Annotated in this window: 47 protein-coding genes (1 of these 47 running past the window's edge); 25 read left to right on the top strand and 22 right to left on the bottom strand. The window is 67.6% G+C overall.

Annotated elements, in window-relative coordinates; all coding sequences use genetic code 11:
• From VK98_RS19170 to VK98_RS19130, 9 genes are all read right to left on the bottom strand, one after another.
• Positions 1-447 carry the 5' end (the start) of a S8 family peptidase gene (locus VK98_RS19170; RefSeq protein WP_048415572.1) on the bottom strand. 1,032 nt of this gene lie to the left of the window's left edge, so only the first 447 of its 1,479 coding nucleotides appear in the window; the start codon lies at positions 445-447; its stop codon lies beyond the left edge, outside the window.
• A 27-nt stretch (positions 448-474) separates the two neighbouring features.
• Positions 475-2,136: a hypothetical protein gene (locus tag VK98_RS19165; protein ID WP_156187965.1), complete on the bottom strand. Its 1,662-nt coding sequence runs from the start codon at positions 2,134-2,136 to the stop codon at positions 475-477.
• Positions 2,137-2,469: 333 nt separating this feature from the next.
• Positions 2,470-3,216, bottom strand: coding sequence for a tol-pal system protein YbgF (gene ybgF / locus VK98_RS19160; protein WP_048415570.1), 747 nt, complete (start codon positions 3,214-3,216; stop codon positions 2,470-2,472).
• Positions 3,217-3,386: 170 nt separating this feature from the next.
• Entirely contained in the window at positions 3,387-3,914 is a 528-nt protein-coding gene (pal, locus tag VK98_RS19155; protein WP_048415569.1) for a peptidoglycan-associated lipoprotein Pal, read from the bottom strand.
• Between the two features lie 14 nt (positions 3,915-3,928).
• Positions 3,929-5,218 (bottom strand): Tol-Pal system beta propeller repeat protein TolB, encoded by a 1,290-nt coding sequence (gene tolB, locus VK98_RS19150; protein ID WP_082159135.1) that lies wholly within the window; start codon positions 5,216-5,218, stop codon positions 3,929-3,931.
• A gap of 104 nt (positions 5,219-5,322) precedes the next feature.
• Positions 5,323-6,189: an energy transducer TonB gene (locus VK98_RS19145; RefSeq protein WP_048415568.1), complete on the bottom strand. Its 867-nt coding sequence runs from the start codon at positions 6,187-6,189 to the stop codon at positions 5,323-5,325.
• The gene (locus VK98_RS19140; protein ID WP_043592471.1) at positions 6,186-6,596 is read right to left on the bottom strand and encodes a biopolymer transporter ExbD; all 411 of its coding nucleotides are present in this window, start codon (positions 6,594-6,596) and stop codon (positions 6,186-6,188) included. Before VK98_RS19140 ends, VK98_RS19145 begins: the two co-directional genes overlap by 4 nt.
• Positions 6,597-6,862: 266 nt before the next feature.
• Positions 6,863-7,531 (bottom strand): class I SAM-dependent methyltransferase, encoded by a 669-nt coding sequence (locus tag VK98_RS19135; protein ID WP_048415567.1) that lies wholly within the window; start codon positions 7,529-7,531, stop codon positions 6,863-6,865.
• 61 nt (positions 7,532-7,592) lie between these two features.
• Positions 7,593-7,772 (bottom strand): DUF3460 family protein, encoded by a 180-nt coding sequence (locus VK98_RS19130; protein ID WP_019101069.1) that lies wholly within the window; start codon positions 7,770-7,772, stop codon positions 7,593-7,595.
• Positions 7,773-8,009: 237 nt separating this feature from the next.
• On the opposite strand from VK98_RS19130, the gene VK98_RS19125 reads away from it, so the two are divergent.
• Genes VK98_RS19125 through VK98_RS19070 form a run of 12 tightly spaced genes read left to right on the top strand, consistent with a single transcriptional unit; the run spans position 8,010 to position 23,208 of the window.
• Positions 8,010-9,443 carry an undecaprenyl-phosphate glucose phosphotransferase gene (locus VK98_RS19125; RefSeq protein WP_048415587.1) on the top strand — a complete coding sequence of 478 codons (1,434 nt, stop codon included), beginning with the start codon at positions 8,010-8,012 and terminating at the stop codon, positions 9,441-9,443.
• Positions 9,444-9,450: 7 nt separating this feature from the next.
• Positions 9,451-10,914, top strand: a complete 1,464-nt coding sequence (locus VK98_RS19120; protein ID WP_048415566.1) for a mannose-1-phosphate guanylyltransferase/mannose-6-phosphate isomerase — start codon at positions 9,451-9,453, stop codon at positions 10,912-10,914.
• Positions 10,911-11,825, top strand: a complete 915-nt coding sequence (locus VK98_RS19115; RefSeq protein ID WP_048415565.1) for a glycosyltransferase family 2 protein — start codon at positions 10,911-10,913, stop codon at positions 11,823-11,825. Before VK98_RS19120 ends, VK98_RS19115 begins: the two co-directional genes overlap by 4 nt.
• Before the next feature lie 5 nt (positions 11,826-11,830).
• Positions 11,831-12,637, top strand: coding sequence for a polysaccharide biosynthesis/export family protein (locus tag VK98_RS19110; protein WP_048415564.1), 807 nt, complete (start codon positions 11,831-11,833; stop codon positions 12,635-12,637).
• 27 nt (positions 12,638-12,664) lie between these two features.
• Positions 12,665-14,659: a lipopolysaccharide biosynthesis protein gene (locus VK98_RS19105; RefSeq protein WP_048415563.1), complete on the top strand. Its 1,995-nt coding sequence runs from the start codon at positions 12,665-12,667 to the stop codon at positions 14,657-14,659.
• On the top strand, positions 14,656-15,840 hold the full coding sequence (locus VK98_RS19100; RefSeq protein ID WP_048415562.1) for a glycosyltransferase: 1,185 nt from the start codon (positions 14,656-14,658) through the stop codon (positions 15,838-15,840). Before VK98_RS19105 ends, VK98_RS19100 begins: the two co-directional genes overlap by 4 nt.
• Positions 15,833-17,167, top strand: a complete 1,335-nt coding sequence (locus VK98_RS19095) for a cellulase family glycosylhydrolase (RefSeq protein WP_053077489.1) — start codon at positions 15,833-15,835, stop codon at positions 17,165-17,167. The genes VK98_RS19100 and VK98_RS19095 overlap by 8 nt, the downstream gene beginning before the upstream one ends.
• A complete protein-coding gene (locus tag VK98_RS19090) occupies positions 17,164-18,417 on the top strand; it encodes a glycosyltransferase (RefSeq protein ID WP_197083108.1) in 1,254 nt (417 codons plus the stop codon). The genes VK98_RS19095 and VK98_RS19090 overlap by 4 nt, the downstream gene beginning before the upstream one ends.
• Entirely contained in the window at positions 18,401-19,504 is a 1,104-nt protein-coding gene (locus tag VK98_RS19085; protein WP_048415561.1) for a glycosyltransferase family 1 protein, read from the top strand. The genes VK98_RS19090 and VK98_RS19085 overlap by 17 nt, the downstream gene beginning before the upstream one ends.
• The gene (locus tag VK98_RS19080; protein WP_197083107.1) at positions 19,501-20,928 is read left to right on the top strand and encodes an O-antigen ligase; all 1,428 of its coding nucleotides are present in this window, start codon (positions 19,501-19,503) and stop codon (positions 20,926-20,928) included. The genes VK98_RS19085 and VK98_RS19080 overlap by 4 nt, the downstream gene beginning before the upstream one ends.
• Complete coding sequence (locus tag VK98_RS19075) at positions 20,925-21,788, top strand: acyltransferase (RefSeq protein ID WP_197083106.1); 864 nt, start codon at positions 20,925-20,927, stop codon at positions 21,786-21,788. The genes VK98_RS19080 and VK98_RS19075 overlap by 4 nt, the downstream gene beginning before the upstream one ends.
• Positions 21,789-21,801: 13 nt before the next feature.
• Positions 21,802-23,208 carry a lipid II flippase MurJ gene (locus VK98_RS19070; protein WP_048415560.1) on the top strand — a complete coding sequence of 469 codons (1,407 nt, stop codon included), beginning with the start codon at positions 21,802-21,804 and terminating at the stop codon, positions 23,206-23,208.
• Positions 23,209-23,653: 445 nt separating this feature from the next.
• On the opposite strand, the gene VK98_RS19065 is transcribed toward VK98_RS19070, so the two are convergent.
• From VK98_RS19065 to VK98_RS19050, 4 genes are all read right to left on the bottom strand, one after another.
• The gene (locus VK98_RS19065; RefSeq protein ID WP_048415559.1) at positions 23,654-24,046 is read right to left on the bottom strand and encodes a VOC family protein; all 393 of its coding nucleotides are present in this window, start codon (positions 24,044-24,046) and stop codon (positions 23,654-23,656) included.
• A gap of 113 nt (positions 24,047-24,159) precedes the next feature.
• Complete coding sequence (locus VK98_RS19060; RefSeq protein ID WP_048415558.1) at positions 24,160-24,861, bottom strand: transglutaminase family protein; 702 nt, start codon at positions 24,859-24,861, stop codon at positions 24,160-24,162.
• Between the two features lie 35 nt (positions 24,862-24,896).
• Complete coding sequence (locus VK98_RS19055) at positions 24,897-25,688, bottom strand: AraC family transcriptional regulator (RefSeq protein WP_048415557.1); 792 nt, start codon at positions 25,686-25,688, stop codon at positions 24,897-24,899.
• A gap of 33 nt (positions 25,689-25,721) precedes the next feature.
• On the bottom strand, positions 25,722-26,276 hold the full coding sequence (locus VK98_RS19050) for a cysteine hydrolase family protein (protein WP_048415556.1): 555 nt from the start codon (positions 26,274-26,276) through the stop codon (positions 25,722-25,724).
• A gap of 1,070 nt (positions 26,277-27,346) precedes the next feature.
• Here VK98_RS19050 and VK98_RS19045 point away from each other — a divergent pair.
• On the top strand, positions 27,347-27,796 hold the full coding sequence (locus VK98_RS19045; RefSeq protein ID WP_048415555.1) for a hypothetical protein: 450 nt from the start codon (positions 27,347-27,349) through the stop codon (positions 27,794-27,796).
• Between the two features lie 602 nt (positions 27,797-28,398).
• Here the strand turns inward: VK98_RS19045 and VK98_RS19040 are convergent.
• Positions 28,399-29,118 carry a helix-turn-helix transcriptional regulator gene (locus VK98_RS19040; protein ID WP_048415554.1) on the bottom strand — a complete coding sequence of 240 codons (720 nt, stop codon included), beginning with the start codon at positions 29,116-29,118 and terminating at the stop codon, positions 28,399-28,401.
• A gap of 79 nt (positions 29,119-29,197) precedes the next feature.
• Between VK98_RS19040 and VK98_RS22965 the strand changes: the two genes are divergently transcribed.
• From VK98_RS22965 to VK98_RS19025, 3 genes are read left to right on the top strand one after another with little or no spacing between them, the layout of a single operon-like run.
• Complete coding sequence (locus tag VK98_RS22965) at positions 29,198-29,818, top strand: DUF6058 family natural product biosynthesis protein (RefSeq protein WP_053077488.1); 621 nt, start codon at positions 29,198-29,200, stop codon at positions 29,816-29,818.
• The gene (locus VK98_RS19030) at positions 29,815-30,921 is read left to right on the top strand and encodes a hypothetical protein (RefSeq protein ID WP_048415553.1); all 1,107 of its coding nucleotides are present in this window, start codon (positions 29,815-29,817) and stop codon (positions 30,919-30,921) included. The genes VK98_RS22965 and VK98_RS19030 overlap by 4 nt, the downstream gene beginning before the upstream one ends.
• Positions 30,918-31,271 (top strand): antibiotic biosynthesis monooxygenase, encoded by a 354-nt coding sequence (locus VK98_RS19025; RefSeq protein WP_048415552.1) that lies wholly within the window; start codon positions 30,918-30,920, stop codon positions 31,269-31,271. The genes VK98_RS19030 and VK98_RS19025 overlap by 4 nt, the downstream gene beginning before the upstream one ends.
• Here the strand turns inward: VK98_RS19025 and VK98_RS19020 are convergent.
• On the bottom strand, positions 31,243-32,025 hold the full coding sequence (locus tag VK98_RS19020; RefSeq protein ID WP_048415551.1) for a class I SAM-dependent methyltransferase: 783 nt from the start codon (positions 32,023-32,025) through the stop codon (positions 31,243-31,245). The two genes, VK98_RS19025 and VK98_RS19020, sit on opposite strands and share 29 nt — an antisense overlap.
• A 483-nt stretch (positions 32,026-32,508) precedes the next feature.
• Between VK98_RS19020 and VK98_RS19015 the strand changes: the two genes are divergently transcribed.
• The 6 genes from VK98_RS19015 (at position 32,509) to VK98_RS18990 (ending at position 45,123) form a co-directional block, all read left to right on the top strand.
• Positions 32,509-38,703, top strand: a complete 6,195-nt coding sequence (locus VK98_RS19015; protein WP_231589326.1) for a DUF4347 domain-containing protein — start codon at positions 32,509-32,511, stop codon at positions 38,701-38,703.
• Positions 38,704-38,746: 43 nt separating this feature from the next.
• A complete protein-coding gene (locus VK98_RS19010) occupies positions 38,747-40,270 on the top strand; it encodes a TolC family protein (protein ID WP_048415549.1) in 1,524 nt (507 codons plus the stop codon).
• A complete protein-coding gene (locus VK98_RS19005; RefSeq protein ID WP_048415548.1) occupies positions 40,267-41,025 on the top strand; it encodes an efflux RND transporter periplasmic adaptor subunit in 759 nt (252 codons plus the stop codon). Before VK98_RS19010 ends, VK98_RS19005 begins: the two co-directional genes overlap by 4 nt.
• 7 nt (positions 41,026-41,032) lie before the next feature.
• Positions 41,033-42,364 (top strand): efflux RND transporter periplasmic adaptor subunit, encoded by a 1,332-nt coding sequence (locus tag VK98_RS19000; RefSeq protein ID WP_048415547.1) that lies wholly within the window; start codon positions 41,033-41,035, stop codon positions 42,362-42,364.
• A 2-nt stretch (positions 42,365-42,366) separates the two neighbouring features.
• Positions 42,367-44,475: an HlyD family efflux transporter periplasmic adaptor subunit gene (locus tag VK98_RS18995; protein ID WP_156187963.1), complete on the top strand. Its 2,109-nt coding sequence runs from the start codon at positions 42,367-42,369 to the stop codon at positions 44,473-44,475.
• Positions 44,476-44,586: 111 nt separating this feature from the next.
• Entirely contained in the window at positions 44,587-45,123 is a 537-nt protein-coding gene (locus VK98_RS18990) for a GNAT family N-acetyltransferase (RefSeq protein ID WP_048415546.1), read from the top strand.
• Between the two features lie 168 nt (positions 45,124-45,291).
• Here the strand turns inward: VK98_RS18990 and VK98_RS18985 are convergent, their stop codons facing one another.
• Positions 45,292-45,624, bottom strand: a complete 333-nt coding sequence (locus tag VK98_RS18985; RefSeq protein WP_048415545.1) for a hypothetical protein — start codon at positions 45,622-45,624, stop codon at positions 45,292-45,294.
• An 80-nt stretch (positions 45,625-45,704) separates the two neighbouring features.
• Positions 45,705-46,292 (bottom strand): phage tail protein, encoded by a 588-nt coding sequence (locus VK98_RS18980; protein ID WP_048415544.1) that lies wholly within the window; start codon positions 46,290-46,292, stop codon positions 45,705-45,707.
• A 320-nt stretch (positions 46,293-46,612) separates the two neighbouring features.
• On the opposite strand from VK98_RS18980, the gene VK98_RS18975 reads away from it, so the two are divergent.
• Positions 46,613-48,883, top strand: coding sequence for a DNA internalization-related competence protein ComEC/Rec2 (locus tag VK98_RS18975; RefSeq protein ID WP_048415543.1), 2,271 nt, complete (start codon positions 46,613-46,615; stop codon positions 48,881-48,883).
• 19 nt (positions 48,884-48,902) lie between these two features.
• Here the strand turns inward: VK98_RS18975 and VK98_RS18970 are convergent, their stop codons facing one another.
• The 5 genes from VK98_RS18970 to VK98_RS23895 form a co-directional block, all read right to left on the bottom strand.
• Positions 48,903-49,796 (bottom strand): response regulator, encoded by an 894-nt coding sequence (locus VK98_RS18970; protein WP_048415542.1) that lies wholly within the window; start codon positions 49,794-49,796, stop codon positions 48,903-48,905.
• A complete protein-coding gene (locus tag VK98_RS18965) occupies positions 49,771-52,359 on the bottom strand; it encodes an ATP-binding protein (protein ID WP_048415541.1) in 2,589 nt (862 codons plus the stop codon). The genes VK98_RS18970 and VK98_RS18965 overlap by 26 nt, the downstream gene beginning before the upstream one ends.
• A 45-nt stretch (positions 52,360-52,404) precedes the next feature.
• Positions 52,405-53,187: a ParA family protein gene (locus VK98_RS18960; RefSeq protein ID WP_048415580.1), complete on the bottom strand. Its 783-nt coding sequence runs from the start codon at positions 53,185-53,187 to the stop codon at positions 52,405-52,407.
• A gap of 268 nt (positions 53,188-53,455) precedes the next feature.
• Complete coding sequence (locus VK98_RS18955) at positions 53,456-53,938, bottom strand: surface-adhesin E family protein (RefSeq protein ID WP_048415540.1); 483 nt, start codon at positions 53,936-53,938, stop codon at positions 53,456-53,458.
• Positions 53,931-54,161: a hypothetical protein gene (locus VK98_RS23895; protein ID WP_156187961.1), complete on the bottom strand. Its 231-nt coding sequence runs from the start codon at positions 54,159-54,161 to the stop codon at positions 53,931-53,933. Before VK98_RS23895 ends, VK98_RS18955 begins: the two co-directional genes overlap by 8 nt.
• 158 nt (positions 54,162-54,319) lie before the next feature.
• Here VK98_RS23895 and recQ point away from each other — a divergent pair, with 158 nt between their 5' ends.
• Together recQ and argJ are read left to right on the top strand one after the other, a co-directional pair.
• Complete coding sequence (gene recQ, locus VK98_RS18950) at positions 54,320-56,125, top strand: DNA helicase RecQ (protein WP_048415539.1); 1,806 nt, start codon at positions 54,320-54,322, stop codon at positions 56,123-56,125.
• Positions 56,126-56,209: 84 nt separating this feature from the next.
• Positions 56,210-57,427: a bifunctional glutamate N-acetyltransferase/amino-acid acetyltransferase ArgJ gene (gene argJ, locus VK98_RS18945; protein ID WP_048415538.1), complete on the top strand. Its 1,218-nt coding sequence runs from the start codon at positions 56,210-56,212 to the stop codon at positions 57,425-57,427.
• Positions 57,428-57,671: the final 244 nt, after the last annotated feature.

Here is a 57,671-nt window from a genome sequence, read left to right as displayed (position 1 = left end):
GGCGCTGGCTTGCATGTCCCATTGCTTGCCGGCGTACAGCGGGCTGCTGGGCAGGTAGTTGGGGCTCATCACGAAGTCCGGCTCGGCGTATTCCACCGCCGGGTCTTGCTGGATCTTGCGCGCCAGGGTCTGGGCCTCGGCCACGCTCAGCGCCTTGCCGCTTTGATAGACGTAGGCGCCGGTGCCCATCTGGTGATGGAATTGCAGCGGGCTGCCGCTCAGTTGCTGCACGCGTTGGGTGCGGGCGGCGAAGTCGGCCGGGCGGCTGGACGGCGCGCGGCCGCCGTTGGCGATGCGCGCCTGGGTCAGTTGCAGCTGGGAGACGCTGTGGTATTTGACGATGATGCCGGTGATGCCGGCGGCGGAGGGCGCCGCGGCGGCGATGTCGGCGCCGGCGCCGGCCAGCAGCGCGGCGGTCAGCAGGGACAGCGAGTTTTTGCGATTCATATTCTGTTGCTCCAATGCGTCGGGGGCTTAGTTCTTGACGTAGGGGATGGCGGCGAGGCCGGCCGGCGCATTGCCGCCGGCGGACGGGCTGCCCCAGGCGACGAACTTGCCGTCCTTGGCCACGGCGAGGAAGCCGCCGAGCGGGGTGCTGTAGACGGCGCGGATGTTGACCAGGCGCGAGCGGACGGCGGCGCTGTCGCCGCCATGGGTGGGCGCGCCCCAGGTGACCACGCTGCCGTCGGCCTTCAATGCGGCGAAGGCGTAGTCGTTGGCGAACAAGGCCACCACATCGCGCAGGCGGTGGCGCACGGCGCTGCTGTCGCCGCCGCGCAGTTCATCGCCCCAGGTCACCACGCTGCCGTCCTGGCGCAGCGCGGCGAAGGCCAGTTCGGTGGCGGCGATGGAGCGCACGCGGTTGAGCTGGTGTTGCACGCCGCTGGCGTCGTTGCGGGCGCCGTCGCCCCAGGTGACCACGCTGCCGTCCTTGCGCAAGGCGGCGAAGGCTGTCTTGCTGGCGTAGAGCTTGGCCACGCCGGCCAGGCTGCCGGCCACCGGGCCGGTGTCGGCGCCGCGGTCGAAGTAGGCGCTGCCTACGGTGGCCACCGAGCCGTCCTGCTTCAGCGCGGCGAAGACGTTGAGGTTGGTCTGCACCGCGCTGACGCCGGCCGGCATGGGCTCGCTGCCGTCGTAGTAGTCGCTGGTCTGGCCGTCCCAGTTCAGGCCCCACACCACCACGCTGCCGTCTTTTTTCAGCGCGGCGAAGTTGTAGTCGGTGGCGGCGATGCTGGCCACGTTGTTGAGCTTGGCGGCCAGCGGCGAGGCGTCGCCGCCGGAGTTGGGGTCGCCGAAGGCGAGCACGCTGCCGTCTTTCTTCAGCACCGCCACCGCGCCCAGGTTGTGGCTGACGCTGGCGACGTCCTTCAGCGCGGCCAGGCGGCCGGCGTCGAAGTAGGAGGAGATGGATTTGGAGCCGCCGCTGCCGTCGAAGGTGGTTTCGATATTGCCCCAGCTGGTGGCGCTGCCGTCGCCGTTGAGGGCGACGAAGCCGCGCTTGGTGGGCCACAGTTTGGAAACTTTGTTCAGCGGCGCCACCGGCGAAGTGGCGTCGGCGCTGCCTATGCCCACCGAGCCGGCGAAGCTGGCGCCGGAGCCGGCGCGGCCCCAGCCGACGACGGTGCCGTCGGCCTGCAAGGCGGCCATCGCGCGTTCATTGCCGGCCACCGCCACCACGTTTTGCGGTTGGGCGGGCAGGGAGGAGGTGTCGCCGCCCAGGCGGCGGCTGCCCCAGACCGCCAGCGTGCGGTCCGCCTTGAGCACGGCGAACACCGACGGCGCGCTGAACACGTTTTGCGGCACCAGGGTCTGGCTGGCGCTGGTCAAGGCGCAGCTGACGGTGGCGGTCAGCGGCTGGTCCGGCGCGCTGTCGTCGGCGCTGAAGCCGCGGGCGCCGTTGCTCCACTGTACGCGCGGCTCGCCCAGGCACAAGCCGCTGGGCACAGCGGTCAGCACGCCGCCGCGGTTGCCGAAGATTTCCACCGCCAGGCGGCCGCTGCCGCCATGATGGCCGGAACCGCCGCCGGGGGTGCTGCCGTCGTCCTCGCAGCCGGAGAGGCCGCCGATCAGCGCTACGCCCACGGCGATAGCGCCAAGCCGGAACCATTGGGTTCCGCTTGCTTGTGTGTTTCTCATCACGGGTGACTCCTTTGTATATCTTGTCGTTTGTGTTTTTATCCTGGGTTTAAACCCAGAATGAATATATTGTCATGCGATAAGCATGATGGGTAGAGAAAACGCATGGACAAGACAAGAGGACGCGGGAGGCAAGGCGGCTGAGGGCGACGGCGCGCTGCGCCATTTTGGTGCGGCGGGCTGATAACCGCCGGTTATAATTATTTGTGTTTTAATTTTTTATTGAAAAATCAGAGATTTGCCGGCGGCGAAAACGACGAGGAAGACAAAGCCAGCCGCGGCGGGCTGGCGTCAAAATGGGGCATGGCGGCCGGAGGAGAGCCGGCCGGGGTGTTACATTTTCGCCAGTTGCTGGCGCGCTTTTTGGGCGGAATCCGTCTTGGGATACAGTTTGATCAGGCGTTTGTAAGTGGCTTTGGCCTGATCCATCTGGCCCAGATCGCGCTGGCAGTTGCCGATATTGCGCAGGGCTTCCGGCGCGAAGTGGTTGTCCGGAAATTGCTCGACGAAGCGGCGGTGGATGTCGATGGCGGCGTCGTACTGGCGCAGCGCGGTGTGGGACACGCCCAGCCAGTAGGTGGCTTCCGCCACTTGCGGCGCCTGCGGGTTTTGCTCGATGAAGCCGCGCAGCGCGTCGGCGGCCTTGGCGAAGTCGCGGGCGCGCAGCAGGTTCAGCGCCTTGTCGTAATCTGGGCTGGTGGTGGCGCCGCCGTCCGCGGAGCCTGCGGCGGCGTCGCCGCGCGTGGCGGGCATGGGTTTGGCGCCGCTGTTTTCCAGGTGGCCCAACCGGCCGTCCAGGTCGTTGTACAGATCGTTCTGGCGTTTCTGCGTGGTTTGCAGATTGTAGTTCAGCACTTCCACGTCGCCGCGCAGCTTGGCCACTTCGGCCTTCATCGCTTCCAGCTGGCTGACCATTTCCAGCAGCTTTTCATTGGAAAGCTTGCTTTCCACTTCATTGAGGCGGGTGGAGGCCTGGCGGTTGACTTGGTCCAGCTGGCGGCGGGTTTCTTCCAGATCGCCGGTGGTGGCGCAGCCGGTGAGGACCAGCAGCAGCGCGCTGCAAAGGGTGAGCCGTTTCATGGTTGTCCCGGGATGTCCCGCCGTCCGGCCCGGAGGGGACGACGCTAGTGAGTTGGGTGGCAATGAATACAGCCGGATATCTTAACGGCAAGCGCGCGAAAGCGCATCCGCCCGATGTCCGGCTGTAATGCCGGCCCGGAGGGCCGGCGTCGTAAACAGACCCAGTGCTTTTAGTGGCCTTGGTACACGATGTCGGCGCGACGGTTCTCGGCGAAGTCCGACTCGGTGTTGCCGGTGGCGCGCGGTTTTTCCTTGCCGAAGCTGACCGCTTCCAGCTGGCTTTCCTTGGCGCCCAGCACTTCCATCGCCTTCTTCACGCTCTCGGCGCGGCGCTGGCCCAGGGCCAGGTTGTATTCGCGGCTGCCGCGGGCGTCGGTGTTGCCCTGGATGATGACTTTCTTGTCCGCGTTCTGCTTCAGGTAGGCGGAGTGGGTTTCCACCACCGGCTTGCCGTTGGCGTCGACGGAGGAGGAGTCGAAGGCGAAGTAGACGCTGCGCTTGGCCAGCGGGCTGTTGGGATCGTTCAGCGGATCCACAGCTACCTGGTTCTGGTTGCCGCTGCCGGTGTCCACCGGCGCGGTGGTTTGCGGCGTGGTCGGCTGCTGAGTGCCGGCGCTGGTGTCGGCCGGTTTGGTGCTGGCGCAGGCGGCCAGCAGGGTTACGGTGGCGGTGCCGAGGACGAGTTGTTTCCAGTTCATATCAATAGCTCCAATTAAGGACGATTAAATGGGCCCCAAGCCGGGTCCTGTACATCGCCGTTGATAACGGCCAATTTCACTTTGCTGCTGCCATCCGTGGTGGCGGCGTACAACACGCTCTTGCCGCCGGCGTCGCTGGCGTACAGCACCATGCGGCCGTTGGGGGCGAAGCTTGGGCGTTCGTTGTAGCCGCCGTCCGACAGCGCGCGGCTGTCGTTGGTGGCCAGGTCTTGCGCCATCACGCGGAAGTTGCCTCCCTCGCGACGGATGTAACTCAGGGTCTTGCCGTCCGGCGACACCTTGGGCGACACGTTGTAGCGTCCTTCCCAGGTGACGCGCTGGGCGTTGCCGCCGTCGGCGGACACGCGGTAAATCTGCGGGCCGCCGGCGCGGTCGGACACGAAATACAGGCTGCCGCCGTCCGGGCTCCACGCGGGCTCGGTGTCGATGCCGCCGTTGTACATCAGCCGGCGCGCGCCGCCGCCGTTGGCGTTGATCACATAGATCTGCGAGTTGCCGCTGGTGGTCAGCACCACCGCCAGCTTGCTGCCGTCCGGGCTCCAGGCCGGCGCGGAATTGCTGCCCTTGAAGTTGGCGGCGGCGAAACGCTGGCCGGTGGCCAGGCTCTGCACCCAGACCACCGGTTTCTTGCTTTCAAACGACACGTAGGCGATGCGTCCGCCGTCCGGGCTCCAGCTCGGGGAGATGATGGGCTCCCTGGAGCGCAGAATGGTCTGGGCGCGCCCGCCGTCCACGTCCGCCACTTGCAAGAGATAGCTGCCGCCAGTCTTCAGCACGTAAACGATGCGAGTGTTGAAGAAGCCCTTCTGGCCGGTGATCGCCTCGTAAATCATGTCGGCGATCGCGTGCGCCACCTGGCGGGTGCGGTCCGGGGTGACGGTGAATTCGCCGCCGGTCAGCTGTTTCTTCTGCGCGACGTCCATCAGCCGGAAACTGATCTTCAACTGGCCGCCGCCGGCCGCCTCCACCTTGCCGATGGCGACGGACTGCGCGCCGGCGGCCTGCCACAGCGGGTAGCGGATGTCGGCGGGCTCGAACGGCGTGTTGGCCACGCCGGCGGCGTCCACCATGCGGAAGGCGCCGGAAATCGTCAGATCGTTCTTGATCACCGGGCTCAGCCCGCCCTGGGCGCTGGCTTCGTCCTTGAACGGCGCGATGGCGATGGCGTGGCGATTGGCCCCGCCGCCGACGATCTCGATGGTCATTTCCGCTTGCGCGCCGCCTGCGGCCAGCAGGCCCAGCGTGACGAGCAGCACATTCAACAGAGTTTTGAAGCTGGACATTAGTTCCCTCGAGTCAGTCTATCGGCATGCTAAGCCCGATGCACGGCGGCATGGTCAGCCTGGTTCCGCCTTGCGCTTCGCGCATGCCGGCGTATATCGCCGTCTTATGATTTGGGACGGAATTCCATTTTGAACTGCCGGTAACCGTCGTTGAAATTGGCGCCGGGCGGCAAGGCCGGGAAGGTTTTCGCTTCCCAGATCGCCCTTTGCACCGCGTCGTCGTAGGCCTTGCTGCCGCTGCTTTGCAGCAGTTGCACCCGGTTTACCTCCAGCGAGGGCAGCAGGCTGACCTGCAACACCACTTTGGGATTGCCGCTCAGCTCCGGCGGCACCTGCACCAAGGGGGTGACTTTGGCCTTGACCCGGCTGATCCAGCCGGCCTTGGCCGTCGACGAGCCGTTGGCCGCGCCGCCGGCCACGCCGTTGGGCGACCCGGCCTGATCGCTGCGCGCATTGGCCTTGCCGCTGGTGCGCGGGCTGTCCAGGCTGGCCAGCAGGTCGTCGGCTTCCGGATTGTAGGTCTTGGACGGCTTGGGCTTGGCTTGCGGCTTGGCCGGCGCCGGCGGCGCTTTGGCCTCCGGTTTTTTCTCGGCGGGCTGGTCCGCTTTCTTCGCTTCGGGCTTCTTCGCCGGCTCCGGCTTGGGTTCCGGCTTAGGCTCGGGCTTGGGCTCCGGTTTGAGCTTGGGCGGCTCCGGCGGTTTTTTGTGGCGACCCAGGTTGACGTCGGCGGGCGGCTCCGCCACGGCGGGGCGCGGCGGCTCCACCGTCGGCGCCGGCCTGGGCTCGGCGGTCACGGTCGGCGCGGGCGGCGGCGGCGCGGTGGTCCACAGCTCCAGCGCCACCGGGGCTTGTTCCTGCAAGGTTTGGGAGTGGAAGCCGCCCCACAGCAGCAGGCCGGCCACGACGACGTGGAGCAGCACCGAGACGATCAACGACCAGGGACGCGGCGAGGTGGACACTGCGGCCATCATCCCTGCTTTTGCTGCTTGACCGTCAGCGCCACGCGCTTGACGCCGGCCTGGTGGAGTTTGTCGGCGATCTGCACGACCTCGGCGTATTTGAGGTTGGCGTCGGCGGAGATGGCCACCGGGCGCTCGGCCGCGCCCAGCGCCTGGATCTGCGCGGCCAGGTCGGCGACGGAGGCGACGTCGGTCTTGCGGTCGTTGTCTATCAGTTGGATCTTGCCCTGAGCGTCCACGGTCACTTCCAGCGGACGGGTGTCGATGCTGGCGGCCTGGGACACGCTGGGCACTTCGATCACGCCGGGCGTGAACATCGGCGCGGTCACCATGAAGATGACCAGCAGCACCAGCATCACGTCGATGTAGGGCACGACGTTCATCTGGTTCATCTGGCGGCGGGGACGGCGATTGAGCATGGAGCGTCTGTTAGCGTTGGCAAGCGGTCATGATACACCGGGCTCCGGTCTAGGTGGGCCGGCTAAGAACCTGTTTACGATCTGCTGCGCGTCGGCGATACGGCGTTGAAAACAACTTCGAAATGCTCATGTACCACTCGTACATTCCGCTTTCTCAGCGGTTTTCGCCTTGTCTCGCCTTAGCTCGCGAGATCGTAAACACGTTCTAAAGCGGGTCAGACCGCGGCGGATCATGAAAAGTTCATGGCCGCGGTCGCCTGGGGGGCTCAGGCCAGCCGCGTGCACAAGGTCAGCCCATCTCCCACCGGCAGCACGCACATGCGGATGCGCGGGTCGTGTTTCAGGCCGGCGTTGAATTCGTGCATCAGGTGGACACCGGGCGGGTCTTCCGGCTTGGGTTCCACCACGCGGCCGGACAGGAAGATGTTGTCGATGGCGATCACTCCGCCGGGGCGCACCAGTTGCAGGCAGGCTTCGTAATAGTCGCGGTAGGAAGGTTTGTCCGCGTCGATGAAGGCCAGGTCGTACTGGCCCGCCTGGCCGGCGTCCAGTTGCTGACGCAAGGTGGCGAGCGCCGGCTGCAGCACCAGTTCGATGCGATCGGCGACGCCGGCGCGGGCCCAGTAGTCGCGGGCGACGTCGGTGAAGGTCTCGCTGACGTCGCAGGCCAGCGTGCGGCCGTCTTCCGGCATCGCCAAGGTCACCGCCAGCGAGCTGTAGCCGGTGAACACGCCGATCTCCAGATAGCGGCGCGCGCCTATCAGTTGCGCCAGCCAGGCCATGAACTGGCCTTGCTCCGGCGCGATCTGCATTTTGGCCATGCGGTGGGTGGCGGTGAATTCGCGCAGCTCGCGCATCACCGGATGTTCGCTGAGGCTGATGTTCAGCAGGTAGTCGTGCAAGGCGCCGTCTAGCGCCACGGTGCGGCTGGTCATGGGGGTGCAGTGCAATCGGAAACGCCCGCGGCGCGGGCGTCGGGTCAGGCGGGAGCCGGGCTTATTCCGGCTGGTAAACGTAGGGCTGTTGCGGCACGCGGGATTCTTTCCAGCGCTTCTGGTCGTCGGCGTTCAGCTGACGATCCCACAGGGTCAGGCGCAGTTCGCGGCGCTGGCTGTCCACTTCCGGGTGTTCTTCCAGGAAGCCGTTGATGAATTGGGTGAAATCGGACTGATACATCGCATCGTTCCTTCTAAGGCTGATGCCGTGATTTTAATCGATAAATCGCCGCGCAGTCAGCCTGATGGCCGCGCTTTACATTCATTTTGACAACAGATTTCACAGCACAGCGCAAATCCTAGTTGCGCGAAACGCGCTTTGCTGCGATATTGCGTAAAAGATTTAAAGACATTAAAGAGAAATTTTAAACTGAAAAGGTGGATTTGTTTAATCAAATTAAACTTAATGGTTTATGTGATGCGAATTCGCAATGTGGACAGCCTGGTGCAGTTCTACCCCGAGACCTTGACCTATCTGAGGTTGCTGGCTCGGTTGACGCACTTGGCGATGGTGTTGGCGCCCGGCGGCGCGCTGCTGCTGCTTGAACCGGCGTCGGCGGCGGCCCGCGGGCAGGCCGCCCAGGTGTTGTTGCTGGCCGGAGTCCTGGCCTTGTTGTCTTTTCAGGCGCTGGGCGTTTACGGCGGCGGCATGTTTTTGCGCCAGCTGCGTTTGCGGCCCCTGGCCGCGGCGTGCGCGCTGCTGTTTGCTGTTCTGTGGCTGGCGCGCGGGCTGTCGCCGGCGCTGGCGGCCTTGCCGGACCGGCTATGGCCGTCCTGGTTCGCGGCTACGCTGGCTTTGTTGTTGTCGCAGCGCTTGTTGGTGCATGTCTGGTGCCGCCGGCTGGTGCGCCGCGGCGTGGGCCTGCAACGCACGGTGATCCTGGGCTGTACCGCCAGCGGTCATCTGCTGGCCGGCTTTCTGCGGGAGAACGCGGACATCCGCGCCTGCGTGGTCGGCTTCGTCGACGACCGTTCCGACCGTCTGCAATACGCGATGGCGGGCCTGCCCTATCTGGGCGGCATGCGGCAGTTGGAGGAGAGGGTGCGCGAGGGCCAGGTGCAGCAGATTCTGGTGGCGCTGCCCTGGGCGGCGGTGAAGCGGATGGGGGATTTGGTCAGCCTGCTGCGTCGCTTGCCGGTGACGGTGCTGCTGGCGCCGGACATGGCGGGTTTGCGGCACGCCCATCATCGGGTGAGCGCGGTGGCCGGGCTGCCGATGTTCAATATTTCCGAGCGGCCGCTCAAGGGCTGGTCGCCCTTGCTCAAGCGCTGCGAGGACGTGCTGCTGGCCGCTTGCGCGCTGGCGCCGGCCGCGCCGCTGATGCTGTTGATCGCCGCGGCGATCAAGCTGGATTCGCCGGGGCCGGTGTTGTTCCGGCAACGGCGCTACGGCTACAACAACCGCCTGATCGAGGTCTACAAATTCCGCTCCATGTATGTGGAGCAGGCCGACGCCGACGCCGAGGCGCAAACCACGCGCCGCGATCCGCGCGTGACCCGCGTCGGCCGCTTCATCCGCAAGACCAGCCTGGACGAGCTGCCGCAGCTGCTGAATGTGCTGGGCGGCAGCATGTCCATGGTGGGGCCGCGTCCGCACGCCACCGCCACCAAGGCCGCCGGCGTCTTGTTCGAGGACGCGGTGGCGGAGTATTCCGCCCGTCATCGGGTCAAGCCGGGCATTACCGGCTGGGCCCAGGTCAACGGCTACCGCGGCGAAACCGACACCCTGGCCAAGATAGAGCGCCGGGTGGCGCACGATCTCGAATACATCGAGAACTGGTCGCTGTGGTTCGACGCCTACATCCTGATCCGCACCCTGCCGGCCGTGCTGTCGGCCGACGAAGCCTATTGAGGCCGCCATGCAAACCCATACTCCAGAACTGATTCCCTGCATCGTGTCCGGCGGCGCCGGCACCCGCTTGTGGCCGGTGTCGCGGCAGGCGTTTCCCAAACCCTTCATCCGCTTGGCCGACGACCAGAGCCTGTTGCAGAAAGCCTTCCTGCGCGCCGCGCGCCTGCCCGGGGTGAAGCGGGTGATCATCATCACCAATCAGCAGGCGCAGCTGCGCACTCTGGACGAGTGCCGGGCGGTCAACGCCGGCGGGCTGGCGCTGGAGCTGCTGCTGGAGCCGGAAGGGCGCAACACCGCCCCGGCGCTGGCGGCGGCGGCCGCGGACCTGCTGGAGCGCGAGCCGGAGTCCAATCCGCTGCTGCTGGCGCTGCCGGCGGATCATCTGATCGCCGACGAGGCCGCCTTCGCCGCCGCGGTGGAGAAAGCCGCGCGTCTGGCCGGCGGCGGCCGCATCGTCGTGTTCGGCCTGACGCCCAGCCGCGCGGAAACCGGTTTCGGCTATATCGAGGCCGGCGCGGCGATAGGCGCGGACGGCCAGGAGGTGGCGCGCTTCGTGGAAAAGCCGGACCTTGTCGCCGCCGAAGGCTATCTGGCCGGCGGCCGCCACTTATGGAACAGCGGCATGTTCTGCTTTTCCGCCGCCGCCTTGTGCGCGGAACTGGCCGAACACGCGCCCGACGTGCTGGCGGCGGTGCGGGACTGCCTGGCGCACAGCCCGGCGTCCCTGCACGCGGACCACCGGCTGCGCGCGCTGGAGCGCGAGCGTTTTGGCCGCTGCCCGGATATCTCCATCGATTACGCGCTGATGGAGCGCACCCGCGTCGCGGCGGTGGTGCGCTGCGAACTGGGCTGGAGCGATATCGGCAACTGGGACAGCCTGGCCGAGCAATTCCCGGCCGACGCCGACGGCAACCGCGTCAGCGGCGACGCCCTGCTGCGGGACAGCCATGATTGCTTCATCCAGAGCCGCGGCCGGCTGATCGCGATGCTGGGCGTGGACAATCTGGCGGTGGTGGACACCCCGGACGCCTTGCTGGTGGCCGACCGCGGACGCAGCCAGGAAGTGCGCGAGCTGGCGCGGCGGCTGCAAGACCAGGGCCATCCGGCCTGGCGGCTGCATCTGAGCTCGCAGCGGCCCTGGGGCCATTACACCGTGCTGGCGGACAGCGAGCGCTACAAGATCAAGCGCATCGTGGTGAAGCCGGGCGCGGCGCTGTCCTTGCAGATGCACCACCATCGCAGCGAGCACTGGATCGTGGTCAGCGGCACCGCGACGGTGACCCACGGCGAGCAAGAGCGCTTGCTGCACACCAATGAATCCACCTTTATTCCCGCCGGCGAAACCCATAGATTGAGCAATCCCGGCCTGATCGATCTGGTGCTGATCGAGGTGCAGAGCGGCGAATACCTGGGCGAGGACGACATCGTGCGCTTCGCCGACGACTACGGCCGCTCGGAGGCCGCGCCGTGAGCCGCACCGCGCTGATCCTGCCGGTGCGCAACGCCGGCCGCCACCTGGACCGGCTGCTGCCGGCGCTGGCGGCGCAAAGCCTGCGCCCGGACGAATGGCTGGCGCTGGACAGCGAGTCCAGCGACGGCAGCCGGGCGCGCCTGCTGGCCGCCGGCGCCAGCGTGGTGCCGGTGCGCGCCGCGGACTTCAATCACGGCGGCACCCGCCGGCTGGCCAGCGAGCTGACCGACGCCAAGGTGCTGATCTATCTGACCCAGGACGCCATTCCGGCCGGGCCCGACGCGCTGCGCCGGCTGCGCGACGCGCTGCTGGTCGAGGACGACATCGGCGTCGCCTACGGCCGCCAGCTGCCGCAGCCTGACGCCGGCCTGCTGGGCGCGCACGCGCGCCGTTTCAACTACCCGCCGTTCAGCCGCACCAAGCGGCTGGCCGACGCCGCCGAGCTGGGCATCAAGACCTGCTTCAGCTCGGACTCCTTCGCCGCCTATCGCCGCGAGGCCCTGCGCGGGGTGGGCGGCTTTCCCGCCGACGTGATCGGCTCCGAGGACGCCCACGTCGCCGGCCGCATGCTGCTGGCCGGCTGGGCGGTGCGTTACGAGGCCGCCGCCTGCGTCCACCATTCGCACGATTACGGGCTGCTGGAGGAAATGCGCCGCTACTTCGACATCGGCGTGTTCTACGGCCGCGAGCGCTGGATCGCCGAACGCTTCGGCCGCGCCGGCGCGGAAGGGCGGCGCTTTTTGCGCTCGGAGCTGGAAACGGTCCGTCGCGCCGGCCAGCCGTGGCGGCAGTCCGAAGTGCTGCTGCGCTGCGCGCTCAAGCTGGCCGGCTACCGGCTGGGCCACGCCGAGCGCTGGCTGCCGCGCGCGCTCAAGCGCCGCCTCAGCATGTTCCCCGCTTACTGGAAATGAATGCGATGACCACCGCCAAGCTCGCCGCCGTCCTGCTGTCCGCCGTCCTGGGCGGACTGACGGCCTGTTCCACCCCCAGCACCATCGCGCTGCCGGACGCCAAGACCGTGGAGGCGCGGCGGCTGGCGCTGCGCGACATCAGCCAATTGCCGCCGCCGCTCACCCGGGTGATGAACGGCGACACCCTGCGCATCGTCCGCGACGCGCAATCGCCGGCGGAGAAAGACGAGATGGCGCTGTTCTTCGTGCGTCCGGACGGCAGCTTTTCCTATCCCAACGCCGGCCTGGTCCGCGGCGGCGGCCGCACGCCGGAGGAGATAGGCGCGGAGATCACCGAGCGGCTGTCCGCGCTGTACCGGCAACCGCAGGTCACCGTCAACATCGCCATCGCCCCGGGCAACCGCGTTTTCGTCGGCGGCGCGGTGCGCAATCCTTCCGCCTTCGAACTGAGCGCCGCCGCCAGCATCGAGCAGGCGGTGATAGGCGCAGGCGGCGTGCTGCCGTCCGCCGACAGCGAGCACGTGGCGCTGCTGCGCATGGACGAGACCGGCTTGTACCAGATCTATTTCACCGACCTGGCGCGGATGCTGGACCCGGCCGCCGGGCGGCGCGGGGTGATGCTGCAGCGCGGCGACATCGTATTCGTGCCCAAGTCCGCCATCGGCCAGGCGGTGGAGGGCGTGGACATGTACGTCAACCAGCTGCTGCCCTTCTCCAAGGCGATAGGCATAGGCCTGAATTACGACCTGGGCGGCAAGGGCAGCAACAACGTCAACATCCAGAACAACCCCACCATCAAGGCCGGCGGTTAGCCCCTGGTCCGCACCGGCGACAGCGACATGATAGAAATCCGCTCCTTCCGCGATCTGGCCCGCCTGTTCTTCATCTTCCGGCGAGAGTTCAAATGGGCCTTCGCCGCCACCGTGCTGGTGGCGGCGCTGGGCGCCTTCCTGCTGCCGGCCCGCTACGAATCCGAGGCGCGGCTGCTGGTCAAGCCCGGCCGCGACACCAGCACCCTGCCCATCGAATACGCCGACCGCCCGACGCTGGTGGCGCCCAGCACCCAGCGCGACCCCATCGTCGACGAGGAAAAGCTGCTCACCGGCCGCCCCATCATCCACCAGGTGGCCGACTACTACCTGAACGAGATGCGCTCGCCGCCGCCGCAAGGCTGGTGGAAAACCTTCAAGTACCGGCTCAAGCAGGCGGCCGGCGCGGCGCTGGACGGCGCGCGCGACGCGTTGGCCCTGATCGGGGTGGTGGAAACGCAGACTCCACGGGAGCGGCTGGCCGCCAAGCTGGAAAAGCAATTCAGCGTCAGCCACCAAAGCGGCTCGGCGGTGATGGAGATCGCCTTCAGCTGGGACGATCCGGCGGTGGCGCAGCAAGTGCTGGCCAAGTGGCTGGCGCTGTACATCGACGAGCGCAGCCGCGCGCTGGGCCGCAAAAGCCTGTACGCGTTTTACGAAACCGAGAGCGGCAAGCTGGCCGAGCAGATCGCCGGCTACAAGGAGCGCATCGGCCAGCAGCTGCGCCAGATCGACGGCATCAGCTCCAAAGAACGGCTGGACAGCCTGACCGACCAGCTCAACAAGCTGGAGGCGGCGCGCAGCGCCGATCAGGCGGACTGGATGGCGGCGCAGGGCGGCATCGCCAACGCCCAGGCCAGCGGCGGCAAGCTGCCGCGCGAAATCGTCAAGGAGCGCGAGTTGAGCCTGAACCCGGCGCAGCAGGACCTCAAGCTCAAGCTCAATGGCCTGGAGCTGGAGCGGCTGGACAAGCTCAAGACCTATCTGCCGGACGCGCCGCCCATCCGCGAGCTGGACGCAAACATCGCCGCGCTCAAGGCATTGATCTCGCGGGAAAAGGACACGGTGCAGCGCTCGGAAAACCGCGCGCCCAGCGACCTCGTCAATCTGCTGGAGCGCGGCAAACTGGAGCGCGGCATGCGCGCCGGCGAGCTGAAGGCCAAGGTGGCGGCTTACGACAAGGCCATCGCCGCGCTGAAGGACGAACGCGCGCGCATTCTCGGCGTGGAGCCGGAGCTGTCGCGGCTGGAGCGCAATCTGGCGGTGGCGGAAAAGAACTACCTGCTCTACCGCGACAGCCTGGAGAAGGCGCGCATAGACCGCGAGCTGGACAACAGCCGCATCAGCAATATCGCGGTGATCGAGCAAGCCACCTTCAGCCCGGCGCGGGTGTTTCCCAAGAGCCTGGCCATCCTGCTGGCCGCTGTGCCGGCCGGCCTGGCGGTGGGGCTGTTCGCGCTCTACCTGTGCTACCTGCTGGACCAGCGCATCCACGACGGCGGCGGCGTAGAGCGCCGTTTCGGCGCGCCGCTGTGGAGCACGCTGATGGAACTGGAGCCGGGCAGCGCCTCGCCGCCGGCTTTCGAGGCCAGCGTTTACCGTCTTTACAGCCAACTGCCGGCCGACAGGCTGGCGCGGGACGGCCTGGTTATCGGCCTGGCATCGTCGCGGCGCGGCGAGGGCGTCAGCTTCGTCGCCGGCCATTTCCTGCGCGCGCTGGCCGAGCGCGGCGTGCCGGCGCGGCTGGCCGACGGCGACGCGAGCGTCGGCGCCGGCGAGGTGGCGCTGATCGAGGCGCCGGCCCTGCTCGACAATCAGCAGGCCTTGGTGCGGCTGAAGCGCGCCGACCTGATCCTGCTGGTGGTGGAGGCGCGCGCCTCCACCGTGCCGGTGGTGGAAAACGCGCTGTCCATCCTCCGCACCGCGTTCAAGCAAGTCGACGGCATCGTGCTCAACCGCCGCCGTTTTGAAATCCCCGCCGCCGTGCTGAGACGCGCGGCGCGCTGGAAAGGAGAAAGCCGATGAAGATCGCCCTGCTGGCTCCGCTGCCGTCGGAGCAGAACGGCATCGCCGACTACGCCGCCGCCTGGCGTCGGGCTTTGGAAAACGAAGGCGTCAGCGTGATTGCGCCGCTGGACGGGCAACCGCTGGCGCGCAACGCGCTGGAACTGTCCTGGCAGATGCAGAAGGTGGATTGGCGGCGTTTCGACCTGGTGCACGCGGAATTGGGCGGCGGCCGCTGCGGCGAATTCATGGCGCTGGAGTGGCTGGCGCGCCATTGTCCGGAGCTGAGGCTGACCGCCACCGTCCATGATCCGGAGCGCCTGGTCTGGCGGCCGCCCGGCTTGCCGCGGTGGCTGCCGCGCCGGCTGGCCCAGGCCGCAGCCTTGCTGGCCGCTCCGCTGACGCTGGCGCGCGAGCGGCGGCTGGCCCGGCGCTTGACCCGGCTGGTGACGCTGACCTCCACCGGCGCGGAACGGCTGGCCCGGCGGATGCGGCTGCCGGACGGGCGGGTGTTCCACATTGCGCACGGCAACCGCGAAATCGCCGCCGAGCCGTTGCCGGCCTTGCCGCCGCAAGGGCCGCTGCGGCTGCTGTACTTCGGCTACATCTACCAGGGCAAGGGCATAGAAGACGTGCTGGACGCGCTGGCGCTGCTGCAGCAAGCGCCGGACACCCGCGACCGGGTGCGGCTGACCCTGGCGGGCGGCGTGGCGCCGGACGTCGCCTTCGGCCGTTCCGGCTCCTATCTGGAAGCCCTGCGCCAGCAGGCCATCTTGCTGGGCCTGCACCGGGACATGCTGGAGTGGCGGCCGGACCTGCCGGCGTCCGAGATCCCCGCGCTGATCCAGGCCAATCACGCCATGGTGCTGCCGTATCGGGAATCGTGGAAGCTGTCCTTGCTGGGCCGGATGTGCGGCGCCAGCGGCGCGCTGTCCTGGGCGGTGGCCTGCGGCCGCGGCGTGGTCTGTTCCGACGCGCGCGCGCTGGCGGAGGAAGCCTCCTTCGGCAACGGCGAGGTTTACGCCCGCGGCGACAGCGCGGCGCTGGCCCAGACGCTGATCAGCCTGCTGCGCCAGCCGGAGCGCTTGAGCCGGCACAGCGAGCAGGCGCGGGTCTTGGGCCGGGAACGCGCCTGGCCGCGCGTGGCGACGCAGTTTCTCCATTTGTTCCGGACCGCGCTGGGGGAGAGGGCGCATGGCTAGCGCGCGCGGCGCGGCGTCGTGTCGGCTGCTGGGCCTGGCTGCGGCGGCCCTGCTCATGGCCGCGGCCGGCCTGCGCGCCGAAACCACCGAGCTGACCGCCGGCCGGCCGGTGGTGTGGCGCGACTTTCTCGGCGTCAACGCGCATTTCCTGTGGTTCACGCCGCCGCAATACCAGCGCCAGATGCGGCAGCTCAAGGCGCTGGGCCTGAACTGGGTGCGGGTGGACCTGCACTGGGACCGCCACGAGCCCAAGGAAAACCAGTTCGTGTTCGCGCCGCTGGACCAACTGGTGGACGAACTGAAGGCGCAAAAGCTCAAATCGGTGTTCTACCTGGTGGGCTCGGCGCCCTTCGCCAGCAGCGCCTTGCCGCTGCTGGGCCCCAGCGACCAGTTCCCGCCCAAGGACGACAAGGTGTTCGCCAAGCGCATGGCCATGCTGGCGCGGCGCTATCCGGCGGTGGACGCCTGGCAGGTGTGGAACGAGCCCAATCTGCCCGGCTTCTGGCGGCCGCTGCCCAGTCCGGAAGGCTACGGCCGCTTGCTGCAGGCCAGCGCCGAAGCCTTGCGCGCCGCCGCGCCGGGCAAGCCGGTGGTGATGGCCGGCATGGCCTATTACAGCCAGATGCCGGTGCGCGGCGGCCTGATGCTGGAGGAGCTGGGCAAGAAGGGCACGCTGAACCTGAAAACCATCGTCGCCTACCACCCGTACAGCCAGCAACCGGAGGGCGACGATCCCAAAACGCGGGACTTCGTGCTGCGCGCGCAGCAGATCAACGCCCGGCTGCGCCAGGTCAAGGCGCCGGGCATCTGGGCCACCGAATGGGGCTGGTCCAGCTACGCCGGGCCCAAGGAGGAGCAGGACATCATCGGCCGCGACGGCCAGGCGGATTATCTATTGCGCCGGCTGGCGCTGATGAGCGCGCTGGACTACGACCGCGTCTTCTTGTTCGCGCTGTCCGATCTGGACCAGCGCGCCAGCGCGCGCGACCGCGGCTACGGCCTGCTGGATCTGGCCGGCAAGCCCAAGCCGGCCTACCAGGCCCTGGCGCGCTTCCTCGCCATCACCGGCCCGCGGCTGGAACCGGCGCCGCCGCCGCGCCTGGACGCCGCGCCGGACGGCCTGTACAGCATAGGCTGGCGCAAGCCGGACGGCGCGCGGCTGTGGATGTTCTGGAGCGCTAACGGCGGCGCGGCGCGCCTGCCCGGCGTCGCCCGCGCAACGCTGAGCCAACCCTTGAGCGGGAGCAGCGCCAAGCTGAGCGCCGCCGGCGACAGCCTTGGCGTGACGGTGAAGCCGCAGCTGCAAATCCTGGAGTGGCGAGAATGAAGCCGGCCTTCCCGCTCCCCCCGCTGTCCGCCGGCGGCTGTCCGCCGCTGCGCATCCTGTGGACCCTGCCTTATCTGCCCTGGCCCACCACCAGCGGCGGCAAGCTGCGCCAGTTCCAGCTGCTGCGCGCGCTGGCGGCGCGCGGCCACCGCATCACCTTGCTGGTGCAAAGCAAGGAGCCGGCCAGCGACGCCTGCCGCCGCCAGCTGGAAAGCATCGTCGAGCGGCTGATCGTGCTGCCGCGCCGCCCGCTGAAGCACCCGCTGACCCTGCTGGCCGCCGCGCTGGGCCCGTATCCGCTGCTGGCCAGCGTCAACGGCCTGTCGCCGGACCTGAGCCGCACCTTCGACGGCCTGTTGCGCCAGCGCTGGGACGTGGTGCAGATCGAGCACAGCTACGGCTTGCAGCCCTTCCTGGAAGCGCTGGACCGCCGCCGCCAGCCCTTTCTGCTGACCGAACACAATGTCGAATCCGAGCTGGGCGCGGCCACCTACCAACACCTGCCGCGCTGGTGCGCGCCCTTCGTGTGGTGGGACCGCTGGCGCTATCGGCGCTGGGCGGCCCTGGCGTTGAACGCCGCCGAACGCGTCGCCGCCGTCACCTGGGAAGACGCCGCGGCGATGGCCCAGCACAGCGGCCGGCTGGTGGACGTGGTGATCAACGGCGTGGACGCCGACGCCTTCGCCGAAGTCCGCCCGGACTACGCCAGCCAGCGTCTGCTGTTCGTCGGCAATTTCGAATACCCGCCCAACCGCGACGCCGCCGTCTGGCTGGCGGAGGAGGTGATGCCGCGGCTGTGGCGGCAGCTGCCGCGCGCGCGGCTGGCGATATGCGGCTACGCGATGCCGGAGGACTGGGCGCAACGCTGGCCGGACTCGCGGCTGGAGTGGCTGGGCTTTGTGCCGGAGCTGCCGGCGCAGCAGCGCCGCGCCGCCGCCTTCATCGCCGGCCTGCGCCAGGGCGGCGGCTCCAAGCTCAAGGTGCTGGAGGCGCTGGCCGCCGGCCTGGCGCTGCTGAGCACGCCGCAGGGCGCGTCCGGGCTGGACTTGCGGCCCGACAGCGACTACCTGCGCGGCGACGACGCCGAGCAGCTGGCGGAGGCGGCGGCCGCGCTGCTGAGCCGGCCGGAGCGCGCGGCCAGCCTGGGCGCGGCCGGGCGCGAATACGTGCGGCGGCGGCACGATTGGGCCATCGCCGCCGACCAGCTGGAAACCCTGTATCGGGAGCTGAGACATGCGCATCGGAATTGACTACCGCCCGGTCACCGCCGCGCCGCGCTCCGGCATCGCGCGGCAAGTGCTGGCGCTGGAGGCCGCGCTGGCGGCGCGGCCTAATGTGGAAGTGCTGCGCTTCACCGCCTGTCCGGCCGACCATCCCCACCGGCGGCTGGCCGAATGCCCGGCGCGGCCCAGCCCGACGGATGGCCTGCACCGCCCGCGCGAGCGCTGGCATTTCGAGTGCCGCTTCCTGCCGCAGGCCATCCGCGCCCGCCGGCTGGACCTTTACATCGCCACCGCCAACACCGGCCTGCCGCCCTGGCGCGCGCCCGGCGGCGTGCGCTACGCGATGCTGCTGCACGACGTGTTTCAGCTGACCCTGGACAACTACCACGTCAGCCTGTTGCGCGCGCTGGCTTATCGCGTGATCGACTGGGCCGGCACCGCGCGCTCCCTGCAGCGCGCCGACGCGGTCTGGACGCCGTCGCAATTCACCGCCGACGCCGCCGCGCGGCTGTTTCCGCGCCAGCGCGCCAAGCTGGCGCTGCTGCCCAACGCGGTGCCGCAGCCGGCCTCGCCGGCCGCGGCGCCGCCGGCCGCGCTGCCGGCGCGCTACTGGCTGGCGGTGGGCGCGCGCGAGCCGCGCAAGAACATGCCCTGGTTCGTCGAGCAATGGCGGAAGGCGCGCCAACGCCAGCCGGATCTGCCGGCGCTGGCGCTGGTGGCGCGGCCGGAAGACTTGCCGGCCGAGTTGCGGCGGCTGGACGGCCTGATCTGGCTCAACGATCTGGACGACGCCATGCTGAGCGCGGTGTACGCGGCGGCGGAGCGGCTGTGGCAGCCGTCCTACGCCGAAGGCTTCGGCCTGCCGGTGATCGAGGCGCTGGCGCAGGGCACGCCGGTGGCGGTGGCCACCGGGTCGGCGCTGGATGAGGTCGCGCCGCCGCAGGCGGCGCGCTTCGCCCCCAACGACGCCGGCGAACTGCAAGCCTTGATGCTTAGGCTGGCCGCGGCCGGGCCGGACGGCGACGTCGACGCCAATCGCGCCTGGGCGCGCCGCTACGATATGGACGCCTATCGCCGCCGCGTCGATCAACTGCTGGACCGGTTGCTGGCATGACGCCGCTGAACCGCGTGCTCGCCCTGGCCTGCGGGCTGCTGTTCGGCGGCCTGCTGGCCCTGCTCAGCCCGGCCGCCGCCGCGCTGGCGCTGGCCGCCGTCTGCGCCGGCGTCGCCGTGCTGCGCGCGCCGCTGCTGGGTCTGGTTTTGTTCGGCTTCGCCGCCACCCTGATGCCTTACACCACGGTGCAGTTGGGCGTGCGCGTCACCGTGTCCGAGGCGCTGCTGGGCCTGGCCTGGCTGGGCGCGCTGCCGCGATTGGCCGTCGGCCTCCTGCAATGGCCGAGCGGCCGCGTCGAACGGCGGCTGCTGTGGCTGATGGCCTTCAGCCTGCTGCCGTTTCTGGCCGGCCAGCTGATGGTGCAGGCCGACGGCAACGGCCCGGTCAACTGGGCGCGCTGGCTGCTCAATCTGTCCGCCCTGTTCCTGGCGCCGCTGCTGCTGCCGGACGAACGCAGCCGCGACCGCCTGATCGTGATGCTGCTGCTGGGCACGCTGGCCATGCTGCTGCTGTCCATCGGCTACTTCCTCAAGGACCGCGACGCCAACAGCTTCATCCCGGTGCTGGAGAAGCTGCGCTACGCCCACCCGGAAGCGGTGCGCGACATCTTCTCCGCCAACTACACCCGCATGGCCTCGCCCTGGGTGCATCCCAATCTCACCGGCGGCGCGCTGGCGCTGTTCCTGCCGCTGGCCTTCTTCTACGGCCTGGCGCAGCGCGGCTGGCGCCGGTGGCTGGGCCTGGCGGTGGCCTTGCTGGGCGCGGCCGGCCTGTTGTTCAGCATCTCGCGCGGGGCCATCGTCAGCCTGGCGCTGGTCTTGCTGTGGCTGAGCTGGCGGCGCGCGCCGCACGCCGGCCGCATCATCGGCCTGGCCGCGGCGCTGGGCCTGGCTCTGGTCTTGTTCTACCCGCCCTTGCAAGAAAGGCTGGCCACCACTTTCTCCGCCAGCAACGCCAGCACCGAGGTGCGCATGGACGAATACCGCCGCTTCCCCGACGCGGTGCGCGCCTATCCGCTGGGCCTGGGTTTCAAGGTGGACCCGCCACCGCCGGACAGCGGCCTGCTCGGCATCTCCAATCTGTGGCTCAACTTCGTCTACAAGCTGGGCGCGCCCGGCATGCTGCTCTTCGTCGCCGTCACCGTCGCCTGGTGGCGCGAGGCGCGGCCGCGCGGGCCCTTGTCCGCGCTGGACCCGGAGCGCGCGATCTGGCTCGGCACTCTGTCCGGCCTGCTGGCGGCGCTGCTCACCGGCCTGTTCGACCACTACTACAGCTTCACCATGGTGCTGATCGGCCTGTTCTGGCTGCTGATGGGCGTCAATCTGCAAGCGGCGCGCCGGCTGGCCGGCCGCGGAGACCCGCTATTGACCCCCATCGCGCCGGCAGGCTCCGCGCCACTCGATCCGAAAGCGAAACCGCGATGAACCCGACCGATCTTCCCCCCGCGCCGCCGGCGCTGACGCTGCGCCATCGCATCCACCACAGCTGCGCGCTGCGCGAGCGGCTGGCCGGCTACGCCGCGCGCCTGGGCGAGCCGACGGCGGAGCTGGCCGCCGCCTACGACTGGATGCTGGCCAACAACGTGGCCTTCGAGGAGGGCGACGCCGCCGAACCGCGGGTGTCCATCGTTTCCGTGGATATGGAAAGCCGCATCCCGCACCCGCTGGCGCGCCGCTTCTACGCCATGCTGCGCGACGAAATCCCCACCCAGCTGGTGCCGCGCTACGGCCTCAACTGGCCCACTTTCAAGGACCGTTGGCTGCGCGCCTGGGAGCAGTGCTACAACATTCTGATCAACAAGCTGCCGTCCCACCACCTGCGGCTGGCCTGGCTGCGCCTGGGCGGCGCGCGCATCGGCAAGGGCTCCAGCGTGTGGCGCAATACCGAGGTGCTGGGCGTCAACAATCTGGTGATAGGGGAGGACAGCTGCGTGGCCTGGCATTGCCTGCTGGACGCCCGCGCCGGGCTGATCATCGGCGACCACGTCGCCGTCGCCTCCTACGCCAAGATCATCGCCGGCAGCCACGACCTGAGCGCGCCGGAGTTCTGGTCGGTGTCGGCGCCGGTTTACATCGATGACTACGCCTGGATCGCCACCGGCGCGCTGATCGGCCACGGCGCGCGCATCGGCCGCGGCGCGGTGGTCACCGCCAACACCGTGGTGGGCAAGGAAGTGGCGCCGTACAAAATCGTCGGCGGCAGCGGTGCCAAGCCCATGGGCGAGCGGCCGCGCGATCTCAACTACAAGGTGGGCGGCAAGGGGCTGTTCACGCTATTCCACTGATGACATTGAAGTCATGTTCGGTCCCGCCGCCTTACTGACCCTGGCCACGCTGGCCGGCTTGCTGGCCGGTTTCGCCCGCGAGTGGCTGCTGGTGGTCGCCTGGGGCGCCGGCGGCCGCAGCGACGCCTTCCTGGTGGCGATGTTCCTGCCGGAAGCCTTGCGCACCCTGCTGGCCGGCGGCCTGCTGTCCGCCGCGCTGCTGCCGCTGTGGCAAGCGCAGGCGTCGGAGCGACGCGGCGCCTGGCTGGCCGGCCAACTGCGCCATTGGCTGGCCGTGGGCGTGGGCCTGGCCGCGCTGCTTAGCCTGGCCGCGCCGTGGCTGACGCGGGCGCTGGCGCCCGGCGTCGACGCCGTTCACGCCGAACAGGCCGCCGCCGCGCTGCGCTGGCTGGCCTGGCTGACGCCCGGCCTGCTGGCCCAGGCGGCGCTGGCGGCGCCGCTGCAAGCCCAGGGCCGCTTCCTGCTGGCCGGGCTGGGTTCGCTGTTGTTCAATCTGCCGGCGGTGTCCTACCTGTACTGGGCCGGGCCGGCCGCGACGGAGGCGACGCTGGCGCAATGTTTTCTGGCCGGCAGCGGGCTGATGGCCACCGCGCTGCTGCCCGGCAACTGGCGGCAGGGCTGGCGGCCCTGGCTGCGCGCCGGCCGCGGCGAAGTCGGCCAAGCCTGGCGGCAGCTGTGGCCCTTGCTGGCCAGCGGCGCGGCCAGCCAGGGTCTGGGCTTGCTGGAACGCATGGCCGCCTCGCTGCTGGGGGAGGGGACGATTACCCTGCTGAATCTGGCGCGCAAGCTGATCAATCTGCCGTTGATCGCGCTGATGAGTTTGAACCAGGTGTTGTTGAGCAAGATGAGCGGCGCGCTGGGCGCGGACCGGCGGCGGCTGCTGGACCGCGGCCTGGCCGCCTGCACCCTGCTGACCCTGCCGGCGGCGGCGGGTTTGATCGGCGCTGCGCCGGCGCTGGTGGCCTTGTTGTTGCCGGCCGGGCTGGCGGCGAGCCGCCTGCCGCTGCTGCTGGCGCTGTACGCGCCGGGCATCGTGTTCGGCGCCTGGAACGCGCTGCTGGCGCGCTATTGCTACGCCGGCGGCGACACCCGCGGGCCGATGTTGCTGGAGCTGGCCGGCAGCGCGTTGAGCGCGGCGTTGCTGCTGACGCTGCCGCGCTGGCTGGGCCTGCCCGGCCTGGCCTTGGCCGCCTTGGCCGGGGTGTGGCTGACCGGCGGCCTGCTCGCCGCCCGGCTGGGCCGGGGTTTGCCGTCAAGGCTGGCGCGTCAGGGCCTGGCGGCGTCCGCGCCGCTGCTCGCCGCCGGCCTGCTGTTGTTTCCGCTGCGCGGCTTCGGCCCGTGGCCGCAACTGGCGTTGGCCGCTGTGGCCGGTACTGCGCTTTTGCTGGTTCTGGGTTGGCGTCTTAGAGCCGGTTCATGATCTTTCCTGATTTGAAGTATTGGCCAAAGCATTGAATCCGCTGCGCGGATGATGATTAAGGGCCGGTTCCACCGTGACCGAGCGAGGCAAGCGCAGCGTCGCGAGGGAATAAAACGGAAAGGGAGATTTGCGCGGCCAAATCTCCCTGTCACTGAGCGAATCAAAGATTCGCACGTAGTCCCCTAAAGGCCGCCCTGCAAGCCTGGCCTACGGCTTCCCGCCGGTTCCCGTCAGGCCCGAGGCGCGGCTGAACTCTCTACGTGCGAATCTTTGATTCGCTCAGTGATGGCGCGCTACCGTCGCGCTGCTCGAACAGGCAGCCGCTTAAGACCTCGGGCCTGCCACCCGTCGGCAGGCTTGAAGGGAGTGGGGGCGCGTCGAATACGAGGTTTCCAGCGTATCTACGCAACGCCTCGACGTACTTAACAAAGACCGTGAACAGGTCTTAGGCGGAAATGGGCGAGCACAGCTCCAACAGCAGCCCATCCGGACAACGCAGATGGGACACCGTCTGGCCCCAGGGCTTGAGCGACGGCGCTTGCAGCTCGGCGGCGCCGTGGCGCAAGGCCTGGGCGTGCGCGTGGGCCACGTCGTCGGTCACCAGCGCGATCTCCATGCCCAGCGGCAGCGGCGAGGCGTCCGCCGCCACATAGCCGTCCGGCAAATTCATCCGGCCCAGCGGGTGGGCGGCGAAAGCCAGCGCGGTGGCGCCGGTGTCCAGCTCGCCGTAATCGCCGGATTCGTGCAGGAAGCGGCGCTTCAGGCCGAAGGCGTTTTCAAAGAAGGCCAGCGAGGCGGCGACGTCGGAGACGTAGAGAATGGTGTAGCCGAATTGCATGGAAAACTCCTAGACAGGGCTTGCGATTGGCATGCAATCTAACACGAACGTCGGCGGAAAGTGGAGGGTTGCGCCGCAATGGGAAGCTGTCCGTCGCGGCGCGGGAACGGCGCTCAGGCTTGCCGGATCTTGGCGATGTTGCGGTTGATGTCATGGCGCAGGCTGGCGGCGAAACGCTGCAGAGTCTCTGCGCTGGCTTGCTGAGAGTGTTGGGAGAAGAAGGTGTCCGGATCATCGAACACGCCGAAGTCCTGCATCACTTTCTCTTTCTGGATATAGGTGTGGTTGCCGCCTTTCCAGTCGATGTCAGGCTGTTGCAGATTGGGGGTGGCCACTCCGTAGCCGGAAAAGCTGCCGCTCACCTCGGAGAACTTGCGTTGCAAGGCTTGCAGATAGGGCTGGTCCAGGATCAGGCCCTCCAGCTGATACCAGTTGTCGCCGAAATAGACCTCCGCCCAGGTATGCATGATTTCTTCCGGCATCACTTGGTAGACCTCGCCTTCCATGATGCCGGACTGCATCGACTTGTGGATGGTGGCGCCGTGCAGGCGGCAGGGGTGGCCCACCGCGCGCAACAGGGCCATGAACAGAATCGCCTTGGTGTTGCACTGACCATAGCCGTCCAGCAGGATTTTGGAGGCGGGGGTGGTGTCCCGCTCACTGAAGCCGAAGCGGATATGGTCGCGGACGAAATTGTAGATGGCGGTCAACTGCGCGTCCGGCGTCAGCGTGCGCCAGGATTGCGCGTCCAGCAATTGCTGGATGGCCGGGTGGCTGAAATCGAGCAGCGGGGTTTCTTGCAGATAGCGTTGCATTGCCGTGGGCTCCATGTGTGGCAGGAGCGTCCACTTTAGGAAGGCACCGGCTTGGGCGCTTTCAAGAAACCGCTGACATTGCGCACCATGCTGGGCGGAATGCCGATCAAGCGTCGGCAGGTGGCGGAGAGGTGGGACGGGGTGTCGAAGCCGGCGTCCAGCGCCGCGGCGGATACCGAGTTGTGCTGGGCGACGGCGCCGAGCGCGTCGAGCAGCTGCTGGAATAGCAGATAGTGCTTCAGCGTGCCGCCGGTCTGCTGTTTGAACAGGTGGGACAGGCGGCTGGGAGACAGGTGAATTTGGCGCGCCAAGTGCCGGATGGAGCGCTCGTCGGCCGGAGAGCGGCGGATCCGCGCCAGCACGCCGCGCAGGCGGCCGTCGCTGGGCGCATGGCCGGCGAGCCGCGGGTCCAGCCCCAGTTGCTTGAGAACGCCCCGCCAGTGGCTGTGATAGCAGGATCGGCAGGCGGCCGCGGTCATGGCGGCGAAGCGCGCGGCCAGCGCCCGCGTCAGCGGCTCCGGCAGCACCGCATAAGTTTGCCGCGCCGGCAGGTGGTGCGCCTTGAGCTCGCGCCACAGCCGGGAGGTGTGGTCGATCAGCAGCAGCGCGTGCAAGCCGTCCTTGCCGTAAAACGCGTGTTCAACGCCGCCGTCCAGCAGCAGGCCGCGACAGGCGACGGTGTCCGATCCGATGCGGACGCTCAGCGTGCGCGCGGGGTCCGGCTCCAGGCACAGCATCAGGTGGGCGTAATGGTGGGTGTGGGTCTCGGCGTGAATGCGCTGGCCTATCACCAGCAGGTGGTCGTCGGCCTGGAAGATGTGATCCATGTCGGCGTCTCCGCGTGGGGTATCCCGGACAGCTTAACGCAGCTGTCGCAGCATGTCGGCGCATTGCACGACCTGAGCGTACTCGCCGTCTAGATTGGCCAGCGCCATGGCGTGCACTTCGTCGGCACGGCGCGGGGTGCCGGCGTAGTCCACCTTGTCGAAGGCGAAGCAGGCGTCGGCGGCCACCAGGGTGTGGAAGCCGAGGTTGCCGGCGCTGCGGGCGGTGGCTTCCACCGAGTTGTTGGTGCTGACGCCGACGATGAGCAGCTGTTCGATGCCGCGCACGCGCAGCCAGCGTTCCAGGCCGCTGTGGGCGAAGGCGTCCGGCACGTTCTTTTCCATCACGTGTTCGCTGGCCAGCGGGGCCAGCGCGGGTTGGAATTCGACGCCGGGCTGGCCGGGCCAGAACGGCGAGCCCGGGGTGCGGGAGATGTGGCGCACATGGACCAGCGGCGCGCCGGCCTGGCGCCAGGCGGTCAGTAGTTGGGCGATATTGGCTTCGGCCTGGGGGTTGTTGCGCGGGCCGGCTTCGGGGCGGCTCATGCCTTGTTGCATGTCGATGATGATGAGGGCGGGGGCGGTGTGCATGGCGGGGATGCCGGGGTCATGGCGGGGGTTTAGTGTAGCAGGGGAGGTGTGGGTGTGCCGATGGCTTGGGATCGGTTTTGTGGAGGGGTTACGGTCTTTAGATAACTTTGTGCTTGGAGAGAGTTGTTTTGTTGAATCCGCTGCGCGGATGATGTTTTTGGTGCCGCTTTCCGCGCGGCGAACGGGGAGGGGGCGGGCCGCCGCCCCCTTCCATCCCCCCTCGTCCCCCAGGACGCGAAACCCCGAAGAAAAAGGGGCCTGCAAGGCGCGGCTGAACTCGCGATTTGCTAACGTCAAATCGCTCAAACAAAGCAGCCGCTTAAAACCTTGCAGACCCCTTTTTCTCCGGCGCGCCCCGAGGGGACACTTGGTCGCTACACGAGGTGGTTTTTTTTTGAAAAGAAAGAGTGATTTAGCTTCGTTAGTTATTTCTGTGGGTAACTGTCCAGTTTGACCCTGCCTGTGGATATCTAGGGCAAATCAAGAAGAAAGCACGTATCCGATGCGCCCTGGGTCCCTTCAAGCCTGCCGTCGGGTGGCAGGCCCGAGGTCTTAAGCGGCTGCTTGTTCGAGCAGCGCGACGTTAGCGCGCTGCGAGTTCAGCCGCGCCTCGGGCCTGACGGGTCCCGGCGGGAAGCCGTAGGCCAGGCTTGCAGGGTGGCCTTTAGGAGTGGAGAGGATATTTGGCCAAGCAAATATCCTCTCCCTGCTCGCCGGGCAGCCCCGGCAATGAAAATCATCATCCGCGCAGCGGATACAAAACCCACCTACCTAGCCAAAGCAACCACCCCACCTTGACCCCGCCCGCCCCCTCGGCAACAATCCCCACGTTGCCGCCAAAACAAGCGGCACACGGGATTGGCGTCCCGTAATCACTGTTAACTTGCTTGCGCAGACCTCTGCGCAAGCTGCTTTTCCATGGTCGTGCCATTCGGCAGGCGCATGGTGGGAGAGTGCTATGCACTCGCCGGGTTAACAGTGTCCGGTACGCCAATCCTGCCACGCGCCTGCCTAATACCTCAGCCTTGCCCGGCAGGTGGTTTATCTTGTGTCACAGCAGGAGAAACACCATGCAACATCCTCAAAACTTTCCCCGTCGCCGCCGTTACAAACTGCACTCGCTGGAGCAACAGGAAGCGCTGCTGCCCTTCGTCCGCTTCTGCCCCGGCCGTACCTATGCGCATTACTGGCAGATGCCCGCGCCCAGCAAGGACTACCCCGCAGACCACGCCTACGGCCGCGAATGCGCGGCCCACCTGCTGCAATGGCTGAAGGACAATCGGGAATACGTCGGCAAAGGCCTGCTCAGCCGCGTCGCGCGCGACATCGATTTTGACGACCGCGATGGACGCGGCCAGTGGATGGGTTTCTTCAACTATCTGGAAATCATCATGCTGCTGGGCGCGGACCGGGTCCGGGTCTACCGCCATGTCGATAGCCAACACCAGCTCTACCTGGCGCTGGGACAACGGCTCAAGCTGGAAGCGCGCTTCCGCCGCATCCGCCTGCGCAATCGCTGACCTCGGCTGGTGGGTATCGCTGCGCTCCACCCACCCTACGGCGAGAGGTTGGGTCGGGCGGGCTTGTAGGGTGGGTGGAGCCGTAGGCGATACCCACCAAATCCCGCCACCAAACTTGGCCATCGAATACCCATCAATCCCGCCACGTTTCCGCGTGGGTATCGCAGCGCTCCACCCACCCTACGGCGGGAGATTTGTAGGGTGGGAGGAGCCGCAGGCGATACCCACCAAACCCCGCCACCAAACTTGGCCATCGAATACCCATCAATCCCGCCACGTTTCCGTGTGGGTATCACTGCGTTCTACCCACTCTACGTGAGGTGGATTGGTAGGGTGGGAGGAGCCGTAGGCGATACCCACCAAACCCCGCCACCAAACTTGGCCATTGAATACCCATCAATCCCGCCACATGTCCGCGTGGGTATCGCTACGCTCCACCCACCCTACGGCAGGCGGATTGGTAGGGTGGGAGGAGCCGCAGGCGATACCCACCAAACCCCGCCATCGAGACCCAAAGATCAATTCCGCCGCATGTCCGCGTGGGTATCGCTACGTTTCATCTACCCTGCGGAGGCCTTCCTGATCCGCGCGGTTAAACCGTCTCAATCTCCCCGCAGCTGCTCGCTGCCCACGCCGCACTCCTGCTTCAGGAAAGCGTAGCCGGCCGGCGTGATCCGCAAGGCGCGGCTGTCGCTGCGGCGCTCGGTCAGGCCGCGCTGCAAAAAGGCCTGGCACAGGGCCGCGCCCAGGCTGCCGGCGATGTGGTCGCGGCGCTCGCTCCAGTCCAGGCAAGCGCGCGCCAGCGGCCGGCGCGGGCGGGCGATGCCGGCCAGTTGAATGTCCAGCCGCGCCGCCAGCCAGTCCGCGCCGGCCGGCGTCACCGCGAACTCGCGCTCTTCAAGCCGTTGCAGCAGTTGCTGCTGTTGCAGGAAGTCGGCGACGGCGATGCCGAGCCGGCCGGCCAGGTGGTCGTAGCAGCTGCGCGCCAGACGGATGTCGGCGTTGCCCTTGGGGCGCACCGCGGTCCGGCTTTCGCCGGCGGCGGCGGACAGCGCTTCCAGCGCGTGGGCGATGGCCGGGCTGGCCAGGCCGTAATAGCGGTGGCGGCCGCGCTGTTCCACCCGCACCGCCTGGCCGTGCAGCAGCTTGGCCAGATGGTTGCTGGCCGCTTGCGGCGACAGGCCGGCGGCCTGGGCCAGATCGCTGGCCGGGTAGAGGCGGCCGTCTTGCAACAGCAGCAGCATCAGCGCGCGGCCGGGGTCGGCCAGCAGGCTGGCCAGGCGGCTGATGTCGGGTATGCGGTCCTGCGGGGTGGCAAGCATGGTTCATCCTCGGCTGAAACTTTGGCGGGCGCCGTCGGCTACGATAAACCCATCGTCAAGTTGGAACAAGGAGCGGGAAGTGGAGGATTTGCTGGACTATTTGCGTGCCCATTTTCTGGCGGAGCCGGAGCTGTTGGCGCGCAGCGGCGTGAGCCTGGAAACCTTGCGCGGCTGGCAGCGGGCCGGTGCGGCGCCGTGGCCGTCCTACCGGCTGACGCTGGCCGGCGAGGCGGCGTCCTGCATGGGCGTGGCAGCGCTGAGCGCGGAGTCGGCCTGGTATCCGCGGGGCATGCTGTGCTGGCTGGGGCAGGCGCTGGCTTGGGACGGCGATCCGGAGCGTCTGCGCGCCGGCTTTGAGCGGGAGTGGCGCGCGGGGCTGGCGGCGCTGGAGCTGCCGCCCGCCGAGGCGGACCTGCCGGCGGCGTGGCGGGATTTCCTGGCCGGCGGCTACGGGGTGTGCACCCGCGACGGCTTGCCGGCGCAGATCGCGCAGAAGGAGGCGCTGGTGTCCTTGATCGACGCGCTGACCGAGCGCCAGAGCCGGTCCGGGCTGGAGCCGGCGCAGCGTGAGCGACTGGCGCGGGCTGTGGCTTGGCTGGACGCGGTGGCGGCGCCGTTTGCGCCGCATGAGCGGGCGGCCAGTTCGAGCGCCCGCTGCGTCGAGTTGACGCGGCGGCTTTACCTGATGGAGGCGGCATGAGCGCTTGGCCCTCGGACCCGCTGGCGGCGGTGGTCCACGCCCACCCTTATCCCTATTACCAGGATTTGGCGCAGCGGCGGCCGCTGTATTTTGACGCCGGCCTGGGCCTGTGGGTGGCCGCAGGCCACGCGGCGGCGCAGGCGGTGTTGGCCTCGGCGGCATGCCGGGTGCGGCCGCTGGAGCAGCCCGCGCCGCCGCCGCTGGGCGATGGCGGCTTGGCGCGGACTTTCTGTCTGTGGGCGCGGATGAGCGAGGCGCCGCGCCATCCGGCGCTGAAGGCGGCCTTGAACCACGCCTTGGCGACGGTGGCGGGCGCGGAGGCCGGGCGCTTGGCTGAAAGCCTGGCGCGGGACTGGTTGGTGCGCGAGCCGCTGAGCGGCGGCTTGCTGGACCGGATGGCGCAGGGCCTGCCGGTGCTGACGCTGGCCGGCTTGCTGGGGCTGGAGGTGGAAGATGCGCCGGCGCTGGTGGCGGAGGTGGCGGCCCTGGCGCAAGCGCTGGCGGCGGATGCCGACGCCAAGGCGCTGGCGCGAGGGGAAGCGGCTTTGGAGGCCTTGCGGGCGCGGGTCGGCGCGGCCTTGCCGCGGGCCGGCGGCCTATTGGCTGCGCTGCGGCATGCACTGGAGCCGGACGAGGCGGCGCTGACGGCGAATGTGATCGGTCTGTTGTTTCAAAGCCTGGACGCCGGCGCCGGCCTGTTCGCCGCCGCGGTCTGGCATCAGGCCCAGGGCCGGCCGCTGGAGGCGGGCGCGGCGGCGGAATGGGCGTGGCTGGCCTTGCATGATCCGGTCTTGCACAACACTCGCCGTTTCGCCGAGGGGGGCTGGCGTCACGGCGGCCAGACGGTGCCGGCAGGCGCTTCCATCTTGGTGGTGCTGGCCGCGGCGGCGCTGGACCCGGCCGGGCCGGGCGAGGCCTTGATGTTTGGAGCCGGCCGGCATGCCTGTCCGGGCCAGGCGCTGGCGATGGAGATCGCCCGCGGCGGCCTGGCGGCCTTGGCGGCGGCGCGGCCGGATTGGCAAGTTTTGACGGCGGCGGCGCATTTTCGCCGGCTGCCCAACGCGCGGGTGCGCATCTATGGCGATAAAGGGAGAACGGAATGATTGCGGTGATTTTCGAGGTGGAGCTGGCCGAGGGCGGCCGGGACGGCTATCTGGGCTGGGCCGAGCGTTTGGGGCGGGAGCTGGCGACGGCGGACGGTTTCTTGTCCATCGAGCGCTTCGTCAGCCTGAACCGGCCGGACAAAATGCTGTCCTTGTCGTTCTGGCGCGATGAGGAGGCGGTGACGGCCTGGCGGCGGCTGGAGCCGCACCGCGCGGCGCAGCGGCAGGGCCGGGAGGCCTTGTTCGCCGATTACCGGCTGCGGGTGGCGGCGGTGTTGCGGGATTATGGGATGTTCGAGCGGGAACAGGTCCCTGATGGCGTCAGCCCAGGGTCGGGTTCAAGGCCTTGATCACGTAGAGATCAAAGCGGGTGGACTTGCCGTCCAGCACCGCGGACGGCTTCACGCCCTCGATGGCCGCGCCCAGCCGCGGCCGTTTCACCACCACGCGGTTCTTGGCCGCGGCGATGGCGGCTTGCAGCAGCGCGGCGCTGTCCAGGTCGTCGCCTATCACCTGCTGGAAAGCCTGCATGTCCTTCTTGGCGGCGGCGCTTTTCTTGTCGGTGTCCGGGAACATCGGATCGACGAAGACCACGTCCGGACGCTCGGCCTCGTTTAGCGAGGCCAGCCAGGCGATGGAGCTGGCGTGCACCAGATGCATGCGCGCGGCGATGTCGGCGGTGTCCGGGTGGCCGGCGGCGCGTTCCAGCGCGTCGGCCAGCAGCGCGGCGGCCACCGGCGAGCGCTCCACCAGGGTGACGCGGCAGCCCAGGCCGGCCAGCACGAAGCTGTCGCGGCCCAGTCCGGCGGTGGCGTCCACCACATAGGGCAGTTCCTTGGCGCCTTTCAGGCCTATGGCCTTGGCCACCGGCTGGCCGCGGCCGCCGCCCTGTTCGCGCCGATGCTTGGCCGCGCCTTCGACAAACTCCGCATACACCGCGCCGTGCTTGCCGGTGGTCAGCAGTTCCAGCCGTTCCGCGCCCAGTTCCAGCCAATAGCCTTGTTCCGGCCTTTGCTCCAGCAGCGGCAAAGCGAAGCGCTGGCTCAGCAGGCGGGCGGCGTCCAGGCGGTCGGGACGGGCGCAGTACAGCGGGGTGGCGGGCATGGCAAATCCTCGGATGGGCGAACGGCGGACGAACGATACGGGATGGCGTGGGCGAGGGCAAGCCGGAGCTTGCTTTATATGTTGAACAAATATCACGCGTGCTACGTATTTGCACTTAGCTTACTTCGCGTGAGGAACAACTATTTTTTAAAGAGGGGCTTCTTCGCCGCGTTTGACAGCTTTTGTCAGTTTTTCGGCTGCCTGGTTTGTTAAGTTGTCGCGGCTAGTTTTAATTTGGAATTATTTTATTGTCATTTCTTTTTGCTTTGATACAGGTTCTAATCCGCTGAGCAGCTTTTGGAATGCAGTCGCGGGCGGGGTTCGACCAGTGCTTTAAGCCGAAATGATCGGGAGAGCGTGATGAGTTGGTGGAAATCAGCGGGGCAATCGCAAGGCAGTGACAAGAAGACACCGGCTCTCAAGCGTTCTCGCCTGTTGTTGCAGGCTCTGGAGCCCAGGTTGATGTTCGACGGCGCGGCGGCCGTGACGGCCGCTGCCGCCTCGGCGCACGCGGACGCGCCGCTGCCGGCGGAGCGTCCGGCCCCGGCGGAGGCGCCGCGGTCCGTCGCGGTGGAGCGCTTGGCGGAGAAGGTGGCCGCGGCGCTGGCGCCGGCAGCGCCGCCCAAGCAGGTGGTGTTCGTCGAGTCCAACGTCGCCAATTACCAAAGCCTGCTGGCGCAAATGCCGGCCGGCATGGAGGTGGTGATGCTCAACGCCGGCAAGGACGGCCTGAGCCAGATCGCCGAATGGGCCAAAACCCATCACGGCTACGCCGCCATCCACATCATTTCCCACGGTCAGAGCGGGGATCTGATGCTGGGCAGCATGGAGTTGACCACCGCCAAGCTGGACAGCCGCCAGGCGGATCTGAAACTCGTAGGCCAATCGCTGACTGCCAACGGCGACATTTTGCTGTACGGCTGCGACATAGGCGCCGGCAGCAGCGGCGCCGCCTTCGTCAGCGCGCTGGCCCGCTATACCCAGGCCGATGTGGCGGCGTCCACCGACGCCACCGGCGCGGCGCGGCTGGGCGGCGATTGGACGCTGGAGCGCAACAGCGGCCATATCGACGTGGCCGACTTGCACTTTAGCTACGACGCCTTGCTGGCTCGGCCGGTAACGGGCACCACCGATTTCACCGCATCAGATGGCAACTCATACAACCCTTCCGGCAGCGTAGTGAGCGCCGGCAACGTCCAGGGCTGGGACTTCTCGCTGCAACTGGGTGCCACCAATAACGGCGGCCAAACCATTATTGTCGAAAAACCCGGCTCTGTGACCACGGAAACGGTGGACGGCTACAGCGACGGCACCATCCCCATCTCCTATTTCAGCGTCAAGTCCAATGACAACAGCCGCTTCACGCTGAATTCCATCGGCGTGGTGCTGAACGGCTACGATTCCGGCACCACCGGCGGCAATCTGCAGCTGGTCGGCTATATCAACGGCACCGCGGTCAGCGGCGCGACGCTGACGCTGAATGTGGGCGATGCTTTGCAGGGCAGCGGCGGCCTGGTGACCTTCACGGTGTCCGGCAACAGCGCTTTCCAGGGCATCGATTCCTTCCGGGTGCTGGCGGCCAACGGTCATACGGTGACCGGCATGATAGGCATAGGCGCCATCAACGCCATCAATTTTGGTTTCGCGCCGACGCTGACCGCCAGCGGCGGTTCCAGCGCTTACAGCAGCGGCACCGGCACTGCGGTGACGGTGGACAGCGGCATTACCCTGTCCGACTCCGACAGCAGCACCCAGGCCAGCGCCACGGTGTCCATCACCGGCAACTTCCACAGCGGCGAGGACGTGCTGGCCTTCACCAACAACGGCAGCACCATGGGCAACATCAGCGCCAGCTACAACAGCGGCACCGGGGTGCTGACGCTGACCTCCAGCGGCGCCACAGCCACGCTGGCGCAATGGCAGGCCGCCTTGCGCGCGGTCACCTATTCCGACAGCTCGCTGTCGCCCAACACCAGCTCCCGCACCATCAGCTTCGCCATCAACGACGGCGCGATCAACAGCAGCGCGGTGACCAAGACGGTGACGGTGGCGGCGGATTCCGCGCCGGTGATAGGCAATCTCAACGGCGACAACCCCACCTTCACCGAGAAGGGCGGCGCGGTGAAACTGGACGTGGGCACCGCGGTCACGGTGACGGACAGCGACACCCCCAACTTCAACAGCGGCAACCTGACCGTGCACATTTCCGCCAACGGCCAGAGCGGCCAGGATGTGCTGGGCGTGGACACCAGCGGCACGGTGTCCTTGTCCAGCGGCACCAGCGTGGGCAGCGTGGTGACAGTGGGCGGGGTGAGCATAGGCGTGATCGCCAGCAACGGCGACGGCGTCAGCGGCCATGATCTGATCGTCACCTTCAACAGCAACGCCATTCCGTCGCGGGTGGCCACGCTGCTGGCGGCGCTGACTTACAACAACACCAGCAACGATCCCAACACCGCTACCCGCACCATCAATGTCAGCGTCAACGACGGCCGCGGCGGCACCGGTTCCAGCAATGTGACGGTGGCGGTGGCGGCGGTCAACGACGCGCCCACCGGCAGCGCCACCGCCGGCAATCCCACCTTCACGATGGGCGGCTCCGCGGTATCGGTGTTCAGCGGCGCCAGCGTCAGCGCCGTCGAATCCAGCCAGAGCGTGATTCTGCTGACGCTGACCGTGTCCGGCCTGCAAGACGGCAGCAATGAAATCCTGTCCATAGACGGCAGCAATGTGGCGCTGACCAACGGCAACTCGGTCACCACCAGCGGCAACGGCCTGAGCGTCACCGTCTCGGTTTCCGGCGGCACCGCCACCGTGTCCATCAGCAGCAGCGGCATCTCCGCCAGCACCGCCGGCAGCGTGATCAACGGCATCACCTATCGCGACAGCAGCGGCAGTCCCTCCATCGGCAACCGGGTGGTGACGCTGACCAGCGTCAAGGACGACGGCGGCACCAGCAACGGCGGCGTGGACACCACCACGCTGGCCGTGGCCTCCACCGTCAGCGTGGCGGTGGTGCCGGTGGTCACCACCAGCGGCGGCAGCGCGGCCTTCACCGCCGGCGACAACACGAGTTCCACCCCGGTGGCGGTGGACTCCGGCATCACGGTGAGCAATAACGCCGGCCCCACGCTGGCCAGCGCCACGGTGTCCATCACCGGCAATTTCCAGAGCGGGCAGGATGTGCTGGCCTTCACCAACGACGGCAGTACCATGGGCAACATCACCGCCAGCTACAACGCCGGCACCGGGGTACTGACGCTGACCTCCAGCGGCGGCAGCGCCACGCTGGCGCAATGGCAGGCGGCCTTGCGCTCGGTCACTTACACCGACAGCGCGGTGACGCCCAACTCAGCCACCCGCACCGTCAGCTTCCAGGTCAACGACGGCAGCGCCAGCAGCGGCGTGGCCACGCGCACGGTGACGGTGACGCCCACCGATCAAACGCCGATCGCCACCGCCAGCGGCGGCAGCGCGGCCTTCACCGCCGGCGACAATACGGCTTCCACCCCGGTGGCGGTGGATACGGGCATCACGATCAGCGATCTGGACAACAGCACGCTGGCCAGCGCCACGGTGGCGATCACCGGCAACTTCCAGAGCGGCCAGGACGTGCTGGCCTTCACCAACACCAGCAGCAGCGCCTTCGGCAACATCACCGCCAGCTATAACGCCGGCACCGGGGTGCTGACGCTGACCTCCAGCGGCGCGACGGCGACGCTGGCGCAATGGCAGGCGGCCTTGCGCGCGGTCACTTACACCGACACCGCGGTGACGCCCAACACCGCCACCCGCACCGTCAGCTTCCAGGTCAACGACGGCAGCAAGAACAGCGCGGCGGTGACCCGCGGCGTGACGGTGACGGCCACCGACCAAACGCCAATCGCCACCGCCAGCGGCGGCAGCGCGGCCTTCACCGCCGGGGACAACACGGCTTCCACGCCGGTGGCGGTGGATACGGGCATTACGATCAGCGATCTGGACAACAGCACGCTGGCCAGCGCAAGGGTGTCCATCACCGGCAACTTCCAGAGCGGCCAGGACGTGCTGGCCTTCAGCAACACCAGCAGCAGCACCTTCGGCAACATCACCGCCAGCTATAACGCCGGCACCGGGGTGTTGACGCTGACCTCCAGCGGCGCGACGGCGACGCTGGCGCAATGGCAGGCGGCCTTGCGCGCGGTCACTTACACCGACACCGCGGTAACGCCCAACACAGCCGCCCGCACCGTCAGCTTCCAGGTCAACGACGGCAGCAAGGACAGCGCGGCGGTGACCCGCGGCGTGACCGTGGCGGCCACCGATCAAACGCCGATCGCCACCACCACCGGCAGCGCCGGCGCCTATGTGGTGGGCGGCGCTGCCACGCCGGTGGACGGCGGCCTGACCGTGTCGGATCTGGACAACACCACCCTGGCCAGCGCCACGGTGGCGATTAGCGGCAACTTCCAGAGCGGCGAGGACGTGCTGGCCTTCAGCAACACCAGCAGCAGCACCTTCGGCAACATCACCGCCAGCTACAACGCCGGCACCGGGGTGTTGACGCTGACGTCCAGCGGCGCCACGGCCACCTTGGCGCAATGGCAGGCGGTGCTGCGCGCGGTCACTTACATCGACACCGCCGGCTCGCCCAACACCGCCACTCGCACCGTCAGCTTCACCGTCAACGACGGGACCAAGAACAGCGCGGCGGTCACCCGCAACATCGCCTTGCAACTGATGCCGCCCAGTGTCTCCGGCCTGACCAGCGGCACCGACACCGGTAGCAGCCATAGCGACGGCGTCACCAGCAACGCCACGCCCACGGTCACCGGCACCGGGATCGCCAACAGCCTTGTCATCATCTATGTGGACGGGGTGCCCATCGATAGCACGGTCGCGGACGGCAGCGGGGCCTGGAGTTACAGCTTTGTCTCCAGCCTGAGTTCCGGCGCGCACGCCATCACCGCCGTGGTTAGCAGCGGCGGCGTCAGCAGCGGCCAATCCAGCGCCTTCAACGTGGTGATAGACAGCAGCGCGCCGGCGGCGCCGTCCGGCGTGGCTTTGAGCACGGGGACGGACACCGGCAGCAATCACGGCGACGGCATCACCGGCAACAACCGGCCCACGGTCACCGGCACGGCGGAAGCCAACAGCACGGTCACGGTGTATGTGGACGGCACGGCGGTGGGCACGGCGACGGCGGACGGTAGCGGCGCCTGGAGCTACAGCCTGGGCAGTTCGCTGGCGGACGGCAATCACAGCATCCGCACCACCTCCACGGATCTGGCCGGCAACGCCAGCGGCCAATCGACGACCTACATCATCACGGTGGACACCGTGGCGCCGGACAGCCCGGCCAATACCGGTCTGAGCCTGGCCACCGACAGCGGCTCCAGCAACCGCGACGGGGTCACCAACGTCAACCGCCCCAGCGTCACCGGTCTTGCAGAGGCGGGCAGCAAGGTGGCCGTGTTCATCGACGGCGTGCAGGTGGGCACCGCCACCGCCGACGGCGGCGGCGTCTGGCTGTTCAATCTGAGCCAGCCGCTGACGGACGGCAGCCACAGCGTGCGCGCCACGGCCACCGACACGGCCGGCAACATCAGCGCGCAGTCGGCCTCGTTCACCGTTGTCGTGGACACCACCGCGCCGACGCCGCAGTCCTTCACCCGGCTGGACCCGGCTTCCAGCTCCGCCAGCAGCCTGCGTTACGACCTGGTGCTGAACAAACCCATCGTCGGCTTGAGCGCCGGCGATCTGAGCGTGATCACCAGCGGCAGCGCCCGCGCCGACATCGGCAACATCGTCCGCATCAGCGACAGCCACTACGTGGTGCAGCTGACCGGGGTGAGCGGCGCCGGTTCGGTGGCGCTGGCGCTCAAGTCCGGCGCGGCGGCCGATCTGGCCGGCAACGTGACCCAGCAGCAGACGGTGGCGCCGGCGTATCAGTTGAGCCCCAACACCACCGTGGTGCTGCCGCCGCTGCCGCCGGCGGAAGCGCCGCCGCAGTCCAACGCGGCGCCGGTCATCAATATCGCGCCCATCACGCCCAATATCGTGTTGGCCGCGGTGAGCGGCGCGGGCAACGGCGGCAACGGCCCGGGCTCCGCGCCGACGTCGCAAGGCCCGGCCGGCCCGCTGACGAGCAATCCCATCCAGCTCTCCTTCGGTCAGGATCGTTTCGCGCCGACGCCTAGCGAGCCGTTTGGACGCGGCAACGCCGGTCTGCCCTTCGTCTCCAATCTGGGCGGCACCGCCGGCGCGCCGCTGCAAGTGATGCCGGATCTGGGCGTGCGGCCGCTGGTGGCCGGCCAAGGCTTCAATTTCAGCCTGCCGCCCGGCACCGTGATCAGCCGCAATCCCGACGCGGTGCTGAACATCCAGGTGCGTCAGAGCAATGGTCAGCCGCTGCCGGCCTGGCTGAAGTTCGACCCGCAGACCGGCCGTTTCAGCGGCACGCCGCCGGCGGGCTGGAACCGGTCCTTGTCCTTGGAAGTGACGGTCAGCGACCAGAACGGCCACCGCGGCGTCACCCATATGCAGCTGAAAACCGGCGCGGGCGAGCAGGCGGCCGCGGCGACGGAAAAGGTCGCGGCGGCCGGCAAGCCGGCCTTGCACGAGCAGTTCCGCCAGCACGGCAGACCCGCCTTCGATCAGCAGATCGCCGGATGGCTGCAGACGGAGGACACGGTCTGAGCGCCGTCTCTCCACTAAACCAACAAACCGCACAGGGGACGATATGAACAAACAAACACAAGGGGGAGGGGCCGGCCGCGGCGTTCTTCGAACGCTGGCCGCGCTGACGGCGCTGGCCTTGTCCGGCTGCGCGGTCACGCCCGCGCCGATGAGCCTGGGCGACCGCCAGGCCACGCTGGCGGCGGACCGCCAGGCCATGTTCGGCAGCCAGGAGCCGTTGGCGGGGCCTGTGACTTTGCAAGAAGCGATGGCGCGCGCGCTGAAGTACAACCTGGACTACCGGGTCAAGCTGATGGAAGAGGCGATGGCGCAGCGCCAGCTGGACCTGTCCAGCCTGGACATGCTGCCCAAGCTGGCGCTGGCCGCCGGCTACACCGCCCGCAACAAGGAAAACGCGTCCTCGTCCCAGAACGTGGCCACCGGCGAGCAATCGCTGGTGCCGTCCATCTCCTCGGAGAAGCGCAGCCATACCGCGGACCTCAATCTGAGCTGGAACGTGCTGGACTTCGGCGTCAGCTACTACACCGCGCAACAGCAGTCCGACCGGCTGCTGATCCTGCAGCAGCGCAAGCGCAAAGTGGCGCAGCAACTGATGCAGCAGGTGCGCGAAGCCTGGTGGCAGGCGGTGGGCGCGCAACAACTGGAAGGCCGCATCGACTCCTTGCTGGCCGAAACCAACCGCGCGCTGGAAGACGCGCGGCAGGTGGAGAAGCAGAAGCTGCGCGCGCCGCTGGAAGCGCTGAACTACCGCCGTCAGCTGCTGGACGTGATCCGCCAGATGGGCATGATCCGCAACGCGCTGGCCCAGGCCAAACCCAAGCTGGCCGCCATCATGAATGTGCCGCCCGGCACCGACTTCAAGGTGGCGGTGCCGGAAGGGCTGCCCACTCCGGCGCTGGGGCTGAAGCTGGAACAGATGGAGGAAATGGCCCTGCTGAACCGGCCGGAACTGAACGAGGCGCGCTACAACGAGCGCATCGGCGTCACCGAAACCCGCAAGGCCATCGCCAAGCTGCTGCCTGGCCTGGAATTCAGCATCGGCCAGAACTACGACAGCAATAAATTCCTGGTCAACAACTCCTGGAGCGACGCCGGCCTGCGCATCAGCTGGAACCTGCTCAATCTGTTCAGCGCCGGGCCGATCACCAAGGCCGCCGACGCCCAGCTGCAAGTGGCCAAGACCCAGCGCATGGCGTTGAACATGGCGGTGTTGACCCAGGTGCACGTGGCCTATCTCGACCTCAAGGGCCGCTCGCGCCAGTTCGCGCTGGAGCAAGAGCTCAACGACGTGGAACAGCGCATCTACGTGCAGAACCGCAACGCCACCGACAGCGGCGTGCAGGGCCGCCTGCCGGCGATCCTGGCCGACGCCAACGCGGTGTTCTCCACGCTGCGGCTGTACCAGAGCTACGGCGATCTGCAAAACGCCTACGGCCAGATGGGCTCCAGCCTGGGGATGGACCCGCTGCCGGAAAGCACGGCCAGCTATGAGCTGCCGGCGCTGGCCGCGGCCTTCAAGGGCGCGGAAACCCGGTGGCAGGGTCAGGTGGCGGGGAGCAAGCCATGAGGTTGACGGTACTTAGGCTTGCCGCCTGCCTGCTGGCGGCCGCCTGCGCCCAGGCGGCGACGCCGCCGGCCAAACCGTCGGCGCCGGTGACCAACGCCAGCGACGGTCGCATCCGCGTGCAACTGATGGCGCGCAACGCCGTCACCCTGTCCGGCGAAGTGGCCGCCAAGATCGCGGCCTTGCCGGTGCCGGAGGGCGCCAGCTTCAGCAAGGGGCAGGCGCTGGTGCAGTTCGACTGCGGCAGCTACCGCGCCCAGCTGCGCAAATCCCAGGCCTCGCTGGAGGCGGCCAGCCAGCTGCTCAAGGTGAACAATCAGCTGGCCAAGCTCAATTCCGCCGGCGCGCTGGACGTGGCCCAGGCCCAGGGCAAGGCCAAGGAGGCGGCCGCCGACGCCAGCTATATGCAGACCATAGTCGGCAAATGCGTGATCAGCGCGCCGTTCAACGGCCGCGTGGCGCGCCGCATCGCCGCCGTGCACCAATACGTCAGCCCCGGCAACCCGGTGCTGGACATCGTCGATTCCGGCTCGCTGGAGCTGCGCATGTTGGTGCCGTCCAAATGGCTGGCCAAACTCAAGTCCGGCAGCAAGTTCACCGTGGCGGTGGACGAGCTGGGCGCCAGCTTCCCGGCCAGGATAGAACGCCTGGGCGCGCAGATCGATCCGGTCAGCCAGTCCATCCTCGCGGTGGGCGTCATCGAGGGCAACGGCGCCAGCCTGCTGCCGGGGATGAGCGGCTGGGCCAGCTTCAAGTAGGCCGTGCATGGGGCACGCCGATAGAAGCCGGGAACTGGCCGGCCTGCTGCAATTGCTGCACCGCGCGCGCGACGCGGTCAGCGCCGAGCAGTTGGGCTTCATCATCGTCAACGAAAGCCAGCAATTGCTGCCCTACCGCCAGGCGGCGGCATGGCGCGAAGGCCTGCATCGCCACGTGACGGCGCTGTCCGGCCTGGCGGAGCTGGACCCCACCGCGCCCTATATGCAATGGCTGTCCCGCGTGTTCCGCCATCTGGCGGAGTCCGGCGGGCCGGAGGTCGGGCAGGACAGCCGCGCGCTCGAGGCCGGCGACCTGCCGGCGGCGTTGGCCGAGGACTGGTCGTCCTGGCTGCCGGCCCACGCGCTGTGGCTGCGCCTGGGCGAGCAGGGCGCCTGGCTGCTGGCGCGGGAACTGCCGTGGAGCGATTACGAGCGCAAGCTGGCGGAAGAGCTGGCCCACGGCTACGGCCACGCGCTGTTGCGCTTCGCGCCCAAACGCAACTGGCGGGAGCTGGCGCGGCAATGGCTGCGGCCCGGCCGCAAGCAGCGCCGGCTGCTCATCGCCGCGCTGTTGCTGGCCTGCATGCCGATACGCCTCAGCGTGCTGGCGCGCGGCGAGGTGACGCCGCAAAACCCGGTGCTGCTGCGCGCGCCGCTCAGCGGAGTGATAGACCGCATCCAGGTGCAGCCCAACCAGCGGGTCAAGGCCGGCGATCCCTTGTTCGATCTGGACGCCACCTCGCTGGCCGGCCAGTTCGCCATGGCCGCGCGCGAACGCGACGCCGCGCAGGAAAGCTTCCGCGCCAGCGCCCAGCTGGCGGTCACTGACGACAAGGGCAAGCTGGCCATGGCGCAGGACCGCGCCAAGCTGGAAGAAAAAAGCATCGCGGCCGAATACACCGGCCTGGAGTTGCAAAGGCTGCACGTCACCGCGCCCAGCGCCGGCGTGGTGGTGTTTTCCGACCGCAACGACTGGCAGGGCAAGGCGGTGACGGTGGGCGAAAAAGTGATGACGCTGGCCGATCCCGCCCATGTGGAACTGGCCGCCTGGCTGCCGGCGGCGGAGGCCATAGACGTGGCGCCCGGCGGCAAGATCACGCTTTATCCCAACGCTTCGCCCACCGAGTCCTACGACGCGGAAATCCTCCGCGTCGCCTACAAGGCCGAGGCGGTGGAGGGCGGCCTGCTCGCCTACCGGCTGCAAGCCCGCTTCGTCGACGGCGACAAGCCGCGGCTGGGGCAGATGGGCACCGCCCGCGTTTACGGCGACTGGGTGCCGCTGGTCTATTACGCCTTGCGCCGGCCGCTGACCGCCGCGCGGCAATGGTTGGGGTGGTGAGCATGCGGTCCCCCGCTTTGCCCGCGCTGCGCCAGGAACTGACGCTGCACCCCGGCCCGGCGCTGGCCGACGGCGCGCCCAGCTGGACTCTGCACGACCCCTGCGCCCATCGCTTCTACCAATTGGGTTGGGCCAGTTTCGAAATCCTGTCGCGCTGGCAGTTGGGCACCGCCGAGGCGGTGCTGCAAGCCGTCAACGAAGAAACCACGCTGAGCTTGGGCGCCGAGGACATCAAGGCGGTGCTGTTGTTCCTGTCCCGCCATCAGCTGCTGCAGGCCGCCAGCGCCGAGCAGAACGCCTGGCTGTGGCAGCTGCGCGAGGCCAACCGCCCCAGCCGCGCGATGTGGCTGTTGAAGAACTATCTGTTCTTCCGGGTGCCGCTGCTGCGGCCGGAGGCGCTGCTCAATCGCCTGCTGCCGTGGACCGGCTGGCTGTTCCACCCGCGCTTCTGGCTGGCGATGGCCGCGGTGCTGGCGCTGGCGCTGGCGCTGGTGTCGCGGCGCTGGGACGAGTTCACCCACACCTTCTCCGCCTACGGCGGCGTCAGCGCCGCCATCGGCATCGGCCTGTCGCTGAGCCTGGCCAAAATCCTGCACGAAATGGGCCATGCGCTGACCGCGCGCCACTTCGGCTGTCGGGTGCCGGCCATGGGCGTGGCCTTCCTGGTGATGATGCCGGTGCTTTACACCGACACCAACGACGCCTGGAAGCTCAACAGCCGCCGCCAGCGGCTGCTGATAGGCGGCGCCGGCATGTTGGCGGAACTGGTCCTGGCCGCTTGGGCCACGCTGTTGTGGAGCTTCCTGCCGGACGGCCCGCTGCGCGCCGGCGTCTTCCTGCTGGCCACCACCACCTGGCTGGCGACGCTGGCGATCAACGCCAGCCCCTTCATGCGCTTTGACGGCTATTTTCTGCTGGCGGATTACCTGGGCCTGCCCAATCTGCACAACCGCTCCTTCGCGCTGGCGCGCTGGCGGCTGCGCAAAACGCTGTTGGGCCTGGACGATCCGGTGCCGGAGCATTTTCCGGCCGCGCGCCGGCGCGGCTTGATCCTGTTCGCCTGGGCCACCTGGCTGTACCGGCTGGTGCTGTTCCTGTCCATCGCCTTCCTGGTCTACCACCTGTTCTTCAAGGCGCTGGGCATCCTGTTGCTGGCGGTGGAGCTGGGCTGGTTCATCGCCCGGCCCGTGGTCGGCGAGCTGATGGTGTGGTGGCAGCGCCGCGCGGATCTGCGCTGGGGCCGGGAAACCCGCCGCAGCGCCGCGGCGCTGCTGATCCTGACGCTGGCGCTGATCCTGCCCTGGCAGCGCGAAGCGGCCAGCCCGGCGGTGATGGGCGCGCTGCAATCGCAGGGCCTGTACGCGCCGGCGACGGGCGAGGTGGCCGAAGTCCTGGTGCGCGACGGCCAGCTGGTCAAGGCGGGGCAGGTCATGGCCAGGCTAGGTTCGCCGATGCTGGAGGCGCAGCTGGCGCTGGCCGGCGCCCGCGAGCGGGATCTGGCCTGGCAGACCGCGCAGCAGCCGTTCGATCCGGAACTGCAGCAGCGCGGCCCGGCCTTGCGCAAGCAATGGCAGGTGGCGCAGGAGCAGGTGGCCGCCTTGCGCCAGCAGATGGCCCGGCTCACTCTGACCGCGCCTTTCGCCGGCCGCGTCGTGGACGTCAGCGAGGCGCTGCGCGCCGGCACCGCGCTGGCCGAGGGCGAGCATCTGCTGGACGTGGTGGGGCCGGACGGCGTCAAGGGCGAGGCCTTTGTCGACGAGGCCGCGCTGGCCGGGCTCAAGCCGGGGCATGTCGCCCGTTTCGTCGCCGACGGCGGCGAGTTCTGGAGCGTGGAGTGCCGGCTGGGCCAGATAGACCGTCTCAATCTGCCGCTGCTGGATCAGCCCTTGCTGGCCTCCACCTATGGCGGGCCGATTCCCACCGAGCAGCGCGACCGCGGCCTGGTGCCGCTGGCGGCCACCTTCCGCGTGCGGCTGGAGCGCTGCGAGCGCGGCGCGGCGCCGCTGCGGGAACTGGCCGGGGTGGCGCGCTTGCGGGGTGAGCGCTACAGCTTGCTGGAGAGAGGGACGCGGCAGTTGTTGGCGGTGTTGCGGCGGGAGGGCGGGCTGTAGCGCGGCTTGTGTCGTCCTATCCGCAAGGCCTTGCGCGCAGGAGCGCGCACTACGAAGTCGGGCGCGCCGCCGGCGCGCCCCATAACGGGTTTTGGAAAGGAGCCGTTCGCCATGTCTTCATTCTTGAACACTTCCTCGCTGGCCGAAGGCCTGCATCTGCGCCCGGCGCGGCATCACGACGAGGCCTTCATCGCCGGCCTCTATCGCAGCGCCCGCCCGGACCTGCAACTGATAGACGGCGAGGAGGAACTGATCCGCACCGTACAGGAGCAGCAGTACCAGGTGTTGCAACGCGGCGCAGGCGACAACTACCCGGACGCGATGCATTTCGTCATCGAAAAAACCGGCGCCAACGTCGGCGTGGTGATGGTGGATTTCGGCCATAACGAAGTGCGCATCATCTTCCTGGCCATGGTGCCGGAGGCGCGCGGCCTGGGTTACGGCAAAGAGGTGTTGATGGGCTTGCAGCAGGCGGCCTGGCAAGTGCGCGCGCCGCTGGCGGTGGTGGTGTGGCACAGCAATGTGCAGGCGCGCCGGCTGTATCACCAGTTGGGCTTCGTGCTGGAAGAGGCCGGCGACATGGCGGACAAGCTGGTGTGGCGGCCGGAGCGCCATTCGCCGCAGGGCGAGGCGCGGGTCGGCCTGTAGCGTCGCCGGCTCCGGCCGGCTTGGAGCTTGTGCACTGTCCGCTGCGCGGGCCCGCCATGGAGTCGGCGAGTAGATTTTCGAAACGCTCATACATGCCGTATGAGCGTTTCGTTTTCTCGGCCGCCGGGCCTTGCTTCGCTCTTGCCCGGCGGGCCTGCGAACAGGCGCTTAGTTGAAGGGCAGCTGAAAGTAGGCCAGCGCCGGGTCGCGTCCGGCGGGAATCACCCGGCCTATCCATACCAGGTCCAGGCGGATGGCGTCGCTGTGCTCGGTGGCGGGCAGTTCCAGCTGGCCCACCGCGTCCGCCAGGTCGGTGGCGCCTTCGGCGGCCAACTCCACCACGAAGGGGGTGCGCCGCGCGGTCTGGTGCGGCGATTGCGCTTGCGGCCGCAGCTTGACGGCCTGCACTTGCAGCGAAATATCGGGATGTTGCGGGTTGCGGAAAATGCAGTGCTTGCCGAGCAGATGCATGAAGTCTTCGGCTTGGACGGTGGCGAGCATGGCGATGTCCCCTGAAGGCAAAGGCCGCCGCTCCCGCGGAGGAGAGGCGGCCGGAAGCGGCTGGAGGCCGCGTATTGTGATTATGGACGAACCGGATACAGGCCGTTGATGGCGATACAGAAATTCAGCGCCAGGAAGGGGTTGAGCACGCTGACCGGAGCGTTGCCGCCGGTCAGGTCGGTATTGCCGGTGGCGGACAGGCCTTGCACCGATACCGGATTGTTCAGCGCCGTGGACCAGATGGTGGCCAGGCCGGTGCCGGCGCCGGAAGCGCCCAGATAGGGGTTGCTGGAGCTGGGCGCGCTGGCCGGAGTGGCCGGCGTGGGCGTGCCGGCGGCGTGGAAGGTCACCGCCATGGAGGTGGCGGTATGGGAGTGAGCCGGCAGGTTGGCCACGCTGAGCGCCACGTTCTGGGTGCCGCCGAACTGACCGGGGTTGTAGGCCGGCAGATTGTAGGCGGGCTGGGCGGGGCCGGTGCCTATGGCCATGCGGCCGGTCAGATTGGGCAGCTTGAAGTTTTGCGACGCGGTGCCGCCGTAGAGCGTGCCCAGCAGCGAGTACAAGGCCTCGTACTGCGATACCTGGTAGGTCTGGCCCTGGCACAGCGCCCAGTCTTGCGGCGCGTAATTGAAGCCGTAGACCGTGATGGTGCCCATGTATGCGTCCATGTATTCCTCCTGCGAGTGATCCGCCTGGCGGCTGCCAGATGGGAAAGCCGTGTCAAAGAGAGGCCGGCTGCCGCGCTTGGGGGCCGCCCCGGCTCAGCGGAGCGTCGCGGCGGCCGAGGTTTCGAAAGCGCTTGTCCTAGGTGTAGCCCAGCGTTCCGCTAATGCAATACGCATTTGTACTTGTTATTTTTTCAGGATTTATCTGCTATGGGTTCGTTCCGAGATCATAAAAAATACAATCGTCATGGTCTATTCGCTGCGCTTTAGTGAATGTATTTAATAGATTGCGGCGGCGCGGCATCGCCGCCTAAGATGTCGGCATGCCTGTCTTGATCGCTCTGTTGTGCGGCATCGCCGCCTGCGCCGTCTTGCCGGCTTTGCCCGCCGCGACGGCTTGCCTGGGCCTGGCCGCGGGCGCGGCGGCGCTGGCCGCCTGCCTGCCGTCGCGGTTGCGGCCTTGGGCGGCGCTGGCGCCGGCCTTCCTGCTGGGGCTGGGCTACGCCGCCTGGCGCGCCGAGCACCGCCTGGCGCAGCAATTGCCGGCCGATTGGCAGCAGCGGCCGGTCGTCTTCATCGGCGAGGTGCGCGGCCTGCCGCAGCCCGGCGAGTACGGAACGCGCCTGACCATGGAGGTGGAGCGCACGCTGACGCCGGGCGTGAAGTTGCCGCAGACGGTGAGGCTGACGGATTTTCGCGGGCGGGAGTGGCCGACGGGCAGCCGCTGGCGGGCGGAAGCTCGCTTCAAGCGCAGCCGCGGCACGGCCAATCCCTTCGGTTTCGACGTCGAGCAATGGCAGTGGTCGGAAGGTGTGCTGGCCACCGGCTCGCTGGGGCCGGGGGAGCGTCGGCTTGAGGACAGCCGCGCGCCGTTGGTCCAGGTGGACCGAGTGCGCGCCGCCTTGGTGGCGCGTGTCGAACGGGTGTTGGGCGAATCGCGCGAGGCGGCGCTGATCGCCGCCTTGACGGTGGGCGCGCAGCAGCGGGTGGCGCGCGAGGATTGGCGCTTGTTCGCCGCCACCGGCCTGACGCATTTGATCTCGATTTCCGGGCTGCACATCACCATGCTGGCGGGCCTGGCCGCGGCGGCGCTGGCCTGGCTGTCGCGGCGGCTGCCGACTTTCGGCTTTCCGCCGCGCTTGTTGATCGCCGGCGGGGCGTTTCTGACGGCGGCGGCCTATGCCTTGCTGGCCGGCTTATCGGTGCCGACTCAGCGCACGCTGTTCATGCTGGGCGTCGGGCTGGCCGCCCTGTGCCTGCGCCGCGGCCTGTCTCCGTTCCGCATCTGGTGGCTGGCCCTGGCGGTCGTCTTGCTGATCGATCCTTTCTGCGTGCTGGCGCCCGGCGTCTGGCTGTCCTTCGGACTGGTGGCGGCCTTGATGGCCAGTTCCATCGCCAGACGCCGTGCGCCGGGCAAATGGCGGGCGGCGTTGGCGGGGCAGTGGGCGGCCGGGGTATGCACGCTGGCGCCGCTGGTCTGGTGGTTCGGCGGTATCCCGCTGGTGTCGCCGCTGGCCAACGCGCTGGGCATCCCCTATGTGTCGCTGCTGTTGACGCCGTTGGCCTTGGCCGCCGTTTTGCTGCCGCTGGAATGGCCGCTGCATTGGGCTGCCTGGCTGGCGCGCGGCTTTTTTTGGGGGGTGGAGCGGCTGGCGCAAGCGCCGCCCATGCCTTTGGCCGGAACGCCGCTGCCGCTGTTCTTGCTCGCCTTGCTGGGGTCGGCGTGGCTGATCGCGCCGCGAGGGGTGCCGGGGAAAGGGCTGGCGGCCTTGCTGCTGCTGCCGATGTTGCTCTACCGGCCGCCGCCGCCGGCCTTGGGCGAATTTCGCGCCACCATGCTGGATGTGGGCCAGGGCTTGGCGGTGCTGGTGCAGACCCGGAATCGCGCGCTGTTGTTTGATACCGGCCTCGGCGGGGCCGAGAGGGTTCTCTTGCCGCAGTTGCGCGGCCTGGGCGTGAAGAAGCTGGACGGCCTGGTGTTGTCGCACCATCACAGCGATCACGACGGCGCGGCGGCGGAGCTGGCCGCCGCCATGCCGCCGGGGCGGGTGCTGGCGGGCCAGCCGGAGTCGCTGGCGGAATTGGGCTTGAGCGGAGAGGGGTGCCGGCTCGGCCAGAGCTGGGCGTGGGATGGCGTGCGCTTCGATGTGCTGGGCCCGCCGGATGCGGCGCCCGCCAATGATGAGAACGCGCGCAGCTGCATCCTGCGGGTGGCCGGCATGCGGCATGCCTTATTGCTGAGCGGCGACGCGCCGGAGGCTGTGGAGCGGGCGCTGGCGGGGCAGCCGGGCCTGCGGTTGCGCAGCACGGTGCTGGCCGCCGGCCATCATGGCAGCCGCACCGCCACCGGCGCGGCTTGGCTGGCGGCGGCGCGGCCGGAGGTGGTCTTGATCAGCGCCGGCTATTTGAACCGTTACCGTCATCCGCATCCGTCCGTGCTGAGGCGGGCGGAGGAGGCCGGCGCCGCGGTGCTGCGCACCGACCTGGACGGCGCGCTGACGCTGGAGTTCGGCGACGGGGTGGAGTGGAGTTGCCTGCGCGACAGCCAGCGCCGGTATTGGCGCGAGCGCGGCGATTGCGGCGAGCCGCCCTGAGCGGGCCGCGAACGGATGCTTAGTCCTGGCTGTTGACGTGGGCGACCACGATATTGCCCCGGCCTTGGTAGTGCAGGCCGTCGAAGGACAGCTTGCGCGCGATCAGGATGCCGCGCCCGTGGCTGGACATCAGCGAGGCGGGTTCGGCGTTCTGGTAGCGCTCCCAGTCGAAGCCTGCGCCCATGTCGCTGATAGTGAAGCGCATCTGTTCCGGTTCGCGGCTGAAGTCCACGCTGATCTGGCGCTGCCCCATCACCGGGTCCTGCATGCGGCGGGCCAGCTCGGCTTCCCACTGTCCCTCGGCCATATAGTGGCTTTTCTCATCGAAGCTGATGTCCAGGTTGCCGTGCTCGATGGCGTTGACCAGCAGCTCGAACAGGCCGGTGGCCACCCGCTCCGGATGGGCGCAGGTTTTGGCCAGCAGGGCGGTGACGGTCTGGGCTTCCTTGTGGCTGCGGCAGGTGAAGGTGGCCTTGTTCAGGTGGCGCAGGGCGTCGACGTGCAGATTGGCCAGCTCGCGGAAATGGGCGTAGCGGTCCCAGTGGCCTATCGCGGCTTCGACGATGGCCAGCAGCATGTCGCGGGAAAACGGCTTGGTCAGATAGTAGAAGGCGCCGGCGGCCAGCCCTTCCTGCACACTGGAGGCCGCGCCCATGGCGGTTTGCATGATGACCGGCAAAAACTCCAGCCGCGGCTCGCTTTTGATGCGTTTGAGCACGTCGAAGCCGCTGATGCCGGGCATCATCTTGTCCAGCAGCACGGTGGAGAAGGTTTCGCCTTCGCGCTGCAGGATGGCCAGAGCGGTTTCGCCGTCCTCGGCCTGGACCACCTCGTGGCCGGCGTCCTGCAGCAGCTCGGCCATCAGCTCCAGGTTGAAGGGTTCATCGTCAACGAGCAGTAGTTTGTGGGGCATGGTTGGGGTCCTCCGTGGCGCCGGCCGGCCCGGTGCGCGGAATGATGAAGGTGAACAGCGCGCCGCGTGTCGGCAAATTGCTGGCGAAGATGCGGCCATGATGGGCCGTGATGATTTCGCGGCAAATTGCCAGACCCAGGCCGGTGCCGCCGGCGCCGGTCTTGGTGCTGCTGCTCTGGATGAATTTGTCGAAAATGCTTTCCAGTTCGGATTCCGGCACGCCGGGGCCGGTGTCTTCCACGGTGACGAGGATGTTCTCCCCGTCGGCGTCTTGGCGCAGCCCGGCGTTGACGTAGATTTCGCCGCCGTGCGGACTGAACTTGATGGCGTTGGACAGCAGGTTGCGCATCACTTGGCCGATGCGGAAGGGGTCGATGTCGGCGTTCAACTGTTCCGACGAGCAGTTCAGGTAGATGCGGATTTCGTTGAGCGCGGCCAGCGGCGTCATTTCGTCGCAGATGTCGTGCAGGCATTGGCACAGATTATTGCGGCCTATGCTGTACTCCATGCGGCCCACTTCCATCTTGGCCAGGTCGAGCAAATCGTTGAGCAGGGTCAGCAGCCGGTTGCCGCTGCTCTGGATGCGGCTGAAGTATTGCGCCATTTTGTCGTCGTGCTGCCCGCGCGAGCGGGCTTGGCCCATTTCGGTGAAGCCCAGGATGGCGTGCAGCGGCGTGCGCAGCTCGTGGGACATATTGGCCAGGAATTCGGTCTTGGCGCGGCTGTTTTCCTCGGCCAGCACCTTGGCGTGGCGCAGGGTTTCCTCCAGCGCGCGCTGGGCGGAAAAATCCTGGTACAGCCAGATGGTGCCGAGCTTGGGCACCGAGGGGTTGATGGCCTTGCCGTACAGCCGGCACCAGAACAGCTTGCCGGTGCCGGTGCGCAGCCTCTGTTCGGTCTGCACCACCTTGCCGTCGTTGAGCAGGCTGTACAGCGCCTTGCCGGTGCGCTCCCACTGCTCAGGCGATTCAAAGAAGGGCAGGGTGCTGTGGCCGAGGACGACTTCTTCGCGCTGCTCGAACAGGTCGAGGAAGGCGCGGTTCACCTGGAGCAGGTTGCGGTCCACGATGTAGGCCATCGCCATCGGGCTGGCGTCCAGCAGCGCGGACAGCTGGCGGCTTTGCACCTCGACTTGCTCGGCCAGGCTGTTTTTCAATTCGATCAGCGCCGCTTCCTGTTCCTTGCGAATGGAAATGTCGCGGCAGACCACCACGTAGAACCAGTCGTCCGGCAGGGTGACCCGGCTGAGGGACAACTCCACCGGCAGCATGTGCTCGTCGCTGCGGCGCAAGCTGGCCTCGAACGGCCGGCCTTCGTGCTCCTGGGCGATGTGCTCGAAGCTGCGCGCCGGGTTGCGGTCGTACAGCTCGTCCAGCAGCTTGCCTATCGGCAGTTGACGCACCATGTCCGCGGACTGGCCGATCAGCCGAACCGCCGCCGGGTTGATCTGCAAGACCAGGCCCTGGTGGTCGATCAGCATGATGGCGTCGGAACTGGCCTGCAGGATGGCGCGCTGGCGCGCCTCGCTCTGCGCCAGCGCCTGTTCCGACATCACCCGGTCGTTGATCTGTTCGCGCAGCGTGCGGGTGTTCATTTCCAGCTGCTGCTGGCTGCGCTTGAGCTGATCCTGCATCCGGCGGCGGGACTGGGCCTGCTGTTGCTGGAACCAGAACATCGCCAGCAAGAAGCCGGCGGTGGTGGCCAGGATGGCCCAGTGGGTCAGGCGCATGCCGGGATTGGCCACGCCTTGCGGATAAGCGCCGAACAGCAACTCGTTGCCGCCCAGATTGTGGCGGATGGTGTACAAGGGCGGCGTGGACGGCAGCGGCCGGGTGGGTTGGGAGTCCAGCAAGGGCGCGTCGGGCTGCTCCTGGGTCCAGGCGACGATGCGCACATGGCGCAAGGGACTGGCGGTGCCGGGCTCGCGCTGGCTGTCCTGGATCAGCTTGTCCTTGCGCAGATTCAGCAGCAGCAGGGTGTTGTCGTCGTTCAGCCGCACGACGATGTCCAGGCGGCTGCCGTTGCTGCCCGGCAGCGTGGTCGGCATCAGCACCGGCTGGGTGCTGTGGCGGGCCAGGTCCATCTTGCGGCGGGCGTTGCCTATGCCGCCCAGGTCCAGGCCTTGCGGCAGGGCGTTGCTGTCGTCCGGCAGGTAGCCGGAAACCGGGTAGTACAGCGGTCGGCGCGGACTGGGCGCCAGGTGGCGGTCTTGCAGCACGCGTATGCTGTTGGCGATGCGGCTTTCAAACGCCTCGCGCTGCTCCGGGCGCACGTATTCGATGATGCCCAGGCCGCCGAAGGGGGTGTCGTCGCGTATGGTGCTGCGCGCGAGCACGGCCAGCGAGCGCGGCTGCGGGCTGTTGGCCAGGCTTTGCGCCAGCACGGCGGAGTGATCCAGCATCGCCTGCATCCGCACGCGCAGCAGCTCGGCGCTCAATTCGCCCCAGTAATGCTGGCGGTCGATGAGCTCGGCGCGCTCATCGTTGATCATCAGCCAGTATTCGGCGGACAGCAGGCCGACGCTCAGCAGGCCGCTGACCACCAGCGAGCTCAGGCGATTCAAGGAGAGCGGCCCCCGCGCGAGCCGGCGAGCGGCGGAACCGGGACGCTAGGCCCGCCGCCCATCCTGCGCCAGCTCCTGGTAAAGGGCCTCGAACTCGCGCGATAGTTTGTGGCGCGGGTCCAGGTACACCATGGGAAGCGCCGCATCGTGTGACTCCCGGATTTTCACGGATGAAGACAGCGGAGAGGACAATACCGGCAGTCCTTCTTGCTTGAGCTCCTCCACCAGGCGTACCGGCAGGCTGGCCCTAGCCTGGAACTGGTTGACCACGATGCCTTCGATGAACAGCTCGGGGTTGTGGTCGGCGCGAATTTCCTCGGTGTTTACTTTCAGGTTATAGAGGGCCTGGCGGGAAAAGGCATCGCAGTCGAAGGGAATCAGGCAGCGGTCGGCGGCGATCAGCGCCGAGCGGGTGAAAAAGTTCAAGGCCGGCGGGGTGTCGATCCAGATCTCGTCGAACTGCGCGCTCAAGCTGTCCAGCGCTTCCTTGAGCTTGAACATCTTGTAGCGGGCCTCCAGCTTGCCCATCAGCTCGGAGAGCTCGGGGTGGGAGGCCAAGAGGCTGAGGCCGGACAGCGGCGTGGCGCGGACGAAGTCGACGGGCTCCTTGCTGAACATGGAAATGTTCAGCATCTGCTCGAACAGGCCGGCCAGCGAAGGCGCCTCGTCCCGGGCGGCCGGCCCCAGCAGATAATGGCTGGCGTTGCCTTGCGGGTCCAGGTCCACCAGCAGCACCCGTTTGCCCTGTTTGGCGGCGACGGCGGCCAGGTTGACGGTAATGGTGGACTTGCCCACCCCCCCTTTTTGATTGAAGACCACTCGTCGGATCGCTTGCATGGGTGCTCCAGGCATGGGGCCGGTTGGGCGGCGGGGCCGCTACGCAGAAGACGCCCGCTCGCGTCTTGGCGCGCCGCGGGGCCGGGCCGCGCGCGAGCGGGCAGGGCGAAGCGGGCTTAGAACCTGTTTACGATCTGCTGCGCGTCGGCGATACGGCGTTGAAAACTGCTTCGAAATGCTCATGTACCGTTTGTACATTCCGCTTTCTCAGCCGTATTCGCCTTGTCTCGCTGTAGCTCGCGAGATCGTAAACACGTTCTTAGAACCCGGGATCGCCCTTGCAGACCAGCAACATCTGTTGATAGCTGGCCGAATTCTGCACCACCGGCATAGGTTTTATCTGAGCGTCATTATAGGTGAAGCTGGCGATCTGGCGGCCGTTCTCATCGAACAACACCATGTCCAGCAGGCGGAAAGTGCGCTGCGAACAGTCGATCTGCCAAGTATTGATCGACACCTTGTGGCGCGGCGTGGACAGGAAGTTTTCCTTCTTCAGATTGAAGATGGTTTTGCGGTCGCGAAAACTGACCAGCTGGCCTTGCTTGCGGACCGACAGCTTGTCCAGCTCGTTCAGGATGTTGCCGTTGGGGGAGACCCCCAGGTTTTGCCAATCGGCGTTGGCCGGGCTGGCGCCGGACTGCGCGGGTTTGCCGACGGTCGACGGGCTGGGTGCTTTGCTGGGAGCGCTGGCGCAGCCGCTGATCACTGCGGCCGCCAACAGGACGGGCCAAATATTACGCATTGATGCCTCCACGAAATCGTCGGTCAGTGTCGCACAGCCGCAGAAAGGCTCCAAGTCCGGCGCGCGGAGCGGCTGGCGCGGCGGCCGACTGAGCTTGGCGGCGGGTTGCCTTCGACAGTGCTGCGGCGCAAAAAATCCGCAATGCCATATAAGTATTTTTTTGCCAGAAAACGCCAAAAATAAATGTAAAAAAAGGAACTTCGCGAGTCTCCCACAGGTCCATGGTAGTGCGAGAGCATTTTTCCTCTTCGTTTCACATTGTCTCCATCCAACTTTATGGCCGCTGCACTCCAGCGGCCCTTTTTTTGCCTATTGAACCGGGGGCGGGACGCTGCCGGCCACTTGCCGTACAATAGGCGCCTTCTCGCAAGAAGACGGCTTATGCAGGACGCGCTCTCCCTACTCAATCATATCTTCGGCTATCCCGAATTCCGCGGGCAGCAAGGGGAGATTGTCGATCACGTCGCCCAGGGCGGCCACGCGCTGGTGCTGATGCCCACCGGCGGCGGCAAGAGCCTCTGCTTCCAGATTCCCGCGCTGATGCGCCCCGGCGTCGCCATCGTGGTGTCGCCGCTGATCGCGCTGATGCAGGACCAAGTGGCCACCCTGGTCGAACAGGGCGTGGCCGCCGCCTGTCTCAATTCCGCCACCCCGCTGGACGAAGCGCGCGACATCGCGCGCCAGGCGCGCGCCGGTTCGCTGGACCTCCTGTACGTGGCGCCGGAGCGTTTGCTGACGCCGCGCTTCCAGGAGTTCGTGTCGCAGCTGAACATCAGCCTGTTCGCCATCGACGAGGCGCACTGCGTCAGCCACTGGGGCCATGATTTCCGCCCGGAATACCAGCAACTGGGCTTTCTGGCCGAGCGTTTCCCGCAAGTGCCGCGCATCGCGCTGACCGCCACCGCCGACGAACAGACTCGCGCCGACATCATCCACTACCTGAAGCTGCAGGACGCGCGTGTCTTCCTGTCCAGCTTCGACCGGCCCAATCTGTTCTATCAGGTGGTGGAAAAGCACAACGCCAAGAAGCAGCTGCTCGATTTCATCCGCAACGAATATCCGGGCAGCGCCGGCATCGTCTACTGCCTGTCGCGCAAGCGCGTGGAAGACACCGCGCAATGGCTGTGCGACAACGGCATCCACGCGCTGCCCTATCACGCCGGCCTCAGCCATCAGCAGCGCGAGGCGAATCAGCGCGAATTCCTGCGCGACGAAGGCGTGGTCATGGTTGCCACCGTCGCCTTCGGCATGGGCATAGACAAGCCGGACGTGCGCTTCGTCGCCCACATCGACATGCCCAAGAGCCCGGAAAACTTCTATCAGGAATCCGGTCGCGCCGGCCGCGACGGCCTGCCCGCCGCCAGCTGGCTGTGCTACGGGCTCAACGACGTGGTGCAACTGCGGCAGATGATAGAAGGCGGGGAAATGGCCGAGCTGCAGAAACAGGTGGAGTTGGGCAAGCTCGAAGCCATGCTGGCTTTCTGCGAAGCCGCCTCCTGCCGCCGCCAGCACATCCTGGCGCACTTCGGCGAACAGAGCCGGCCCTGCGGCCATTGCGACAACTGCCTGCATCCGCCCATCACCTTCGACGCCACCGTCGCGGTGCAAAAGCTGCTGTCCTGCATCTACCGGGTGGAACAGCGCTTCTCCGCCGGCCACGTGATCGACGTGCTGCTGGGGCGCGCCAACCAGAGCGTCGGCCATTACGGCCACGACAAGCTGTCCACCTTCGGCATCGGCCGCGACTACAACCAGCGCGTCTGGCGCTCCATCATTCGCCAGTTGGTGGCGCGCAAGCTGCTGCACGTCGACATCGCCCGCGGCCAGTCGCTGGTGTTGAGCGACGAATGCCGCGCCGTGCTCAAAGGCCAGGAAAAAGTCTATTTGCGGCCGTTGGCCGACGACAAGGCGACGCGCAGCACCGCCAGCGCCGACCGCTGGCTGCGCACCGAGCGCGAAGAGCGGCTGTGGCAGGCGCTGCGCGGCTGGCGCCGGCAGATGGCGGACGAACACAATGTGCCGGCCTACGCGGTGTTCTCGGACCGCACCCTGCGCGACCTGGTGGAAAAGCACCCGACCTCCCGCGCCGGCCTGGCCAAGGTGTATGGACTGGGCGAACTCAAGCTGGCGCGCTACGGCGAGGCGCTGCTCGAATTGTTGAGCGCGGCGGCGGCCGAGGCAGGTTGATCCGCCGGCCGTTTTAGTTTCCGGTCCGGCGGAACAAATCCGCTACAATCGATGCGAATAATATTGATTGATCTGGAGCGATAGATGGCAGTAAACCTCAAGCCCGTCAGCGGCGAGCATCTCTTCCCCATTCCCGGAGTGGAACTGAGCGTCGCCGCCGCCGGCATCAAGAAAGCCGACCGCAACGACGTGTTGGTCATCCGTCTGGACAAGGGCAACACCGTTGCCGGCGTGTTCACCCAAAACCGTTTTTGCGCCGCTCCGGTGCAAATCTGTAAAAAGCATCTGGACGCCGGCGTGCAAATCCGCGCGCTGGTGATCAACACCGGCAACGCCAACGCCGGCACCGGCGAACAAGGCCGCAGCGACGCGCTGCAAGTCTGCCGGACGCTGGCCGATGAGCTGGGCTGCCAGCCCGAACAGATCCTGCCCTTCTCCACCGGCGTCATTCTGGAGCCGCTGCCGGTGGACAAGATCGCCGCGGCGCTGCCGAGCCGGCAAGGCGCGGATTGGGCCGACGCCGCCCGCGCCATCATGACCACGGACACCGCGCCCAAGGCGGTCAGCGCCCGCCTGACGCTGGACGGCCACCCGGTCGCCATCACCGGCATCTCCAAAGGCGCCGGCATGATCCATCCCAATATGGCCACCATGCTGGGCTTCATCGCCACCGACGCCGCGGTGACCCGCCCGGTACTGCGCCAGTTGGTGAAGGAAGTGGCCGATGTTTCCTTCAATTGCATCTCGGTGGACGGCGACACCTCCACCAACGACAGCTTCATCCTGATCTCCACCGGGCAGAGCGGCGGGCCGCTGATCGACTCTCCGTTGCAGGCCGCCTACCAGGTGCTCAAGGCGGAGTTGATTCAAGTCGCCACCGCGCTGGCCCAGGCCATTGTCCGCGACGGCGAAGGCGCCACCAAGTTCATCACCGTCAAGGTCGAGGGCGGCCGTTCGTTCGAAGAGTGCAAGGACGTCGCATACGCCATCGCGCGCTCCCCGCTGGTGAAAACCGCTTTCTTCGCCTCCGATCCCAATCTGGGCCGCTTGCTGTGCGCGATAGGCTACGCCGGCGTGCAAGACCTGGACGTCGATCGCCTGGAACTGTATCTGGACGAGGTGCTGGTCGCGGTCGACGGCGGACGCAATCCTCTATATAGGGAAGAAGACGGCCAACGCGTGATGGCCCAGCCGGAAATCCTGGTGCGGGTGAAGCTGGGACGCGGCGCGGCGGAGGCCACGGTCTGGACCTGCGACTTCTCTTATGATTATGTGAAGATCAATGCGGACTACCGCAGCTGAGCGCGGCGTTTGAGCCGTTTTGGCATGGACGCTGGCCCGGAAGTCGGTCTTAGCCTCGAAAAAGCCCCGTAAATAGGGGCTTTTTCGCATTCAGCGCGCCTCCTCGACACGGAGCCAGGCAGGGCGGGCGCGAGAAATCGTTCTTGCTCAAAATGACCGCTTCTTTACAAATCAACGGCATGGCGGAGTTGTTTGCGAAAACTCCATCTTTTTTCAAATTAGGTGTTGACGGGTGTGGGGTCGT

The sequence above is a fragment of the Chromobacterium sp. LK11 genome, assembly GCF_001043705.1.
In the GTDB taxonomy this organism is placed as follows: Bacteria; Pseudomonadota; Gammaproteobacteria; order Burkholderiales; family Chromobacteriaceae; genus Chromobacterium; species Chromobacterium alkanivorans.
The sequence above is the reverse complement of the archived record's forward strand: the minus strand, read 5'-3'. Positions and strand labels throughout refer to the sequence as shown.

Coding starts and splice junctions, on each gene's coding strand:
- VK98_RS19000 (WP_048415547.1), top strand. CDS start 41,033: ATGGGGCACGCCGATAGAAGCCGGGAACTGGCCGGCCTGCTGCAATTG.
- VK98_RS19110 (WP_048415564.1), top strand. CDS start 11,831: ATGACCACCGCCAAGCTCGCCGCCGTCCTGCTGTCCGCCGTCCTGGGC.
- pal (WP_048415569.1), bottom strand. CDS start 3,914: ATGAACTGGAAACAACTCGTCCTCGGCACCGCCACCGTAACCCTGCTG.
- VK98_RS19050 (WP_048415556.1), bottom strand. CDS start 26,276: ATGCACACCGCCCCCGCCCTCATCATCATCGACATGCAACAAGGCATG.
- VK98_RS23895 (WP_156187961.1), bottom strand. CDS start 54,161: ATGGACCTGTGGGAGACTCGCGAAGTTCCTTTTTTTACATTTATTTTT.
- VK98_RS19100 (WP_048415562.1), top strand. CDS start 14,656: ATGAAGATCGCCCTGCTGGCTCCGCTGCCGTCGGAGCAGAACGGCATC.
- VK98_RS18990 (WP_048415546.1), top strand. CDS start 44,587: ATGTCTTCATTCTTGAACACTTCCTCGCTGGCCGAAGGCCTGCATCTG.
- VK98_RS19040 (WP_048415554.1), bottom strand. CDS start 29,118: ATGCTTGCCACCCCGCAGGACCGCATACCCGACATCAGCCGCCTGGCC.
- VK98_RS19055 (WP_048415557.1), bottom strand. CDS start 25,688: ATGGATCACATCTTCCAGGCCGACGACCACCTGCTGGTGATAGGCCAG.
- VK98_RS19090 (WP_197083108.1), top strand. CDS start 17,164: ATGAAGCCGGCCTTCCCGCTCCCCCCGCTGTCCGCCGGCGGCTGTCCG.
- VK98_RS19140 (WP_043592471.1), bottom strand. CDS start 6,596: ATGCTCAATCGCCGTCCCCGCCGCCAGATGAACCAGATGAACGTCGTG.
- VK98_RS19060 (WP_048415558.1), bottom strand. CDS start 24,861: ATGCAACGCTATCTGCAAGAAACCCCGCTGCTCGATTTCAGCCACCCG.
- VK98_RS19105 (WP_048415563.1), top strand. CDS start 12,665: ATGATAGAAATCCGCTCCTTCCGCGATCTGGCCCGCCTGTTCTTCATC.
- VK98_RS19045 (WP_048415555.1), top strand. CDS start 27,347: ATGCAACATCCTCAAAACTTTCCCCGTCGCCGCCGTTACAAACTGCAC.
- VK98_RS19030 (WP_048415553.1), top strand. CDS start 29,815: ATGAGCGCTTGGCCCTCGGACCCGCTGGCGGCGGTGGTCCACGCCCAC.
- VK98_RS19080 (WP_197083107.1), top strand. CDS start 19,501: ATGACGCCGCTGAACCGCGTGCTCGCCCTGGCCTGCGGGCTGCTGTTC.
- VK98_RS19085 (WP_048415561.1), top strand. CDS start 18,401: ATGCGCATCGGAATTGACTACCGCCCGGTCACCGCCGCGCCGCGCTCC.
- VK98_RS19020 (WP_048415551.1), bottom strand. CDS start 32,025: ATGCCCGCCACCCCGCTGTACTGCGCCCGTCCCGACCGCCTGGACGCC.
- VK98_RS19070 (WP_048415560.1), top strand. CDS start 21,802: ATGTTCGGTCCCGCCGCCTTACTGACCCTGGCCACGCTGGCCGGCTTG.
- VK98_RS18975 (WP_048415543.1), top strand. CDS start 46,613: ATGCCTGTCTTGATCGCTCTGTTGTGCGGCATCGCCGCCTGCGCCGTC.
- VK98_RS19095 (WP_053077489.1), top strand. CDS start 15,833: ATGGCTAGCGCGCGCGGCGCGGCGTCGTGTCGGCTGCTGGGCCTGGCT.
- VK98_RS19025 (WP_048415552.1), top strand. CDS start 30,918: ATGATTGCGGTGATTTTCGAGGTGGAGCTGGCCGAGGGCGGCCGGGAC.
- ybgF (WP_048415570.1), bottom strand. CDS start 3,216: ATGAAACGGCTCACCCTTTGCAGCGCGCTGCTGCTGGTCCTCACCGGC.
- VK98_RS19135 (WP_048415567.1), bottom strand. CDS start 7,531: ATGACCAGCCGCACCGTGGCGCTAGACGGCGCCTTGCACGACTACCTG.
- VK98_RS19065 (WP_048415559.1), bottom strand. CDS start 24,046: ATGCAATTCGGCTACACCATTCTCTACGTCTCCGACGTCGCCGCCTCG.
- VK98_RS18980 (WP_048415544.1), bottom strand. CDS start 46,292: ATGGACGCATACATGGGCACCATCACGGTCTACGGCTTCAATTACGCG.
- VK98_RS18970 (WP_048415542.1), bottom strand. CDS start 49,796: ATGCCCCACAAACTACTGCTCGTTGACGATGAACCCTTCAACCTGGAG.
- VK98_RS19125 (WP_048415587.1), top strand. CDS start 8,010: ATGCGAATTCGCAATGTGGACAGCCTGGTGCAGTTCTACCCCGAGACC.
- VK98_RS19165 (WP_156187965.1), bottom strand. CDS start 2,136: ATGAGAAACACACAAGCAAGCGGAACCCAATGGTTCCGGCTTGGCGCT.
- recQ (WP_048415539.1), top strand. CDS start 54,320: ATGCAGGACGCGCTCTCCCTACTCAATCATATCTTCGGCTATCCCGAA.
- VK98_RS19130 (WP_019101069.1), bottom strand. CDS start 7,772: ATGTATCAGTCCGATTTCACCCAATTCATCAACGGCTTCCTGGAAGAA.
- VK98_RS18985 (WP_048415545.1), bottom strand. CDS start 45,624: ATGCTCGCCACCGTCCAAGCCGAAGACTTCATGCATCTGCTCGGCAAG.
- VK98_RS19010 (WP_048415549.1), top strand. CDS start 38,747: ATGAACAAACAAACACAAGGGGGAGGGGCCGGCCGCGGCGTTCTTCGA.
- VK98_RS19145 (WP_048415568.1), bottom strand. CDS start 6,189: ATGATGGCCGCAGTGTCCACCTCGCCGCGTCCCTGGTCGTTGATCGTC.
- VK98_RS18995 (WP_156187963.1), top strand. CDS start 42,367: ATGCGGTCCCCCGCTTTGCCCGCGCTGCGCCAGGAACTGACGCTGCAC.
- VK98_RS19120 (WP_048415566.1), top strand. CDS start 9,451: ATGCAAACCCATACTCCAGAACTGATTCCCTGCATCGTGTCCGGCGGC.
- VK98_RS19005 (WP_048415548.1), top strand. CDS start 40,267: ATGAGGTTGACGGTACTTAGGCTTGCCGCCTGCCTGCTGGCGGCCGCC.
- argJ (WP_048415538.1), top strand. CDS start 56,210: ATGGCAGTAAACCTCAAGCCCGTCAGCGGCGAGCATCTCTTCCCCATT.
- VK98_RS18955 (WP_048415540.1), bottom strand. CDS start 53,938: ATGCGTAATATTTGGCCCGTCCTGTTGGCGGCCGCAGTGATCAGCGGC.
- tolB (WP_082159135.1), bottom strand. CDS start 5,218: ATGTCCAGCTTCAAAACTCTGTTGAATGTGCTGCTCGTCACGCTGGGC.
- VK98_RS19075 (WP_197083106.1), top strand. CDS start 20,925: ATGAACCCGACCGATCTTCCCCCCGCGCCGCCGGCGCTGACGCTGCGC.